Raw genomic sequence first — 57,671 nt, forward strand, 5'->3', positions numbered from 1 at the left:
CTTCAAACCCACCCTGCAGGTCCAAACCTAATTTAATATTATCGACAATATTCTTCGTTGTTCCTCCCATAGTACCTGCAAGTAATACAACAAGTATAAAGAAGGCAATTATTCGGCCACGCTTTACCATTATGTATAGATCCTCCTTGCCGTTTTAAAAACCATACGAACTATGTGCTTCAAAAAGTAATATAATTCCTGAAATCTTCAATATTCTCATTATCTATGAGAAAGAAAAAGGTGTCAATTTCTTTTCGGGCTATTTTCCGTGCTTATTGGGACGAAGAAGTTCGTTCAACTCATCTTCATTCACATCTGCGAACCAATTGGGAGACCTGAATGCTTCAATCGTTTCAAAGCTCATATACTCCCCGGGTTTAACCGTTAACACATCACTCACTAACTGAAAGAATTTCACATCCGTTTCGGGTTTCTTCCATTTCTTCTTCGTTAAATAGGACCAAAGTCGGCTAACCTCTGCTTTTCCGTAGCCTAGAATTTCAAATTCTTCTACTTTGCTTATCAGTGCCGGTTCTAACGATTCATAGAAACGTTCATAAGGATGCTGATTATTCTTCATTCCCCGTTCACCCCATCTGGGCTAAATATAGCCGGAATTGTTCACTACTTGTCATGCTTTGTCCACCCTTGTGCATATACATCATTGTATACGATAATACCAATTTTGAGAAGGCAGGGAATTTTATGTCAAAATTTCTTAAGGGCACGATGATCTTAATGATGGCAGCCTTTATTACTAGAATATTAGGGTTTGTAAACCGGATCGTCGTCGCAAGATTCATCGGTGAAGAAGGCGTCGGTCTTTTTATGATGGCTTTTCCGACCCTGATCCTTGTCATCACCATCACTCAACTGGGACTTCCTGTAGCCATCTCAAAAAATGTGGCTGAAGCTGAATCCAGGGGGGATATCCGGAAGGTCAAAAAAATATTGGTGGTTTCCTTATCGATTACACTCGGGCTTTCCATCATTTTCACCCCGGCTCTCATTCTGCTTGCTCCGTACTTGACCGAAGCTTTATTTACTGATGATCGAATCTATTATCCTTTGGTTGCCATCGCTCCGATCATTCCGATTGTAGCGATCTCCTCTGTCATCAGGGGCTATTTCCAGGGAAGACAGAACATGAAGCCTTCTGCTTATTCCCAGGTCATTGAGCAAGTCGTCAGGATTACGTTGATTGCCGTATTAACAAAAACCTTCCTTCCGTATGGGATTGAATATGCAGCCGCTGCTGCCATGGTGGCGTCTGTATTAGGAGAACTTGCTTCTCTGCTTTACCTGTTCACCAGCTTCAAATTAAAGAAAAAGTTCAAAATCAGACGAAATTTCTTCACCTCGATCCGAAATGGCCGTGAAACGTTTAATGAATTGATGAGTGTGGCCCTGCCTACAACCGGGAGTAGAATGATTGGCTCGATTGCCTGGTTTTTCGAACCGATCGTCGTTGTCAACAGTTTAGCCCTTGCCGGAGTGGCAGCGGGACTGGCAACGAAGCAGTATGGATCCCTTACAGGGTATGCCCTGCCTCTCTTGTTCCTTCCATCATTCATTACACTCTCATTATCTCAATCTCTAGTACCAGCCATAAGCGAAGCCAACTCTCAAAAGAACTTCACATTAATTGAGCACAGGCTTCAACAGGCACTGAGATTCTGCTTGATTACGGGAGGCATATCCGTCGTCATCCTTTACGTCTATGCCAAGCCTCTCATGCAGGTGATGTACGGAAGCGAAAGTGGGGCAGGTTTCTTAATGATTATGGCCCCTTTCTTTATATTTTATTACTATCAAGGGCCCCTGCAAGCTGTTCTCCAAGCTCTGAACCTGGCAAGGGCCGCCATGATCAACAGCTTGATCGGTGCAGTGGTGAAGACCGGGGTCATCTTCGTTCTTGCCTCACAACCCGCTTTCGGAATCAACGGGGCCGCTCTCGGAATTGTAACGGGATTCATGCTCGTCACCTTGCTTCATTTCATGACCATCCTTAAATATATTCCGATGACGATTTACTTAAGGGATTACTTAAAGACCGGCTTCGTCCTGATTGCGACAGGATTATGGGCCCATTATTCGTATCTATACTTATTTAACAATGAAGGCCTCGTGTTCCGCTTATTATTTGGAGTCATGTCTTCAACGATTGTCTACCTTCTCCTCTCCATCGGCCTTAAGCTTATCGTGAAACACGACCTTGCACGCATTCCATTCATCCGCCGATTTATTACCATATAATCATCACACATAAAAACACCTCAACATGTTGATGAGGTGTTTTTATGTGAAGGTTAACAAATAGACTAATGATTTTTTTCGTCAACATAGAATTGCCCATTCTGAAAGCTGCAGAATGAAATCTCATGTATATTCTTAAAGCCTCTATCCCTCAATTCCTTACGTAACCAGAAAGCCGTTTTCCCGATCATATCCAAATGAGTGGTTTGTACCTCTCCATCCAATATCAACGGCAAAGTCAGGGACTGAGACGCTTCCTCTTCATCATCTTTCTTTAATACAGATAATTTACCTGAAGGTTCCAGGATTGCAAATTCCACATCTGCCAGATTGAAGATATCTTTTTCTCTTAATTGCAGAAGTAAATCATCATAGTTATACCTCTGTTTTTTCATCACCTTATCATCGATTTTCCCTTTATGGATGATAACGGATGGTGTACCATCCAACAGTTCGCGAAACGGTTTGGACCTTAGGGAAATCCATGCAAATACGATTTGTATCGTCACAATGACCCCCATTGGAAGCAACGTGTGAATGATGGGGTCCTTAGGTTGTTCAATGGCCATGACAGCCATCTCGGCAATCATGATAAAGACCACTAAATCGAGTATGCTTAGTTCGCCGATCTCTCTTTTTCCCATGATTCGAAAAATAAAGATGATCAAAAAATAAAGAAAAAGAGTGCGTATAATAATCAGGAAATATTCCTCCACTGCTTTTCCCCCTCATACATTCGTCTTTTGTAGTATCGACAGATAGAGAAATTTAATGGTAGGAATATTTATCCACCTAAAAATGGCTGAATATATTTGAAATACACATAAATCGTTGAAACAGCAAGGGAAATCAACGTCACGGGTACACCAATAAGTAAATATTGATAAAATTTGATGTGTACATCCTCTTTGGATGCCAGTCCTGCAATCACAAGATTTGATGAAGAACCAAGCAATGTACCGTTCCCGCCTAAACAGGCACCCAGAGCCAACGACCACCATAACGGATCCATATTGACCATACCGAATTCACCAAATTCCTGGATGACCGGAATCATGGCAGCTACAAATGGAATGTTATCTACAATGGCAGACAATATACCGGTTCCCCACAAAATGACGAATGCCGTTTTCTTCATATCTCCATCTGTCAGCCGCAAAATTTCACGGGCGATTTCATCTATGAAGCCCGCTTCTTCGATTCCTCCCACAAGAAGGAATAAGCCCATAAAGAAAAACAACGTCCCCCACTCCACCTCTTTTAATATCGATTCCGGAGGATAAATTTTTTCGAGAAGCAGCATTAACAGAACAGCCCCGGCAAGGGAGACGGTCGTTATATCGAGATGAAACATCGGATATAAAGAAAAGCCGGCCAACACTAATCCAAGCACAACCAGGGACTGAAGGAGCCCCCTGTCTTTCTTTAAATACTCCTCTGCCTTAATTCCTTTGAGGAGTAACTTTCTTTCTTCCTTAACATGGAGGACTTCTTTGTACAGTACACACATGATGAGTAAGGTTACAATATAAACCATCAAAACGACGGGTAATAAATTCTCAATAAAGGCATTGAAGGTAAAGTGTTTAACCGCCTGACCGATCATCATATTAGGCGGGTCGCCAATTAAAGTCGCCGTTCCACCAATATTACAAGCGAGGATCGTCATGATGAGAAAAGGGATGGGAGGAAGTTCAAGCAGCTTCGTCAGTTTAAAAAGGATTGGTACTAATAACATGGCAATCGTTACGTTAGCCAAAAAGGCAGAGCCAATCGCCGCCAATAAGGAAAATAGGGTAAGAAGAGCCAGTCCATTTCCATTCACCCATTGTGCAAACCGGATGGCAATATACTCAAAGAACCCCGTTTTACTCGTCAACGTCACAATTAACATCATGGAAAACAGCAGAGTGATGGTTTTCCAATCTATATACGTAAACAACGCCTTCTCAATGGGAAATGCCCCAATTAAAAGCATGGCCACACCGCCTGCCATGGCAGCGAGTACCCGGTTCCATTTCTCAGTTATCAGCAGGATGTATACAGAAACAAACACAATCAATACGATCATCGGAGACATGGTCACACCCCCTCCTTCTCAAGGAAGTTTCATACTAGTCTATGAGGCTTGACCATAAAAAATTTCTAGTCTTTTTCAAGGGAGGGATGAATATGCTTGTACTATCACATGAATAAAATTTAATGAGTTAGAAGGGAGAGGACCATCATCGAGGCGAAAAAAATGGGAGGTGCCGTTCTATACGGGACAACAACCATATTTGTCATAGCGATTGTCGCAAGCTTATTATTCTCTTTGCTGCTTCGGTTTACGGAACTGACTGAAAGCTCCATCACATTATTTGTCACCATCATATCATTTCTTTCTTTGTTTGTTGGCGGATTTATGTCCGGGGGAAAAGGAAAGACTAAAGGGTGGGTTCTAGGAGGATCAACCGGGCTCATTTACACCCTGGTCATCTTCTTATTTCAATACCTCGGCTTTGATAGTCTGTTTTCAATGGAGCAGCTTATCTATCACGGCTGCTACATCCTCACAGCCATGATGGGGGGAATCCTCGGGGTGAATATGAGTGGTGGAAAAAGGGAGAATTAGTTCCCTCACCAAATAAATAAGGGTCCCTCCCAAAGTGCCTTGGCACAATGATGAGGAACCCTTTTTAATTATACTTGATCTGCTCTCACTACTTCTCTGATCGCATTACGATCATATGTAAGACGACTGCCGTCACCACATAGAATGACTATTTTTCCTTCTTCGATAGCATCGATCGCACCGTGCAATCCACCAATCGTGATGATTCTATCACCCTTGGCAAGCTCATTTTGCATTTTTGAAATGGCTTTTTGACGCTTCTGCTGAGGACGGATCAGTAAAAAGTAAAACAGAACGAACATTAATACTAAAGGTAAAATTGTTCCTAAACTTCCTCCCATTCTTTTCCCCTCCTTTCAACGATGTATTTATGGTGTAGCTTTAGAAGTTTTTCGCATCAGGCCGGTTGAATCCGTATTGCTCGAAAAATTCTTCTCTAAAGTCTCCCAGACGATCTTCACGAATCGCTTGTCTGACTTGCTCCATCAATTTTAACAGAAAATGAAGGTTATGATAAGTCGTAAGGCGAATTCCGAACGTTTCGTCACATTTAATTAAATGACGGATATACGCACGGCTATAATTTTTACATGTATAGCAATCGCAATTCTCATCAATCGGCCTGAAATCCCTTGCGAATTTAGCATTTTTCACAACCAGGCGGCCTTCACTTGTCATTAGGGTACCATTACGGGCGATACGGGTTGGAAGGACACAATCAAACATGTCAATTCCGCGCATCGAACCATCGATCAGTGAATCCGGAGATCCAACCCCCATCAGGTAACGAGGTTTATCCGATGGCAGGTGAGGTGTCGTGAAATCCAGTACCCGGTTCATGACGTCCTTCGGCTCCCCGACAGAAAGGCCTCCCACAGCATAGCCGGGGAAATCCATGGATACAAGGTCACGGGCGCTTTGCTTACGAAGCTCTTCGTACTCCCCGCCTTGGACGATCCCGAATAGCCCTTGATCCTGCGGTCGCTCGTGAGCTTCCAGACAACGTTCTGCCCAACGCGATGTACGCTCCACAGAACTCTTCATATACTCATATTCAGCAGGATACGGTGGACATTCATCGAAAGCCATCATGATATCCGAACCCAATGCGTTCTGAATCTCCATCGCTTTCTCCGGACTGAGGAAGAGTTTGTCTCCGTTCAGGTGATGACGGAAATGGACTCCTTCTTCCTCAATCTGACGAAGCTTACTCAAACTGAAGACTTGGAAGCCGCCTGAATCGGTAAGGATTGCACGGTCCCAGTTCATAAATTTATGAAGGCCGCCCGCTTCTCTTATGATTTCATGTCCAGGTCGTAACCATAGATGATAGGTATTACTTAAGATGATGCCGGAATCCATTGATTTTAAGTCCTCTGGAGACATGGTCTTTACTGTGGCCATGGTTCCTACGGGCATGAAGGCAGGCGTTTCAAATGAACCGTGTGGTGTATGGACACGCCCCAGTCTTGCTCCCGTTTGTTTACATGTTTTGATTAATTCATATCTAATTGCAGTCAACGTGCGAATTCTCCTTCCACTTTCCATAAAGGGGTAAATAGTTTGTTCAACCAGCGTATTACTTAATAAACATCGCATCTCCAAAGCTGAAGAAGCGGTATTGTTCTTTTACGGCCGTTTCATAGGCATGCATCACGTTTTCCTGTCCTGCAAAGGCACTGACGAGCATGATCAGGGTTGATTTCGGAAGATGGAAATTGGTAATCAATCCATCGATTCCTTTAAACTCATATCCGGGATAAATGAAAATATTGGTCCAGCCATTTTCTTCTACAAAGGTTCCGTGTTTTGAAGCAATGGTTTCGAGGGTTCGTGTCGACGTTGTTCCGACTGTTACGATACGGCCTCCCTTTGCTTTCACATCGTTCAAAAGACGGGCAGTCCCTTCAGATACCTGATAGAACTCAGCATGCATATCATGTTCCTCGATCGTATCGACGGAAACCGGTCTGAACGTACCCAGCCCCACATGAAGGGTAATAAACGCAATATGTACACCCTTTGCTTTCAGTTCTTCCAACAGTTCTTCCGTAAAGTGAAGACCGGCCGTCGGAGCTGCCGCTGATCCTCTTTCCCTTGCAAATACGGTTTGGTAGCGGTCCTGTTCTTCCAACCGCTCGCGAATATATGGAGGCAGGGGCATTTCTCCCAGTTCATCAAGAACCTCGTAGAAGATCCCTTCGTAATGGAATTCAAGAATCCTTCCCCCATGCTCTTTTAAACCCACACAGGTTGCTTTTAACTTTCCGTCTCCAAAGACGATCTCCGTACCTACGCGAATTCGTTTCGCAGGCTTTACTAGCGTCTCCCACTGGTCTCCATCCTCTTGTTTCAAAAGAAGCACTTCAATATTGGCGCCCGTATCTCCTTTTTGTCCAAAAAGACGTGCAGGTAGTACTCTTGTGTCATTTAAAACGAGACAATCCCCTTCGTGAAGGAAATCCACGATATTTTTAAAATGGAGATGATCAATGGATCCATCCTTTTTATCCAACAACATCAGTTTACTCTCGGAACGATTCTCCAGAGGAGTCTGGGCAATCAGTTCTTCCGGTAAATGAAAATCAAAATCTTCTACTTTCACAATTTGTCACCTAGCTTATTTAAATCTCACCCATGATTCCTATTTAAATCGCCCAATTAAATAAAAGACAACGGAAAGTATAACACTTAACAGAATAGAAGTCATAAGTGGAAAATAAAATGTTGTGTTTTCTTTTTTAATAATAATGTCTCCAGGAAGCTTACCTATTTTGATAAATTGCATCAGGAATCCGATAATAAGAATGATTCCACCTATAATCATTAGTAGCTTAGGCAATCCCGTCAATTGTTTGGCACCTCCAACTGGAAATGTTCATACACAAGATGAGTGACGATCCTCCCTCTTGGAGTACGTTGAATAAACCCGATTTGCAAGAGGTATGGCTCGTATACATCTTCAATCGTGTGGGACTCTTCCCCGATACTCGCTGCGATTGTATCAAGTCCTACCGGCCCGCCCCTAAATCGCTCGATGATGCCCTTAAGAAGCTTATGGTCAATATGATCAAGGCCCAGTTTGTCAACTTGAAGAAGCTCGAGGGCTTCCCTTGAAAGGTTGGTCGTAATTTCCCCATTGCCCTTCACCTGAGCAAAATCCCTCACCCTTCGGAGTAACCGATTGGCGATACGCGGGGTCCCCCTTGACCTCTTGGCCAACTCTTCAGATGCAGTCGCTTCGATCTTTGTATTTAATATCGCGGCTGTCCGCTGAACAATTTCATTCAACTGTTCCTCATTATAATATTCCAAACGGCATAAAACTCCAAATCGGTCACGTAGAGGGGCTGACAATGCACCGGCGCGGGTCGTCGCTCCCACGAGTGTGAAAGGCGGAAGGTCTAAACGAACGGACCGGGCACTCGGACCATTCCCTATGACAATATCCAGACAAAAGTCTTCCATTGCCGGATAAAGAACCTCTTCGATCGCCCGAGGCAAACGATGGATTTCATCGATGAACAACACATCTCCGGGCTCCAGTGCTGTCAGGACGGCAGCTAAATCTCCCGGTCTCTCAATAGCAGGGCCGGATGTGGTGCGCAGGTTTACGCCCATCTCATTTGCAATGACAGCAGCGAGGGTTGTTTTCCCCAATCCTGGTGGGCCGTAAAGAAGAACATGATCCAGGGTTTCCTGACGCATCTTTGCCGCCTCAATGAAAACCTCCAGATTATGCTTTACTTTATCTTGCCCAATATATTGTTTTATTGTCTGAGGACGCAAGGAATATTCAAAGGAATCTTCATTTAACTCTGATTCGCCTGATACGATTCTTTCTTCCATCCAGACTTCCTCCCTTCATGGAATCCACTTATTTCAATAGGAGCTGAAGAGCTTTCCTGATGATTTCGTCTGAGGTATGCCCTTCTCCTTTTAACTTTGGAGTGATTTTCTTGATTTCACGTTCAGAATAGCCTAGGGCTTTAAGAGCAAGAATCGCTTCATCAAATGCCTCATCCTTCCCTGAGGACACTTCTGCCTCCTCTGGATTCGAGAATAAACTTGGAAAATAATCAGGCACAACATCCTGAAGCTTCCCTTTTAAATCCAGGATCATCTGACGTGCTGTCTTCTTACCCACACCGGGAAACTTCGTCAGGAAACTCTCATTCTCTTCTTCAATGGCGGTGATTACCTGCTGGGGGGCACCCGATGCCAAAATCGCTAAAGCTCCTTTGGGACCAATTCCTGAAACGTTTAATAGTTTCATAAATAGCAATTTTTCTTCCATTGCCAGAAAGCCATATAGGGCAATAAGGTCTTCACGCACATGCTGATATGTAAAAATCTGAATCTCTTGATTTTGATATTTAGAATAAACAAACGGATTTGCCGTATACAACTGATACCCGATCCCGTTATTCTCCACCACTACGTACTCGGGACCCACTTGAGTCACTGTCCCTTTTATATATTCATACATTACATTCTCTCCTTGTTCCCACTATCACTAATTATCTAAAGCCTTTAATACCATGTTCATAAGTCATATAAAACCTATTGTATCATATCACTATTTGAAGTGATGGGAAAGAGAGACAAAAAAGAAACACTTGTTCTAATTTAATCAGATTGTGAAAAGCTTGGGCAGGGAAGAATTCAACGATAAAAAAACCAGTGGTATCCTCACTGGTTTTTCACTCTTATTTAGGGACGGAGTACGCTTTAAATTGTTCGAGTACCTCTTCATATTCCTGCTTCGACTTAATGGGGATGCCCTTGACTAAATCATCATGACGCTTACTTTCAAGCTTCTCTACATCAATCTGGAAGAAGGATTGAATAATCTCTGCCTGTCCCGGTTTTCCATTAAAAATGGATAGAACACCATTATCGGATATACCGAAATATCCATTGGTTTTTAGGAGAGGGGATATATCATCCATCTGTTTTTGAAACACGACCTGTTCTTCCGTCATATCCATCAGCTGCCAATCCTCGTATGCAGCCCAGAAGTCTTCCATGCTCCAAATCGTTTCCTGAACGATTTCCTCACTGACCTCACCATCCAGATATACTCTTTCCAGTATCACCGTGATGGTATGGGCGGACGCAACCTCTGCAGGTGTTTCATTCAACCCGCCTCCATCAGCAGCCTGCTTCTCTTCTGTATAAAAGAATGTGAAGTAAAAAGCACCTATTAACAACATCACCATAAACACGATTCGAACCTTAATCGTCATCGTGATCACCTCGAACTTAAATTATGTAACGCTCTATCCACTAGTCTTGCCAAACCATGCTAAGAATATCCAGTCTGGAGTGAATTATTTCAGGGGGACGGACCTCAAGGAGTGATGTTTCTACATTCCCCACTCAAAAAGGTGAACTTTGAAGAACAAAAAAAGACTACCAAAGAGATTAAACTCTTTAAGTAGTCTCACCCTGCTTATTCATTGATACGATGCTTTACTGACTTAAACATATCGTGCATATCAAAGTTAATTCCTTCTCTTGGGCCGCCGTCACGTAAATCATTGTCAATGTTTCTGACCCGACTGAAGGTTCCTTCATCGGTCACGACCGAAACGGTTCTTCCATGAAGATATGGCTGTACGGCTTTTTTTACTCTGGTTTTCGTTTCTTCTATCTTGCTATGGTCATCAAGCTCTACAGCAATCAGGACATCAGAACCATAAGCTACCGCACGAACGTCACTTACATTTTCAACTTTTCCTGTGACATCGCCAATTTTCTCCGCTAGGTCACCTTCATAAGCTGTATAATAAGATCTCTTCGCATTTCGCGTATTGTCATCAAGATGACCGTGATAATTCGCATCACCATGGCTTGCACGGCCGTCTTGGGCCATGAAATTCTCGTCATTGTCAGCGAGTGGTCTTGAAGGATTTTGGGGATTTCCATTTTCATCCTTCACTTGAAGGAAATCTCGTTTCTTATGTCGGATGTCCTGCCCTTCTTTCCCGACAGAGTGATCATACATTTCCGTTAGAGGTCCGTCCCTCTCATCTCCCTTATCTCCACCGTGGCCTTCGTTTGAATAGAAGCCGAGGGGTTCATAGGAGTCTGTATAGCGATCTTGGGCTTCTTCTTCTCCACTATTACATGCAGCAAGGCCCAATGTCATGACGGCTGTTAATGGTACCATGAATAATCGTTTATTCAATGGTGATTCCTCCTTCAACCCAATACTTGAGCATATCTTCTGCTCACCATTAGGTTGTGAAAGGGGCTCACCTTTCATTCGGGTCAAAGTTTGGAGACATCCCCTACAATTGGGTATTGATCCTTTTCACTTCTCCATGAAGCTCTTGATTGAATTGCATTCGCTGCGAAAATTGATGAAGGGTTAAATTGATTAAGTAACCCCACACACGCTGCTTATAAGATTGATCTTCACGGATGAATCGATTCCACTCGCGAAACACATCTGATGGATACATTAAACCAAGATAAAAGATGAGCTCATCCTCGTATGATTTGAATGGTGTCAGGAGTTTGACGTCACTTAGAGACCAATTTAAATAAGGCAGAATCCGGTTGCAAAACTGCAGGTCATCTGTTAACTCTGTAGAAAGTGACATTAAATCAAAGTCAATCATATACACCATCCCGTTTCTTCCTCTTAAGAAGTTATGATGTGCTACATCTCCATGAGTAATGCATTTTCCATACTCATCGATGTCGATTGATTTTAATTCTTTCAGTGCCCACTTCCCCCATTCTAAATACGTATACAAATAATAAGGTTGAATGAAGGCTTGCAAATAGGGAAGATTATATTGAAACTGCATCATTCTTTTTTTCCATTTTTTCAACCATTTGTACCGTGGAATTTCAGTTGTCCATGAATGGTTGATCTTTTTCGATACTGAATGAAATTTTTTCAGGACCTTTAAGGCATCTTCCCGATCTTCAGGTTCATCATAACGGATGGTCCGGGACGTTTCTAACCATGTGGTAATACCGATCGTAGAACCTTCAAATAATAATATCTCCCGCTCATGAATAGGATGAAACGGCAGAACGTGATAAAAATTTTCCCTTAACAACGTTGAAATCAGCCGTTCCTGATGTAAGAATCTCAGTTGATTTGGAAATCTTTTCACAAACCACTTTCTTCCATTGCTTTTGAGCTTCCATTTTCCTTCTTTTAACATTTTAAGAGATGCTCCGGGATCGTTTAACTTAGATTGTAAATAAGAAAGGAGACGATGTGAATAATCGTCCCCTCGTACATGCATGTTAGCCCTCAAAGTCATCGTCATTGAAGTTCGGCATGGAAAATGCTCTTGGACCAAACATTCCTTGAGGTCCCATTGGCATGCCCATCCCCTGACCTTGGGGTCCCATCGGCATTCCTTGGCCAGGCATTCCTTGGCCAGGCATTCCCTGCCCCATCATTCCCGGTCCGAAGCCGTATGGTTGTTGCTGCATTCCTTGAGGCATTTGTTGTTGCATTTGCTGTTGCATCATTGGATGATGCATCATCGGCCCATATCCTTGAGGTGCACCGCATCCGCAATCACCTTGGTCGCTTGCTCCCATTACTCCTGACGGCTGACCCATTGGCATCTGACCACCCATTTGGGCTCCCATTACTCCTGGCGGCTGACCCATCGGCATCTGACCACCCATTTGGGCTCCCATCACTCCTGATGGCTGGCCCATCGGCATTTGTTGTCCATACATCGAAGAAGGAGACTCTTCTGACATTGCTCCCTGAACTTGACCTCCTGGCCCCATTGGATAACCTCCTGGCATTCCACCCTGGAATCCCGGTCCCGGCATGACAGGAGAGACTGGATAGCAGTTCTGAGGATACATCATGGCCGGTGAAACCTGTTGCGGCATTTGAACGGATGGATAGCCATTTTCATCTGACACACCCATTACTCCGGACGGCTGACCCATTGGTTGTTGCATTGGCATTTGCATCGGCTGCTGCATATGCATCGGCATTTGCATCGGCTGCTGCATTGGCATTTGACCATGCGGCATGTATGGCATGACAGATGAAGACTCTTCTTCATACCCCATTTGCGGCATCATTGGCATCTGCTGCATTCCAGGCATCATGGAAGCACCCTGAACCCCGCTTCCAGGTCCCATTGGCATTCCTTGGCCCATCGGCATTCCTTGGCCCATCGGCATTCCATATCCTCCTGGCTGCATCCCCCATCCATGTGGTGGACAGAAACCTGATCCTGGCATTACCGGTGATACGGGTACGCAATTATTTGGGTTAAACATAGGCTGGGTGTTCCCTCCTTGTGGTTGAGATGGCATTTGTAAGCTTTCTTCTTCTTGAATACCTTGAACGGCTTCTTGTTTCGGTTTTGGCTTTGGCTGTTCTTTTGCTTTTGGAAGTACATTAGTAGGTTTAGGCGGCGTTTGAGGTTTTGGTTTTGGCTTTGCTTGCTGCTTTGGTTGCTGCATCGGCTGTTGCATTTGCATATTCGCCATATTCATCATGTAGTAGTTGTTAATATCAATTTCCGGCACTACTGGTTGAGGCATTTTAGGTGCAAATGGCTTTTGTACTTCTTTCGGCTTTTCTTTCTTTGGCTCTTCGACTGGCATGGCCATAGGCTTCTGCTCTTTGAACGGATGCTCTGCTTTAGGCATCTCCTTCTTTGGCATTTCCTTGGAACCGTATTTGATCTGTGTCTCTTTCTTTACGGATCCGCCTGTAGTCGGCACTTTAATTTTCATGCCAGGCATGATCATGTCAGGGTTTGATAGCTGGGCATTCATCTGTTTTAACTCTTCGAAATTCACGCCATACTTCTTGGCGATCTTCCATAGAGTATCCCCTTTTTGAACAATATGGATTTTCACTCTTTTTCCCTCCTCAGGCATAAGTCTATATATCCTATGAAAAGATAGGCAAATTGCTAATCATCTACATAAAAACTTATGAGTGATTCAAAAAAAATATACCGTCCCATGCGATGGGACGGTATATTTCGGCTTGGCCGTTATTATTATTCAGCTTCATTAAGCACGGACTAACATGCGTTCTAAAGCGAAAATTGCATTTCTTGAAGTATCTTCATCCACTTTAATGATATTTTCTGGTTTTTCCTCCATAATCTTTTCCAAGGACCATACTAAATGGGGTAAATCGATGCGATTCATCGTTAAACAGGGGCACATATATGGATTTAGGGACACAATTGTCTTATCGGGATGTTGATTGATCAGTCTTTTCACGAGATTCATCTCTGTTCCAATCGCCCAGGAAGACCCTGGAGCCGACTGGCCGATCGTTTCTATAATATATTTCGTGCTTCCATTAAAATCTGATTTCTCCACCACTTCACGGCGACATTCAGGATGAACGATGATCTTCATGTCAGGGTGATTCTTCCGGATTCCCTCAATATTCTTCTCTGTGAAATTTTCATGTACGGAACAGTGGCCCTTCCATAGAATCACTTTCACACCAGCAAAGTCACCATCATGGATCAGCTCGTTTCTAATCGGATCCCAGACTGCCATTTCACTTAAAGAAACACCAAGATCAGCCGCGGTGTTACGTCCTAAGTGTTGATCAGGTAAGAAGAGAATCCGTTCCTTCTGCCCTAATGCCCATTCGACCATTTTATGTGCATTCGATGACGTAACCGTAGCTCCTCCATTCTTTCCAACAAAGCTTTTGATTGCTGCGGTCGAATTGACATACGTGAGGGGAATGATTGTATCACCGAATTGCTCCGTCAGTTTGATCCATGCCTTTTCCGTCTGATAAATATCTGCCATATCTGCCATGGAACACCCCGCCCTCATGTCGGGTAGGATGACAACTTGATTTTCATCCGTTAGAATATCTGCCGTTTCGGCCATAAAATGGACCCCGCAAAACACAATGAATTCCGCCTCTTTATTTTGAGCGGATATTTGGGCAAGTTGAAGAGAATCCCCGACGGCATCAGCAAATTGGATCACTTCATCTTTTTGATAATGATGCCCTGGAATAAAGAGCTTCTTTCCTAATTGAAACTTAATTTCCCTCACCCTGTTTTCCATTTCTTCCGTTGTGAGGTTTGTAATCGATTCAGGCAAAACACCCGTTTCTTTTGTTAATTCATCCAGCAAACCCATATTCATACCCCTTTCGCTATTCTTACTCTTGCGCTGATATCAAGTGATTTCACCGAATGTGTCAAGTACCCGAGGGAAATATATTGAATACCTGTCTCTGCATAAGCACTGAGACTTTCCCTCGTGATCCCACCCGATGCTTCCGTCACGATATGAGAGGGAACAAGGGGGATCCACTCCCGGATCGCCTCTGGACTACAGTTATCGAACATAATGACATCTGCTCCGCTTTCGATCGCTTCCACTAATTGCTCCCTAGTTTCGATTTCCACTTCTACCTTCACCATATGACCAATGTGACTTTTCACCTTTTTCACAGCATTTGTAATCGATCCCGCAAATGAAATGTGATTATCTTTCAGCATGACGGCATCATAAAGGCCATTTCTGTGATTGAATCCTCCTCCGGTCCTTACAGCATACTTCTCAAGCATCCTTAATCCGGGAGTTGTTTTCCGTGTATCACATAATCGAACTCCACTGCCTTTCACCTGCTGTACGGCTCGATGGGTTTCGGTGGCAATACCGCTCATGCGCTGAATCAAATTAAGGACAACTCGTTCAGCCTGGAGAAGATCCCTCATAGGACCTCTGATTTCAGCAATCAATTGTCCCGTTTCGACCCTTTCTCCATCTTCAATGAACACACTTGTTTGGATGGATGGATGGAAGAGCCCGAACCCAAGCTCGATCACATCTTTCCCACAAAATATTCCGTTCTCTTTCATCAGGAATGAAAAAGATCCTCCCTCGTCTTGAGAAAACAGAATTTCAGAAGAGAGATCTCCATCACCCAGATCTTCACGGTAAAACTCTTCAAGCATAGATTTTAGTTTCATTTTGTTCATGATATTCCACCCTCAATCTGCCATCATTGTTTTGTAAAACCATTTTTCGTTTAAACCATTGATCATTATCTTCATGAGGGAAGTCTGATCGAATATGACCTCCCCTGCTTTCCTTCCTTAATAAAGCGGACTCGGTCACGAGCAGGCTTACAATCCACATGAAATATATGTGAATTTCTTCACGTGAATTAAAATCAAGAAGCTCATGGAATGTCAGTGGCTGTGCCTTTAACCACTTCAAATGAGCCAGCAGCCCATCTTCCTCCCGAATGATCCCGACACGATTCATCATGCCATCTTTTATATCAGCAGATGGAAAGGGGATACTCAGGGACTCCCCCTCTTTGATCTGGTCGAATGTGGAGTGGAATTGAGGTGAGCGGCTGACTCCCTTTTGAATAAGAAATTTGCCCAGGCGATCACCGTATACCAATCCTTCTAATAATGAGTTGCTTGCCAGTCGATTAGCCCCGTGAATGCCGGTGCAGGCAACTTCCCCTATGGCATATAGCCCGGGGATATTCGTTCTCCCCGCATGATCGGTTACGACCCCTCCCATCATAAAGTGGCATCCCGGGGAAACAGGGATCATCCCTTCCTCGATGGAAATGTTATGATTCAAGCAAAGAGTGGAGATGGAAGGGAATTTCGCCTGGAAATCTTCTATTCTACTAATATCCAGATACACGTTCCTTCCCCTTTTCCGCTCCTTATAAATACGTTCAGCGACAATATGCCGGGGGGCAAGTTCAAGTTGGGGATCGACTCCCTCCATGATCCTTTCCCCCTTATCATTTAACAGAAGGGCACCTTCCCCTCTCACGGCCTCTGAAATAAGACCGCATGTTTTCCCGTCCTGCCAAAGCAGGGTCGGATGAAACTGAATAAATTCCATATCTGACAGCTTTGCCCCTGCAAGAAAGGCAAGCGCCATTCCATCACCCGCCACAGCTGGATGATTGGATGTAGAGGAATATAACCCGCCGATTCCTCCTGTGGCGAGAACGACATGGGAAGCATAGTAATAGCGGATTGAATCACTCTTATCCTTCGTTTTCACCCCACAGCAATGGCCCTTGTCATCTTTTACAAGCTCGTAAACCATTTCCCCTTCAATGAATTCGACCTTTTCCTTTGAAAGGGATTTCAACAAATACTTCACTAAATATTTACCCGTTTGATCTCCACCACTATGCAGGATGCGATGTGCACTATGTGCCCCCTCCATCCCCAGAGAAAGACTTCCATCCTCTTTTCGATCGAAGGGTGCTCCTTCATCCACCAGTGATTGTACGATTCTCTTTCCATCTGTTATGAGTTGATTCACACCGTCTTCATCCTGATGATAGCGTCCTGCTTCCAATGTATCTTTAAAATGAGCATTTACAGAATCCTTCAGTCCTAAAGGTGCCGCAATCCCGCCTTGAGCGAGGTAAGAGTTACCACTTTTGATTTTATCCTTTGTGATAATCATCACATAAAAATGATGTTGAAGCTGACGTGCCAATTGCAAGGCGGCAATGCCACTTCCTACGATGATAATATCGGTTTTTTTCATCAAAAACCCTCCTGATTATTTACAGGTGTCTTGACACATATATTTACACATATTTAAACTAATGACAAGAGTTTTTTACCAGACTCATATATTCAGACTATTTTTAAAGGCAGGTTACATGATGAACTATTTTGATTACGCCGCTACAACCCCTATAGATCCTGAAAGTTTACATGTGGTTCAAACAGTCAGTGAGGAGTTCTGGGGAAATCCGAGCAGTCTTCATGACATTGGCGGAAAAGCACAGCTTCTACTGACTAAATGCAGAGAAAAATTGGCGGGAATGCTTGGGGTCCCTCCTAAAGGAATATACTTTACTTCCGGGGGGACAGAGGGTAATCATTTAGCCCTTGTCACACTCGCACTAAGCCGACAAGCGAAAGGAAAACACATCATCCTGGGTGGAGCAGAACATTCATCCCTGCATTCCTCAGCGGCTTTTCTTGAGCAGTTTGGCTTTGCCGTTACGAAAATCCCTTTCACCTCTCAAGGATTGATCGACCTTCAAAAATTAGAAGAATCGATTTCAGAAGACACGACCGTTGTCAGCATCGGACACGTCAACGGAGAAATCGGTACGATCCAGCCACTGCACGACATTAAGAATCTATTGAAAAACCGTGACATTTTCCTGCACAGCGATATGGTTCAATCCTTCGGGAAAATGGACATCACGGAATTCACTTCCATCGTCGACAGCTTCACACTCTCTTCTCATAAAATTTATGGACCAAAGGGAGTCGGCGCTCTTTATATCAATCCTTCCCTGGACGTATCTCCCATGATCCCGGGACAGACTCATGAAGACGGATTCAGGGGAGGAACGGTGAATCTGCCGGGGATAGCGGGATTCGTGACCGCCGCAGGTATGTGTCACGAATCCTTTTCAACACCGCATTTTAGTCGGTTGAGAGCACATTTCTTATCTCGATTAGAAGAACAACTGTCGGGCACTTACACCCTCTATGAAGGGCCTGCACCCGCTCAGCTGCCACATGTTGTCGGACTTGGGATTCACGGCCTGGAGGGTCAATGGCTCATGCTCGAATGCAACAGGCGTGGTATGGGCATTTCCACAGGCAGTGCGTGCGCGGCAGGATCACAGGATATGTCTAAGACATTGACCAGTATGGGAGTCGGGCAGAGAGCCGGAAAAGAATTCATCCGGATTTCATTCGGAAGAGATACGAGTGAAGAACACGTAGAAGCATTGGTAGAAACTTTTTCTGAAATCCACGCGGCTCACGTATCTTCCTTAACTTGAAGAACGAGTTGTGGTATGATTTCCTATATAAAATCGGGGACGGAGGAGATACCTTTGGCAGGAAAAAAGATCCTTGGGGATGAGAGAAGACAATGGATCCTCAATAAATTAATCACAAAACAAGCTCCTGTAACAGGTGGAGATCTCGCTAAACAGACCAATGTCAGCCGTCAAGTCATCGTAAGTGACATCACATTGCTGAAAGCAAAAGGAGAACCCATCATTGCAACCAGTCAAGGCTATCTGTACATGCCAGCTTCCAATCAGGAAACGCTGATTGAACGCACGGTTGCCTGCCAGCACACGCCTGAACGATCAGAAGAAGAACTATTCTTACTTGTCGATCACGGCGTGACGGTTAAAGATGTAAAGATCGAACACGGCGTTTACGGAGATCTAACCGCTTCGATCATGGTTTCAAACCGTAAAGAGGTAGAACAATTCATGAACAAAATTGAGGATACAGGAGCTTCCTTTCTATCGGAACTAACAGACGGAGTTCATTTACATACATTAATGGCTCCAAATGAAGAAACGCTGGAAAAAGCAGAAAATGCCCTTCAGGAAGCAGGGTTTTTAATTCAGTATTAATAAAAAAGGCAGATTTCCAATTGGAAATCTGCCTTTTCACTGTTCAATTATCCAATAAATAAGAAGAATACGTTCCGATCATTTTCACTTTGCATCCGAGGGCTTCCATTTCACTGATCGCTCCCGGCAGTAGCACATCATCCATTTCGTGAGCCACATCTATCAAGAAGAAATAATCCCCTAACCCTGTTTTCAACGGTCTGGATTCAATTTTACTTAAGTTCAATTGTCTCCAGGCAAAGGTTGATAATACCTGGTGGAGCGCTCCTGATCGATCTTTCGGGAGAGTCACCATCAAGGTCGTCTTCTCCATCGTTTTTTCCTGGGGAAGCGACAAGGAATCGGCCGTCTTATGTAAAACGATGAACCTTGTGTGATTATAGGCAAAATCATGAATGTTTTCATGCAGGATCTTTAACCCGTATCTTTCAGCTGCCAACTCGTTTCCGATCGCCCCTAGAAATGCATCAGGGTTCTCACTCACGAATTTAGCTGCGGCTGCCGTGCTGGTCGTTTGTTCTAAAGAAACGCCACGAAACTGCTTATGTAAAAATTTATGGCACTGTGCCAATGCGTGGGAATGGGAAAGAATTTTTCGAATCGGTTCTTCACTATCGGTCCATTCCGGATGTATCATTAAGTGCTGCTGAATCGCGGATGTCAATTCTGCTGTAATCGCTAAATCCGCTTCATGAAACAAATAATCGACTGTAATATGTACCGAGCCTTCCAAGGCATTTTCCAAAGGAACAACGGCATAATCGACCTCATTTTCTATCACCGCTTCAATGCAATCAGGAATCGTTACATATGGCACCGTATCTTGTTCTGGAAATGCCTTCTTGACAGCTAAATCTGTAAAGGAAGCCTGGGGTCCTAAATAAGCAATTTTCACTCTGATCTTCCTCTCACACTCACCAAATTTATTGAACATTCTAACACGTCCAGCATCAAAGCGGAAGAGTTTTTAAGCAAAAAAAAAGAAGCATCAGGCACCTGAACCTAACACTTCTACTTTTTCCACAAATTCTAATCGTCTCAGCTTTGAAAGTAAGTCTTCCAATCCTATCGTAAGGTCTGTCACATTCAGTGATAGCGTGACATTCGCTCTTCCTTGCAAAGGGATCGTCTGATGTATCGTTAAAATATTGCAACCATGCTTGGCTGTTTCACTGAGTAAATGAGACAACGTTCCTGAACGATCTTCCAGATGGAAGAATAGCGTGATGATTCTCTCCTTCACCACGGTGTGAAACGGAAACACAGTATCACGATATTTATAAAAGGCACTACGGCTTAAATCAACCCGATGGACCGCTTCCCATACTGAGTCGGCCTTGCCTCTTTCAATCAATTCTTTCGCATCCAGGGTTTTCTTCATCGCTTCGGGCAGAACATCTTCACGTACTAAATAAAACTTGCCCTCTTGAAATTTTTTCCCCAATGACTATTCCTCCAATTGTCTTGCTCGAGAGGCCAGGGGCAAAGATCAAGCCCCTAAGAAAACCTCTCAGCTTACTATTGTAGAGCATCGTCCGCTTATAAAAGCCGACAATGCTATCTGTCTGAAATAGATGAAGGATGAAACTTAATCTACAAACTCGAATTCATATTTTATTAAACGGATCGTATCGCCATTTTTGGCACCACGTTCACGAAGCGCATCATCTACACCATACGAACGTAGCTGTCTGGCGAAACGTCTTGCCGAATCTTCACGTGAGAAGTCAGTCATCTTGAATAGTCTCTCGATTTTCGCACCGCCCACAACGAATGTTCCATCTGGATCACGTGTGATTTCGAATTCTTTTTCCTCTTCTTCATGCTTATAAAGTACACGGTGAATTCCGGTTTCTTCTTCTTCATGAATAGGGAACTCAGACGTTGTTTCCACTTTATCTGCTACGGCATATAGAAGTTCACTTAACCCCTGCTGAGTGACCGCTGAGATCGGGAAGATAGGATAATCTTCCTGAATTTTTTCTTTGAAGATCTTCAGATTCTCTTCTGCATCAGGCATGTCCATTTTATTGGCAACGATGATTTGAGGTCTTTCTGTTAAACGAAGATTGTATTGCTTAAGCTCTTCATTAATTGTCAGATAGTCCTCGTACGGGTCTCTGCCTTCAATTCCACTCATATCGATCACATGAACAATAACACGTGTACGTTCAATGTGACGAAGGAATTGATGACCGAGTCCAACGCCTTCATGTGCTCCCTGGATTAATCCAGGTAAGTCAGCCATAACAAAACTTCTACCATCTCCCGTTTCCACCATTCCTAAATTAGGAACGATCGTTGTGAAATGGTATGCAGCAATCTTTGGCTTCGCTGCTGAAACAACTGAAAGCAATGTGGATTTCCCAACGCTTGGGAATCCTACCAAGCCAACATCAGCCAGTAGCTTTAATTCCATTACGATATAGCGTTCTTGTCCCGGCTCCCCTTTTTCAGAAAGCTCAGGAGCAGGGTTGGCAGGCGTGGCGAATCGGGAATTCCCTCGTCCACCGCGGCCACCTTTCGTAATCACTGCACGCTGGCCGTGCTGCACAAGGTCGGCAATCGTTTCACCTGTATCATCGTCCTTCACGACTGTCCCGGGTGGAACCTTTACAACCATATCTTCCGCATTGCGTCCGTGCTGATTCTTACTCATCCCGTGCTCTCCACGAGGTGCTTTGAAATGACGTTGATAGCGGAAATCCATTAAGGTTCTTAGTCCTTCTTCCACTTCAAAAATAACGTCTGCACCGTGACCGCCATCTCCTCCGGCGGGACCACCTTTAGGTACATATTTCTCACGACGGAAGGCAACCATACCGTTTCCGCCGTCACCGCCCTTTGTATAAACCTTGACCTGATCTATAAACATACTTTCACTCCTAACTTATCCGTGAAATCGCCTCATCGGGCGACTACATGAATGACAAGAACCCCTTCTTGAAGTTGTTCTATTTCTATATTTTCTCCGTTTGTTCGTTGATTCTTTATCCAGTCTTCCACCATGCTTGTACTCTTTAGTATGCCTGTGAAATCAAATATAAAACGGGATTGTTCTTTTGTAATGTCCAGTAAGATGGATAATTGATTTTCTACATTGTTCATTACATTTGATTCAAGGAATTGAAGAAACTCCTTGCACCAGTTGTAAAGACTTCGATCTTCAAGCCCGTGTGATGACTCCGATTGAAGGACTTCAAAATCCAGCTTAATCAAATGTCTTGACCAATTATAGGTTAATATCCATTCTGCCAATAATGGAAGCTTTAAATTCGATAGCTTCGACTCATTTTGTGCAACGAGGACCATTTCCTCGATCACTTGCTTTGCCCGCTCCACGCGATCAAGATCCAAGTTGCCTTTTATTAATTGCAAATCATTCATCCAGTCGTGGCGAGCATGCCTTAACGCTTCGACTACACCCCAATTTTCGCTCATAATCTAACCCCTATACTTTAATTGCTACCTGTAAGTATATCAAAGATGAGACTCTCGCGTATATTGTTTCTGTAAAATTGGTGGGTGAATGAAAATCAAGCCCGAGCCATCACCTATATCCCTGATAAAAATAAAACTCTAACCGAAAGTCGGTTAGAGTTTTCGTTAAAGATATGCGATTAAGCTTCATTCGCAACTGGGTATACGCTCACTTTTTTCTTGTCACGACCCATGCGTTCGAAACGAACAACACCGTCGGTTTTAGCGAAAAGTGTATCGTCGCCGCCACGGCCGACGTTTAGGCCTGGATAAATTTTCGTACCGCGTTGACGGTAAAGAATTGATCCACCAGAAACCATTTGACCGTCTGCACGCTTAGCACCAAGGCGCTTTGAGATAGAGTCACGACCATTCTTAGTCGAACCTACTCCTTTTTTGGACGCAAAAAACTGAAGGTCTAATCTTAACATCTGTTCCACCTCCTACTTTTTGAAGGTTATTTTAATAAATTCACTATAGTCTCTTTCAATCGTCTGGAGGCTGATAAGCATGCTATCCAGTAGCAGCTGTATCTTGCTCTCCGTTTCTTCCGGAAGGTCATCAGGGATGACGCAGCGAAGATATCCACCATCAGAGGATTGCTCGATGGACGGTTCTACACCTGTTAACGCCATAATGGCATTAATACTGCCGAATGAAACAGCAGAAGCACCTGCACAAACAATGTCTTGCCCATTTTCGGCAAAATCAGCATGTCCATCCATAGAGAAAGAACGGATTCTTTTCCCCGATGAACGCTCTACGTAAACGTTAATCATAATCTCACGCCTTACGCGTTGATTTCGTCAATGACAACTTTAGTGTAAGGTTGACGGTGACCTTGCTTACGACGGTAGTTCTTTTTCGCTTTGTATTTGAATACTACAAGCTTTTTCGCGCGGCCTTGCTTTTCAACTTTCGCTGTTACAGTAGCTCCATCCACTAACGGACTTCCCACTTTCACATCGTCGCCACCAACGAATAGAACTTTGTCAAAAGTTACCGTATCGCCTTGTTCTCCGTTAAGCTTTTCGATGTAGATTGCTTGACCAGCTTCTACACGGATTTGCTTACCACCTGTTTCGATAATTGCGTACATAATCGCACCTCCTTATAAACTCAGACTCGCCAATGACAGGTGTTGGATTGCTCCACACTTGTGTACCTGTAATGAGCGGTTGTAGCACGGGTGCTACAATCAATAACATTAGAATCCTATCATAAAAATCGATGTACTGTCAATAACAATCAAGAAAATCATATTAACTTTGTTACATGATAATAAGGATGTTCATGAGTGATTTCTTTGATTTTGATTTCTTTACTCAACGCTTTTTGCAATCTTTGAAGGTGAACGTTCTGATGCCCGGAAAAAACGGTTGCGACTTCCCCGGTCGCTTCCACTTCAATGAGGGATCCATCCATTGACTGCATTTCCCACAGCTCCCGTTCAAGCTGGAATGCAAGCGTCTCAGGCGTCATTTCTCTCCCTGTACCATGACATACCGAGCAAGGGCGAGTCAAGTAGGCAGACAGGGGCTGACGGGTTCTCTTTCGCGTCAATTCAAGAATGCCAAGGGATGTAAAGCCTACGATCGTCGTGCGCTGCTTATCCGATACTAACGCATCTGAAAGTGCATCCATCACTTCCTGTTTGTGGCTTTCCTTTTTCATATCGATAAAGTCGATGAGAATCATGCCACTCAAATTCCGAAGTGTGAGTTGCTTCGCCATTTCTCTCGCCGCCAGTTTATTAGTTTGTAAAATAGTCTGTTCCAAATCGTCTTTACCCGTAAACTTCCCTGAATTCACATCCACAACGGTCATGGCTTCTGTTGACTCAATGACGATAAATGCTCCATTATCGAGCCATACCACTTTTTTCAGTACGTTCTCCCATACAGAGGCAACGTGATAATGACGAAGAACATTTTCCTGACCTTGATAGAGTTCGAAGGTCCACTTATCTTTTATTCCGGCTCCGCTCACTTCTTCTAAATGAAGAAGACTATCATAGTCATCGACTACAATCTTCCCTCCGCTCCCCTTTTTCAGTTGTTCATGGATATCCTCATAGAAAGTATCCTGCCGGGATAGAAGGGAAGGACATTTGGCTCTCAGGGACACCCTTTCCAGGCTTTCATATCTTGAACGTAATGAGTGCAGCTCCTCTTGTAACATTCCTTCTCTCACTTCCACGGCATTGGTGCGCATCACAATGCCTTCTTCCGGCTCTTTCCACTCATTCCCTAAGCGTCTTAAGACCTTCCTGTTTTCATCATCCACTTTTTTAGATACCGCCACATAGTACCCTTGTGGCATGTACACAAGATGTTCCCCTTTAAGCTCGATCACGGCCGTCAACCTTGCACCCTTCGAACCCATCTCATCCTTCATGACCTGCACAATGATTTTTTGCCCTTCATGCACGCACTTCCCAATGGGATGAGGATCGTTCCCGGCATGATATGCCTCCACGTTCTGCGGAAAGTCCTTTTCATGAAGATAGCCATTTTTCCCACCGCCAAAATCTACAAATGCCGCACCCAGCCCTTTTTGGACCTTGACGACTCTTCCAAGATAAATATTGCCTGTTAAGCTTTCCTCTCCAGGCTGATATGTATATAATCCAATGATTTCATGGTCTGATCGGTATACCCACCGCTTTTCCCTGCTCTTACTGTGTACAATGATTTCTTCCACACCGAAAACCCCTTTTCCACGAAAAAAGTCATAAGAAAAAAGGGTTGATCCCAACCCTTTTACCAGTATGTCCTTACTTTATACAGTTCGTCTTCATTCGTCAATAAAGGTAGAGGAGGTCCTTCGTTTTTGCAGAGGTCATCTTTTCGGCAAAAAAGGCGTGAAGGAGCTCATTTTCATCCAGCTTCCCTACTTCAATTCCTTTTTCAAAGACAACAAGGGGATGCTTTACCCCCCGCTGAAACTTTTCCACTACTGTAATGATGGAATCTTCGCTTTCAATGGGAAGGGGCCGCAGTTCCACAAATTGATGACTCTTCCCGTAATACCGCTCTAACAAAAACTTCATAAACGCATACCGCCTCTGTTTCCAGTCCACCCATAATGAAAAGTACAGGAACGAAAGAACGATCCACAGATTCAAATGAAGGGGAGCGATGATGAGTACAATCAGGTGGAACAGCAATAATAAACCAAAAGAAAAGAGAAGTGTGTATTCATACGCTCTCAAATAATTAAGCTTCGTGGCTAAAAGTAACGAAATCATCTTCCCGCCGTCCAATGGCCAAATGGGAAGAAGATTAAACAGCAGCACCATCATATTCAGCTGAAAAAAAAGTGAAAATGAGTCCGGGCTGATCACGCCGGTCTCCATAAGCCCCCAACCTGAGGCTATGAGCCATATGTGCTGCAAGGGACCCGCAGCCACCACCCAGAACTCCTCCCGTAAAGAACGGTTTCCATGCTCATCCATCTCCGCAACCCCTCCAAATGGCAACAGGGCGATTTTCTTGACTCTCCAAGAAAAAGAATGGGCCATCAGTCCATGTCCCAACTCATGGATCGTAATGATGAAGAGAAGCAGTATCAGTTCAAAAAAGTGAGCCGTCATAATCGCAATGGCTATGACGAGCCAAAGCAAAGGGTGCACATGAAATTTTTTCAAAAGTGAAATGATATTATTCAAATGACATCACCTGTATCGGGTCGATAAATGTATCACCCATTTTAATCGCGAAATAAAACTCTCCTGTCACATCGTTCTGGCTGCTGGTGGAAACCTTGCCTACAAGAGAACCCTTCTCGATCGATTCATACTGTTTCACATCAATCGATTCGAGGTGACCATACCAGGATTCTGATTTGTCTGCATGTTGAATGACGACTGTGTTCCCAAGCTCCTCTTTCTTACCTGCAAATATAATCAAGCCCCCCTTCATCGCCGCTACATCTTCACCTAAGCCCGTTTCAAGCATGATGCCTTGTCCATTGGTTTTGAAATTTTCAACGACCTTCCCCGAAGCAGGTACGGCATATTCCGCACTTTGCGTAGTTGAGGATTCTTTCTTGGTATTACTTGTCGGTAATAACGCTAATGGTTTTCCAAATTGGTCCTCATACCACGTGGAAATCGCGGCAAACTGGAATTCTGTATCCATGGTTTTCGTGACGACCGATTTCGCTTCATTGAAGACGGGTGAGGGACTTTTAAACATAATAGCCGTCACTAATACCATGATTCCCGCTCCAAGTATCTTAAGCATAAAGGTTTCCTTTTTAAATAACGGATGCACCCCTTCAGGTGGAGGTCCCCCTTCAAAGCTTGTCTGGCGTTCCATTCCATAGCGCTCCTCGTCCGACGGGAGAATAAATGAAGAGTTCTGGCCTGGATTGGTTTTCTTTCGTTTCGCTATCCGCTTGCGTATTTCATCCGCACGATTCCCCATGTACACCATTCCTTTATATAAGGTATTGTTTCATAAACGTCTTTGCACCACCCTGTTCAAGAGTGATTCTATACTAAATGGGTCTGGTCATGATGAGGGACAAGGGATGTTAGATCCATATAAAAAAGAGAGCCATTCGAATACACATGATTTGCTACAATGTATGACTTGTCCTGAAAGAATATTCATGGAGACAATAAAAAAGTCCCGGTAAAACGCTCAGAAGCGCTTTACCGGGACTGAATGGATTCTTATGCTTTTACACCGAATAATTTTTTAATTCTTGAAAAGACGCCTGCCCGTTCTTCTTCCAAAGACTGTAACGGAACGGATTCACCCAGGATTCGTCTGGCAATATTCCGGTAGGAAATGGAGGCTCTGCTTGTTGAATCAAGAGCGATGGGCTCACCTTTATTGGAAGATTTGATGACATTATCGTCGTCGGCAACAATACCAAGAAGATCGATGGAAAGATGGGCTGTGATTTCATCCACATCCAACATTTCACCATTTTTCATCATATGATTGCGTATTCGGTTAATGACGAGTTTCGGTGGTTCAATATTTTCTTTCTCCAGCAAACCGATGATTCGATCCGCATCCCGTACAGCTGAAATTTCAGGTGTCGTGACGACAATCGCACGATCGGCACCCGCCACAGCATTCTTATACCCCTGCTCGATCCCAGCGGGACAATCAATGATGATATAATCATAGTCTTGCTTTAAATCTACTACTAGCTTCTTCATTTGCTCGGGGTTAACAGCGGATTTATCACTTGTTTGTGCAGCTGGCAGTAAAAATAGTTTATCCTCGAAACGCTTATCTTTTACCAGAGCTTGGTGTACTTTACAGCGGCCCTCTACAACGTCTACTAAGTCATAAATGATTCTGTTTTCGAGTCCCATCACCACATCCAGGTTTCTGAGACCGATATCTGTATCAATTAAACAAACCTTTTTGCCTTGTAGAGCTAATGCTGTACCAACATTGGCAGAAGTAGTCGTCTTTCCCACTCCACCTTTACCTGAAGTAACAACTATGGCTTCACCCACATTAGCTTCCTCCTTTAAAACTAGTAATATTTGGTCTAAGATGCTTTAAAACTTGTAATCGATCTACAACAATTTGCCCCTGATCGTCGACATAGGCACATTCCATTTCGTGCTCATCGTCTTCTTCCACCCGATCAGGTGCCCGGTTCAGGGAATCCCCTATCCGGAGCTGGGACGGAACCATTTGGGATGCCACGATGACTGCCTCCTGGTTTCCGTTGTGACCGGCATGGGCAATTCCTTTTAACGAACCCAATATGTAAATATTCCCTCCAGCCAGCACTTTTCCGCCAGGATTGACATCGCCGACGATAAGGATGTCTCCTGATACCTCAACGACTTGTCCCGACCGGATCACGCCGGTTAGAGTTTCTATATTTCGTTCATCTATGAGTTTCTCTGCTTCATTCTTTGTAATCACATTACTCCATACTTCATTCACTACTAAATTACGTTTTTGTCTTACGATCTCTTTCAACTCTTCCACTTGATCATCCGTCAGGTAGCGATTTCCTGTTTGAATATTGACCGTGAGCAGGGGAGTCCCTTCTGTTTCCCGGTATTGTGCAGACAGCTTATCGTCCAATTCCTTCTTTAACTCATGAAAGGAGCATTGATCATTGAGATGAAGAGTCAGTCCTTCTTTTGTTCCTTTTATCATCACATTTGGCTTTTTATTCATGGCGCAATTTTTCACCTCAGTCGTCTATTAAATTCGACATAAGCAGTGCCATTTCCTCTTTTTATGAAAAAATTACTAATAGAATTTATTCATCCAGCCACTCTTTCCGTTTTCGGAGAAGATAGTTCCTGAGTGGAAATGCCACAACTATATAAAACAATATATTAAGGACCAATGTCGGCCACAAACGCCAGTCCACGAACTGCATGAACGTCAAATCAGTCCGTTGGATAATTAAATTGATTTGATACACCAAAAACTCCAAGACGGAAAGATTCACAAGTGAGATCATTCCCAATACAAAGAGGTTATTATGTAGAATCCTCATCATCTGATGAGATAAAAAGATGACAAATGGGAAGAGCACTAAGTAAATGCCATTGATCTCTGTGTAGTAAATATCGAATAGAAAGCCAAAGATGAAACCATAAAGCAAGGCAGTGCGGTACTGATAAAACGCACAAATAAAGAACAGCACAATAATCAGAAAATGTGGAACAATGATTTTCTGATCAAACCACTCTTCATTTGGAAAAAGATGAACAAATAAACTCTCACTGTAAAAGAAAAGCAGAGTCATAAACGGAAGGAGGAGCCTACTGATCATTGCCATCCTCCTCAGCATCCGCTTCCTTTTCCGTCACACCCTGAATGTCACGGTCGATGACCATGACGTGCTCTAGGTGGTAGAAATCAGCAGCAGGCTTTACATATGCCGTTTGAGTCAACCCGTATTGATCCGGCTTTACTTCTTTCACTTCCCCGATGACCAGCCCCTTAGGAAATACGCCTCCAAGTCCCGAGGTCATCACTTTAGAGCCTTTGTCGACTTTCATATCGTTGGAAATCCGTTTAACCAAAATTTCTTTTTTATCACTGTCGTACCCTTCGATCCACCCGTTGATGTCTTGTTCTTTCCCTTGTATCACAGTGGAAATCCGGTTTTTTGTATTATTGGTCGAAATTAATTCAACCGTAGATGAAAATTCATTTACGCTTTTAATCTTTCCGATCAATCCAGCCGATGAAATGACGGCCATGTCTGATTTAATCCCGTTCACTTCTCCTTTATCAATCGTCAGGAGCTCTTGCCAGCGATCAGGATTCCTTGCAATGACGGTAGCTTGAATCGTGTTATAGGCACGAAGGTCTTCCTTCTTTTCAAGGACCGCCCTTAATTCATTATTATCTTGTTTCAGGTCTTTCACCTTTGTTTCAAGCTTCACTAATTCATCTAAACGCGTTTTCAACTTTTCGTTTTCTGTGTATGTATTTTGAAGATCTTGAACGTTTTCAACAACTCCGGCTACATAGTTAACAGGTTTTGAAACCAATGACTGTCCGAATCCTACCATATCTTTTACAAACTGCTCAGGCCAGCTGATGGTATCTCGCTCCCGCAGAGAAAATCCGATTAATCCCACAAGGACGATGACACTGACGAGCAGAATGATCAAACGTTTATTCAGGAAGAATTGTGGCATGATGTACACCTCAACCTTTTCTCATTCTAGTAAATACTATATCAAAAATCGTTTATTTTTGATATCATTCGTCAAAATATTCATGGTTGTTCGAAAAAAGATGGGGCCGACCTTAAGGCTAACCAAGCACCCTTAAGGAAACGTCCCCCATTCATTATTCACTATCTATTATTGTTAATTATTTTCCTCGATTTTTAAAGAGATGGATGTGGTCGAGGGCTTTCCCTGTACCGATTGCCACACAATCCAGAGGCTCCTCTGCAATGAGGACCGGCATTTTCGTTTCATCACTGATCACTTTGTCAAGATTACGAAGAAGCGCCCCTCCACCTGTCAGCACAATTCCTCTGTCCATGATGTCAGCCGCGAGTTCTGGCGGTGTTTTCTCTAATGTACTCTTAACGGCATCGACAATCGTGTATACGGTATCACGAAGAGCAGATGCAATTTCAATCGCCGTTACTTCGATCGTTTTCGGCAGACCGGTAAGAAGGTCACGTCCGCGAATCTCCATTGCTTCAATTCCTTCAGAGTCACCTGCAGAACCGACTTCCATTTTGATCGTCTCCGCTGTACGGTCCCCGATCATCAGGTTATACGTTTTGCGGATATAGTTGATGATGGCATCATCCATCTCATCCCCGGCTACACGGATCGACTGACTTGTCACAATCCCTCCTAAAGAGATGATGGCTACTTCCGTCGTTCCTCCACCGATATCTACGACCATACTTCCTGTCGGTTCCCATACTGGCAGGTTTGCACCAATTGCAGCGGCAAACGGCTCTTCGATCGTGTAAGCATCCCTTGCTCCTGCCTGTCTTGTTGCATCGATGACCGCTCTTTCTTCAACTCCGGTTATGCCTGAAGGTACACAAACCATGACGTAAGGCTTTCGGGAAAAAGCTCCTTTATTACGCGTCGCTTGTCTTATGTAATACTTCATCATCGTGGCTGTTGTTTCGTAGTCAGCGATTACCCCATCTTTCATCGGGCGAAGAGCCACGACATTCCCCGGTGTTCTACCGATCATGTTCTTAGCATCATTTCCAACTGCAACGATATGCTTGTTATCCGTTTGAAGTGCTACAACAGAAGGTTCGCGAACGACAATCCCTTTGCCTTTCAAGTACACCAATGTGTTAGCTGTTCCTAAGTCAATCCCTAAATCTTTCGTTCCAAACATGAATGGTATCTCCCTTTCTGATACAAATTGGCTGGTTTTTAACGTTTTATATGTGTTTTCACAGGAGAGTTGTCCAATCACTCTCTATCCTCGTAATTTTCGTCACAATAATTGTTCGTTCATGCATAACGAAAAGACTCATTCCCTTGAAGAATGACTCTCTTTTTTCAAAGAATGCGTTATATAGAATCACCATATTGTTTGTAAAATCATAAACTTAATTATATCGCAACCAGGAAAAAAATCATAGTGTCATAAATACCCTTTTTCCTTTAAACTGATAAACTTCTTCTCCCCTATTATAAGATGATCGAGTATATCAATACCAATGATTCGACCACATTCTACTAATCTTTTTGTGACCTCTATATCTTCTCTGCTTGGAGTCGGATCTCCCGATGGATGGTTATGGATACAAATGATCGATGCGGCGGATCGTCGGAAGGCTTCCTTGAAGACCTCCCGGGGGTGCACGATGGAAGCATTCAGACTTCCAATAAAGATGGTTTGCTTGTGGAGAACTTGATTCTTTGTGTTGAGGTATAAGCATACAAAATGCTCCTGGGCCAAAAATCTCATGTCGTTCATGACATAATTGGCTCCGTCTTCGGGGGAACGGATGCTATATCTGTCGTCAAAAGCCAAGTTGCTGATTCTTCGACCGAATTCGACGGCGGCCATGATTTGAACCGCCTTTGCAAGGCCGATTCCCTTCGTTTTCGTAATCTCTTCCAGGGAAGCATCCTTTAATAGATTCAATCCATCAAAGTGATTGAGCAGACGGTTGGACAATTGTAGAACAGACTCGGATTTCGTACCGGTCCGGAGTAGGATAGCCAAGAGCTCCTGATTGGACAGGCTTGCCGCCCCACTTTGAATCAGTCTTTCCCGAGGTCTTTCATCTTGAGGGAAATCCCGGATCATCAGCCTGTTTTCTTCATGCTGGGGTATTGTTTTAACCATTGGTTCCTCCTTTTCGTACGCTTGGGAGTCACTCTGGTTGAAGATAGCCCATTTCAAGTAAAACACGATTCACTCGTGAGATGGGTAAGCCAACGACGGAGAAATAATCACCTTTGATTTCTTTGACAAATTTCGCTCCGATTCCTTGAATACCATATGAACCGGCTTTATCAAAAGGTTCTTCAGATGCAATATATTCGTCGATCTCTTTAGAAGTCAACTCCCAAAACGTCACATCCGTTTTTTCATAAAAGAGTTCCTCCACGTCACCACGCAGAATGGCAACCCCGGTGTAGACAAAATGGGTAGAGCCGGAAAGCATGGATAGCATTTCTTTCGCTTCCTCTTTGGATTCCGGTTTACCAAGAATCTGATCATCCTTCGCTACGACGGTGTCTGAACCGATTACATAGTGAGTGGGGTATTGATTCGAGATTTCTTTCGCTTTTTTGCGGGCAAGATACATTACGACTTCATGGGGAGATAAATCAGATGAAAAAGTTTCCTCTACAGTAGAGCTGATAACGGAAAAAGAAAGTTGAATTTGTTGCAGAAGTTCTTTTCGACGAGGAGATTGTGAAGCGAGTATGAGGTTGGACACACCATACCAATCCTTTCAGAGTAGAAATTGGGAGATACATGAATATACTACCAAATTCCGCCTCTTTAAACAAGTAAAAATAGAGCCGGCACTCTTATGGTCAGGAAGCATAAATCTGACAAAATGAGAGAGGCTCTATTTTCGGTAAAAGATTATTTCCTAGAAAATAGTCTAATCCAGTCGAAATTATAATCCACTGTAAAGTTGAAGGTAGGATAACAGCTCTTCCTGAACTTTCTGGGCATCCTCCGGGGACTTCATCGCCACCGCGAGATTCCCTGCATTGACCAAGGACTCTTTCATGGACGCGATGGACTCTTGACCCACCTTGATTCCTTCCAATTCCTTCACTCCGGATTGAATCGTTTGAATCGTCTTTTCATCAGGCGTTCCACCGACCATTCCACTGCTGCTCTCCTGCGCTAATGTGTTGTAAAGCCCATTTCCCTTTTCCAAAAAGGATTTCTCTTCCTTTGAAGCATTTATTCCTTTAGCTCCAAATACAAATTCTTTCGCAAACACGTCTACCCCTTGTTCCTTCAATTCCGCTCCAAGCGATTTGGCTGTTTCAAGATCTCCCGAAACACCCAATAAAAGAAAGAATTGTCCATCCTTTTCCACACTTGCACTCTTCATCCCTTTACCTGCTAAGCTGTCCTTCATGGCATTAAGCGATTCCTCTGTTGAAAACACGCCGCCTTGAAGGATCGACGTTGAGAAATCCTGTAATTCAACAGCCGATACAGACTGCTTCCCTTCCGTATTTCCTTCTGCTGTCGTATCTTGCAGCGTTGCCGCCGGCGCCGAAGGACCATCTGTTGTCGTAATGACTTTAAGCGTGCCGAATCCCAGCACCGCTCCCACCACAACCGCACCAATGATGGACATTAGAAGATTGACAGAGTCCTGAAAAGGATTTTTGAAAGACTTGCGCTTCTTCTTGTTCCCTGACACATAATTGATTTTTTTGTATTCCTTAGGAGGCTGGGCTTCCTCATCGTCGGGAAGTATCCAATCGAATCCATTGTCTTCCGCCTCTTCCCCGGCAGCTGCTTCAGACTCCCCCGACTTCCAATCATATACAAGAAGATCTTCGTCAAAATTTGTTTTTTCACCATTAATTTTAATAGATATCTTTTTATCTTTGTCTCTTTTATTATTCATCATCGCCACCCTCCTTCATCTATTTTTTTCCATGCTATCACATCCAATAAAAAAAAGAACAAGACTTTTGTCGTCTTGTCCTAATAGGTTTTCGTCAAATTTTTTAGTTTTTCTGAAGTGATTGAATAGAAAGGGTAGAAAACGGGATTTCTTCCTTAACTCCGTTTCCATTTGTACAGAGATTATACTCTTCCCCCAATAAACAAATGGATATCACACTCTCCCCGTCAGCCAAAACATAAGAGGATTCATCCGGTGCCATGACTGTTTTGGAATGGGGATCCAAGATCGGTTCAATCAATTGAGCATCTATCAATTCTTTATACGTAATCTTACCCGTTACCTTCTCTTGAAGCATGGCATCCTTCGCATAGTATTGCGCTGAACTTTTCATCGTAAGTGCGTTTGCCACAAACGCCTGTTTCTTTGATTTTTCAATCAGATTGTTTATCGCCAATACAGCAATGACGGCGATGATCCCTAAGATCACGATAACAGCAAGCAATTCTACAAGCGTATATCCTTTTTCATTTTCACGCATTATCATCAAACCTTTAATTGGTATCTAGTTCTTCTGACTTTTGTTCTGGGAACTGCTGAAAAGGATTCTTTTTGTTAGAAGGCAGTGGTGCATCGAGCTTTGGCAGCTCCTTTTCAAGTTCTACTAAACCAGGTAAATAAAAGGCGGACACGACTAAATTCAATTGAATATTTTCAAATTCATCTTGGTATTGCAGTAACTCAGCCGGTCCGCTGAAAGAAATCTGTTCTACTTCCACGATGCGATGCAGCTCTTCTAATTTATTGATGAACTCCTCTATCTCGAAATAGCTCTTTGCTTCTACAGAAATCGTGGCTGTCAGTTTTTGAAGACCTTGTGGAAGGACCACAACAGGTGCCGGGTTCACTTCAGCGCCTTCTTCAGTTCCTTCACCATCCGCTCCGGAATCATCACCCCCGGCGCCCATGGATTCAGTTACAGGAAGGTCGACGGCACCTTCCGTAAATTCAATGCTTGTGATGAAACTGTCCGAGACGATTTCCGCTTTTTCCAGATCTATAAGCAGCTGCTGAGTAAGAGGTTTGACCGGAACCTTTTGTTGCAGTGAACTGGAATTTTCAAAGGAAGCCTGTTTAATGGAAGAAATCTTAGAATCCAATGCTTCAATCAGCTTCTCTTCCGTTTTGATTTCATTCTGCAGACTTTCTTTCTGATTTTTCACGGGTAGATAGTAGAACCATACTCCCCCGAGGATAAGAAATACTGCCATAACGATGGATGTACCGATCAGTAACCATTCTTTTTTCTCGAATCGTACATTCATTCCGAATCGCCTCCCTGCTCATCGGAAGTTTCCTCTGTTTCCATTTTCTTTATCTCTACTCTATTTAACGTTACTTCATACTGACCTATATACCTTGGTAAGATGGTTTCAGTATTAACGGCTGTTAGACTATCATTTTCAGAGATGGTTTCTGTAGCCAGCGCTAATAAAGTCGCTTCCTGAATGTACCGGGATTCCTTCAGATGCGTTAAATAAAACGCAGCTTCACTGCTTGTGTCAAATTGAATCGAGAGTTGGATACTCCCATCTTCAGCGTATGTAAATTGCTTCACGAAACCCCGTTCCGGCAGTAATTCGACCAGGTGATTCAAGACTGGCACGGTATCGATGGGATAGCTTTCCGCCCATCTGACTGCACTCTCCAATTGTACCCAGGCATCGGATGATTCAAAATCAGAAATACTTTGTTCTTTTTCAGCCCTGAGCTGCTTGGTACTCTGTAATTCCGTCGTCAGGACGTCCACGTCTTTTCCAATATTGAAAGCCAGCAGAAAAAGAACAAGAAGAGCAAGGATCCCAAAGGATAGCACACCGATAACCACATACAGCCACTGACGACTCCCTTTTTCATTTTGAGGTAATAAATTGATATCGACGAGCACTATATCACCTCTTTTAATCCTAAACCAATGGCGAGTAGAAACGCACTCGATAGTTCTTCATTGGTGTAGGCGTCCCGTGCCGCTGTCGGCACCTGGATAATATCGACCTCGAACCGATCTGATAAAAGGGTGTGGATTTCCCCTACCATGGGATGGTCACCGGTAACGTATATTTTATTAATCATGGCTTCATCATTTGTTAGTGTATATCGGTAAAAGCTGATCACTTTGTCGATTTCTTTCATCACGTCATCGAATTGAAGGGATTGAAAATCATTGTGATACATCCTCTCATCCATTACTTCCCGATCCTCCCCCAAGCCGATCGGCCTGAAAAATACAGGCTGATGATCATGAAAGATAGATACGGTCACATTAGCCTGATTGAAATAGAGGAGCATTTCATGGTCCTCTCTATGAGTTAGCTCCAATGAGTGAACATAGCGATAAAAGGCAAGTGGACTAATATCCGCCACAACGGGCTTTAAATGGGCATCAGTCAGGATCTGCTGATATTCCATGACAATATCTTCCGGTGCCGCCACCAGGATGATCTCTTTCTTGTCTCCTTTATTTCCTACAACCACCACATCAAAAACCGGATTTTCAAAAGGCAGGTGGATACTCGTCCCGATTTCCAGGAACAAGTGGCTCTTCACCTCATCGTCTTCAATATCGGATGATATCTCCATCTTCCTGATGATCATCTGAGTATTCGGAACGATGAATTGAACTTCCCTCTTCTTGATTCCCCAATCAAGGACACACTCTTCCAAAAAGACTTGAAAAGCTTCTTTTTCAATGATTTTGCCATCGGAGATCATCCCGTCAGCTATTCGTTTCTCTCCAAAATGGTGAATATGTAAAGGAGAAACAGATTTCAATTCTACAAATCGAATCCATTGATCACTGATGACGATATTGATTTTATTTTTATTCTTATTGAAGAGACGAGATAACATCTTGAATAACCCCTTTAGCTATATAAAGAAAAATACCAATGCAGGATTGGCTGGTGAAAGAAGTATGCTGCGAGTGTTCCTAATACGATATATGGCCCGAAAGCAATGGGTTCCCCTTTTTTGAAAAAACCAAGCATCAGGCCCGCAATACCGGCCACCGCTCCAAAAAGGGTAGCGAGGAAAAAGGAAAAAAGCATCACCTTGACCCCCACAACAAAACCAATCACAGCGAACAGTTTAATATCACCGCCACCCATTCCCCCTTTGCTGATGATGGCAATCAAAAGAAGCAGGCAAAAGCCGGTAATGCTCCCAGCAATGCTGTCCCACCAAGGGTTTAAAGGGATGAATATTCGTTCTGAGATAAACAGCACCGAAAAGAACAACAACACCTTATCGGGAATCACCATATATTTCAGATCACTGACCGTGATGATCATGAATAAAGAGACAAGTGTAAGAGCCACAATCAGCTCCGGCTGAAAGCCTAACATAATATAAGAAAGTAAGAATAAGAGTCCGGTAGATAGTTCCATCAATGGATAAAGAGGAGAAATGCGCCCCTTACACTGAGCGCATTTTCCCCCTTGTGTGATATAGGATAGTACGGGTATCAGTTCCTTGGCTGTCAGCGTATGTTGACAGTACGGGCAGGCTGATCTTGGTTTGACGATTGACTTTTTGAGCGGTATCCGAAGGCCGACTACGTTGTAGAAGGAGCCTAGGAGGAGACCGTAGATGAAAGCTATTACACCCATATTACATATCTACATCATCTCGAGTGATTTCATCTGGATTATCATTGTCTAGATAGAGACTTGTACCATTTGATAAGGTAACTGTATGGTCTCCATCTGCATCGATAGTTACAAATGAAGCCTGACCATCGTACGTACCTCCAGACGGATTATCTACAGGCTCAAGATATCCATTATCTTCTAATGTATCTAAATTTATTTGCCCACCATCTGCAATTTCTTCTCCAGTCATTGATAATCTTGCAGCATTAACCATCTGCTGAGCATTTGCAATATGGGCATCAGCACGAGAGTTATTAATCAACCCACCAATACTAGGAATCGCAATCGCCGCAATAATACCTAAAATAACGACAACAGCAAGTAATTCGATAAGCGTCAATCCCCGCTCATTTTTCAATCTTTTCCCCATTTTCTTTAACATGGTAATTCCTCCTGTTTATATATCTTTTACTAAAAACTAGTAATCTAGTACTAGTATACAACACTCATCCGACAAAAAAATCAAATTTTTTGTAAAATTATAGGTATTTTCTAATAGTTTTGAACATTATTGAAGATTTCGAACATCGGAACTAAAATCGAGGTCACGATTGTCCCGACCAGACCTGCCAGCATGACGATCATGAGTGGTTCGATCAGTGATTTAAGACGGTCTGTCGCACTTTCCACTTCTTTTTCGTAGAAGTCCGCTACTTTCGCCAGCATAGAGTCAAGGGATCCTGTCTCTTCCCCTATTGCAATCATCTGCGTCACCAATGGAGGAAAAGCCCAATGCCGTTTCATTGGGTCTGTAAGGGACGTCCCCTTCTCCAATGACCTCCGGGATTCGCCGATCACACGTGCTACCACTTCATTTTCCACAACTTTTTCGACGATGGCTAATGCTTGTAAAATAGGGACTGAGCTTGAAAATAATGAGCTTAATGTTCTCGTCATTCTCGCCAGTACCGCTTTCTGCAACATCTTCCCGAAAATCGGGATCCTCAGGATGGCATAGTCCAGATAATACTTCGATCGTTTATCTCTTCTTAACATGGCCAGAGAGAAAGCAATGAATACAAAAAACAAAATGATGATATACCAGAACTTTTGCATGAATTCACTTGAAGCAATAACAAACTTTGTGATGGCGGGCAGTTCGCCGCCGAAATCGGTCAGCATATTCACGAACGTCGGCACAACGGCAGCCAGTAAGAATATCACGACACCGATGGCAATGACGCCGACAACCATTGGATACGCTAACGCCGAAATGATTTTCTGTTTCGTGATATGCTGCTTTTCATAATGAGTGGCGAGCCCTTCCAATGTCTCATCCAGGCTCCCTGACGCTTCCCCGGCCTTTAGCATATTGATCAGCATTGGTTCAAAAATCTTCTTGTGACGGGAGAAGGCTTCAGATAATGGGTTCCCATCCCGCAATTCATCCTCGATTTCCGTTAGGGCTTTACCGAGTGCCTTACTCTCTGTCTGCTCGGCCAGGATATGAGTCGAATCAACCACTGTGACCCCGGCTTGAAGAAGGGTCGCAAACTGGCGCAGAAAAATAACAAGATGCTGTAATTTCACCGGGTTGCCGATCGTTATGTCTTTGGTCATGAGTGTCTCAGGCATTTCCAGGATTTCAATGACCCTTACTTCCTGCTTTTTTAACTGGATGAGTGCATCCTTCTTGGATGATGCCGTGATGATCCCAGACTTCTTTCCTTTTTGGTCCCTGCCTGTGTACTTATAACGTCCCATTTATTGAGGAATCTCCTCTCTGGTATAAGGAAACGCCATTTCCTTTGAAATGATGCCACTTTCATAAAGCCTCATCACACTGTCGCTCATGATGTGCATGCCTGAATTCTTGGAAGTCTGCATGACATTTTGAATTTGGTGGACTTTTTCGGAACGAATCAAATTGGCAATCGCTGCATTATTCATGAGGAGCTCTGTCGCAGCTCTTCTTCCTTTTTTATCCACTGTGGCAAACAATCTCTGTGAAAGGATCCCGACCAGGACCGATGCCAACTGTACGCGGATTTGCGATTGCTGCTCCGGCGGGAAAACGTCTACAATCCGCTCGATGGTGGCAGGGGCACTGGATGTATGAAGGGTTGCCAGTACCAGATGACCGGTTTCCGCTGCCGTGATGGCAGTATGTATCGTCTCCAGGTCCCTCATTTCCCCTACGAGAATAATATCCGGATCCTGTCTCAAGGCACTTCTCAACCCTTTTGAAAATGACCTTGTATCAAATCCCACTTCCCGCTGATCGATGATGGATGCCCCATGTTTGTGCAGGTATTCGATGGGGTCTTCCAGGGTAATGATATGCTTCCTCATTTTCCGGTTCATATAATCCACTATGGATGCGAGTGTGGTCGACTTTCCACTTCCCGTAGGTCCGGTAACAAGGAAGAGACCCTGTGGTTTTTCAGCAATCGTCTTCAATGCATGGGGAAGAAACAATTCCTCCATTGTAGGGATGGAAGTCGGGATGACACGTATGGCCAGAGATATACAGGAACGTTGTTTGAATGCATTCACCCTGAACCTTGAAACGCCCGGGATTCCATAGGAAAAGTCCAATTCACCCACTTCTTCAAAAGAGGGATAGATTGTTTCAGAAATGATGGCCTTTGCCATTGATTCCGTGTTATCAGGCAATAAGTTCTCTTTACCGAATCTTTTCAAGTCCCCATGTATGCGGAAGATAGGAGGGGAGCCGACAGTAAGATGGATATCGGACGCGCCTAACTCGTAAGCAGACTTTAGAAGATAATCAACTTTTTCTTTCAATACATTCACCTACTCTGAAATCGCTACTCTTAATACTTCTTCGGTCGTGGTCAAGCCCTGTTTTACTTTCAGCAAGCCGTCATCAATTAAGAAAATGGTTTTATTCCGTACGGCATGCTCCCTTAACTTGGAGAAGGGTTCGTTGTTCAGAATGACCTTCTTCATTTCATCATTCATGACGAGGACCTCATGAATGGCAATCCGACCTTTATATCCTGTCATATTACAGGAGGAGCACCCCTGCCCTCTCGTGATGGTCTCGATCTTCATGCCCCTTTTGGCAAATATCTCAATCTCCCGCCTGGTAGCCGGCATCTCTTGTTTGCAATCACGGCATACCTTCCTGATCAAGCGTTGAGCCACGACCCCGCTTAGTGATGAGGCAACCAAAAAGGGCTCTACACCCATATCCAATAGTCTTGTCACCGTACTGATTGAGTCATTGGTATGGATGGTACTCAACACGAGATGACCGGTTAAGGAAGCACGGATAGATACTTCGACTGTCTCCCTGTCACGTATTTCCCCGACCATGATAATATTTGGATCTTGACGCAAAATGGCCCGAAGCCCCTTCGCAAAGGTCAAACCGACATTTTGATTCACACCGATCTGGTTGATGCCCTCCAGCTGATACTCAACGGGATCTTCTATTGTAATGATGTTCACTTCTTCACTGTTGAGGTGATTTAAGGCAGCATATAAAGTAGAAGACTTCCCAGAACCGGTTGGTCCCGTGATGAGGACAATCCCTGTCGGCTGCTGAATCATCTTCATGAACCTCTGTTGATTTACCTTGTTGAACCCCAGTTTTAAGAGGTCATTCAGGCTAGATCCTAAATCCAGAATCCTCAATACAATTTTCTCTCCATAGACTGTCGGTAGTGTCGACACACGCAGGTCGATGGGATGAAAGTCGATATTCACCTTGATCCTCCCGTCCTGAGGTACCCTGAATTCGGTTATGTCGAGATTCGCCATGATTTTAAGCCTGGCAATCAACATACTTTGCATGTGCTTCGGGAGATTTCTTTCTGTCCTAAGAATGCCGTCCACCCTGTAACGTATGACGACTTTGGTTTCCTGAGGGTCGATATGTATATCACTTGCTTTTTGGGTCACAGCATTCGAAAGGATTCCGTTCACTAATCGGACGATGGGTGAATCGGAATCCACCTCCGTTTCTTCTTCTGCTCTATTTTGATCCCGATTCTGCTGAAATAGGTCTTCAAATCCATCCTCTAAGTCATAAAACTTATTGATGACTTTCAGAATATCATCCTTGGTTGCAATCGCTGTCTCGATTTGAAAGCCTGTGGCCAAGCGCAGATCCTCTATGGCGTAAAAGTCCAAAGGATCGCTCATGGCTACAAAAAGCCTGTCCCCTTCTTTTTTAAGGGGGATCATCAGGTTCCGCTTAGCCGATTCTTTAGGAATCAAGTGGAATAAGTTCGTTTCAAAGGGGTACCTGTATAGGCTGACATGGGGAATCCCCAATTGAAATTCCAGTACTTCAATCAACTGCTGTTCCGTAATATATCCTCTTTGAAGCAGGGCATCCCCTAACTTCTGTCCCTTCGCCTTATCTTTCAGGGTATCTTGTAACTGAGATGCGGATATGATCCCTGCTTCAACCAGCAGGTCTCCAAGCCTCTTTCTAATCGTGGTCACCTTATCACCCGCTTTCACGACTTATTTAATGTCTTTTTTCTTTGGTTTTGCTTCTCCATCTGATGGTCTTGAAGAATCCTGGTCGGCAGGATCTTCCCTTTCCTTCTCTGGGGAATGGTTCTCGTTCTCTTCCTCATCCATTGAGGAAGTGTCATCCTTTTCCCCATCATTCGATTCTTGATTCGATGATTCTTCACCGTTCTCCCCGGTTGGCACATTATCGAATGTTCCACTTGGGGTTTCCTGTAATTCCTGCAGTGGATACACCGTAATCTTATGCTGTGGTGCATAAAAATCTTCATTAATCAGTTCTTCTGAAAGGATTTCACCTGTAGAACTCAGTTTTTGCTTATAGACCCGAATCAGGACCCCGTCTTTCCCTTCTTGTTGAATATCGATGCTTCCTTTTTCAACAAAAGGGCTAAACTGTTTAATCACCCGTGGAGGGAACGTTTCCTTTTCCGACAAACGGACATTATAAGAGTTTGGGAAAGGGATCCCCTGCAATTGAGCCTTGATCCTATTCTCTTGGATGGCAAGCTTCACCTCATAACCGGTTGAATTAGGATTGGTGATGACAAAATCCTGGTTATTCATCGGATTGAATTTCGCTTCAAAGCCAAGGGTGACATAGTCCGGAAGCAGCTTGCTTATATTTCGTTCAATGATAGAAAAGTTGGAATGTAAGGTGATCTGATAGAGTAATGATGCAACCGGACTTAAATCAGCCTGTGATTCAACTACAAAACCTTCTGTTTCCAGGAAATCCGAAAAGGAAAATTGGGAATTGGGTACAATGGGAATGGAGGGATAATTGTCGATAAAGCTCTTGATCGTTGGTGTAACCTCTAATTCATTCGACACGGCCTCATACAGGACTTGTGGAGACTCATTACTGGCTGCATAATCGTATATCTGTAAACTCTCTTCTTTATGAAGACTACCAGCCAGAGAGAGGATATACTCCCGTAAAGATGGCAGGTTGATGTCTTCTCCCCTATAGTCAGCGAACTGATTTGAAAGAAACGCATCGAATGCCTTTTCATCCATCGTCACAATTAAACTTGTGTTTTCATCATCAACAAGTTTCTCTATGCTTTCTTCCAAATGAAATTGAAAGAGAGATGGGTCGATTTTGGCTGTTTCTCCATTGAAATCAAGCATCAGGTTTTGATTTACCTTCCACTCCTCTACTTTCTCATCCAGTATCTTCATTGCTTCCTCTTTGTTTGCTCCACCCAGTTTAATAGATGCAACCGCTGCATGTTTCGATAGATTGAGTGACTTAACAAAGAACGTTTCATAAGCAAAGACGCCTAAATGAGAAAATCCATATAGAAAGAATGTGGATAAGAACAAAACGGTCATCAGTTTAACAAGTAGACCTTTTTTCACACTAGGCGCTCCTTCCTGACTCCTACTTAATATTCATCGTTAAATCAACAAAAACAGATGGACCTGCGTCTTGAGCAGCTTTAATATCAGCTTCGGTTAGAGATGAACCTTTAGCAATTAATAGATTCCCCTCTAAATTATATATATCTTCAATCACTCTTTTTCCTGTGAGTAATTGAGTCTGTTTCGTTTTAATGGTCTCTAAGCCATGTTGGTGCGGTTGTAAAGGCAGAGGCTCTTCTTCGAAAACAGGATCAGGACTTACAAGTTGATCAAATGATCCTTTAAAATATTCTGCAGCGTCTTCGTTCACAATAATGATATCTTTCCCAAATGTTAGAACATGTTCCGTACCAAGGAAAAACGTGTTATCTTGGGCATTTAATTCTAAGGAAACAATAGCCCCGGTTTCATCATCCACATAAAACTCTTGAATGCTGCCGATCATTTGGCCTTTGCGGGTCATCACGCGGGTATCGTTAATTTTAATTTTTTTATTCACCAGCTGGTTCGCAATCGGGATTTCATTTAAATCGATTACGGCATTCTCATTTTCGACTGTTACGGCATATTCCCCTATACCAACTATCTTTTTAAACGGGATCGCCTTCACACTGACCTGCCAATCTTCATGCTCGATGGTCAGAAAATCAACCGAGCCCTTTTCCGGATTGATTACAAGGGATTTGACCCTCCCTATTTCACTTCCATCGGATATACTGATAATCGGTAAAGCTTTCATTTCTGCACTCTTTTTCATGTCATCTCACCTATTCTGTCAATTTAATTTCGTTTAACTTTTCCCATGCAAACTCATTTGTTTGCTCAATGTCCATTTTAATATACGGATACTCATTGAATCTCTTTGAAATCCCGTCAGTAAACATTTGTAAGTCATCGTATTGCTCTGTTGAAATGTAATGATCCATTAATATTCTTGCAAATGTATAGTAATCTTGATCGTGTAAACTTGGATGTAAGTAATGCTTAATCATGTTTTCCATCTGGTAGGACGATAAAATGCTCTTCGAGAGTGTGATTTGTTCAATCATGGTTTTCATAACCTCTCTCATGATCCTGGATCTTTTAGGAAGTGCATGTACGTGAAGGTCTTCTTCACTGATTTCTTCAGCAATACTATCCTCTGTATCCTCAAATATTTTGGGGTCCTCACCTTCAACTAAAATATCTTCCATTTCATCTTCAGAACCCGGTAAGTCCTCTAAATCTTCTACAGGTTCCAGTTGATCATCAACTACATCCTTCATTTCTTCATTTTCATTCTCAATGTTCTCGTCAGGTTCATTTATTAATCTTTCAATCTCACTTAAAACGATATCAGAAGACTCATTTCCTTCTTCTATTTCTTTTTTAGCTTCGTTTTCTTCGTATTCACCGGTATTCTCTATGAACCATTCACTTTCATCATCATCGACATTTTTCGACTCAGTTTCAGCGGCAGGGTACCCCTCTATGATATCGACAGCTTGTAACGGTTCATCTTGTTTTAAAGATCCATCTGTTTCAAGATCTCCTTGTGCCACGTCTACTTCGATTTCATAAAGATCCTCTGATTCAATTGGAGCTATTTCTTCTTCAACCGGAACGGAATTCACGGTATCCTCAATCAAATCCATTTTTTCTTCCTCAGCTTCAGTTTCATCCTTTTTATTATGTACATTATCCTTTAATCCCTTATGTTTATGGACTATTTGCATAGGTTCTTCTTCCAAATCCATCTCAGTGCCGGTAGCCAGGACTAAAAGACCACTGAATCGTTGCTCAATCACATAAGAAGAAAGACCTAACAAAACCATTAACATGATTCCAATCATCCAAATTGGATACTGGGTAGACGCGACTAATCCAAGGAGCGTTAAACCAAATGCAACACCGGCAATTAGTAGTTTCCCTTTTACGCTGATGCCTATCGGAATAAAATATAAAATAGGTAGCAACAGAATAAGTGCAAGTAATGAAAATAGGTAGATCATCTTACATCCATCTCCTCCCTATGATATATTTCTTATAAATCAGACTTTTTTTAACAAGTTTCGACTACTAGATATTGTATAATAAAGTCAGGTAATTTGAAAGCAGGTGTTGGGTTGAAACTTATAAAAATATTAAAAAATAATAGAGGCTTCACTTTAATTGAACTTTTGGTTTCAATTACAATCCTGGGGATCGTCCTTCTAAGTTTCATGAATTTTTTCCTTCAATCCAGTACATATACGAATGGCAATCAAAAGAAGACAGTAGGGGTCAATGTAGCCAGAAATGTCTTAATGTTCATGGAAAAACAAGACTTCCTTGAGGTCAGGGACTTTTTCTATGAAGTGAATATAGGCAGTAAAGATCCGAAAGATGAATTTTATAAATTATTCATTTGCGGGGATGAATACCAAACCTTCCCTAACTTCTCTACTGAATCAGAAATGATTGATTCCTGTCCGGACAAGAAAAATATAAATATAAACGGGTTAGAATATGAGACTGAGATTTTATCCGGAGAAGTCACGAACCCTGATGAATTAGATTACTATATTCCTATTACAATCGAAGTTAGGTGGAATATCAATGATAGAGAATACAGTGCGACTGTTGATGGAAAAGTTAAAAGCGAAGATATCCGATAATAGAGGTATTACCCTGGTTGAGTTATTACTTACCTTATCCATATCGGCTATCCTGTTACCCGTTACATACGGGGCAATGATTACCGGCTATAAGATTTACGAGAAAGTTTCGATCGATGCACAATTAAGGGAAGACGCAGATTATGTTTCTGCAATGGTAATGAAGAATCTTTATTCATACCCCTTCGATACAATTGAAGAATGCGTGCCATCCTCTTCTACTTGTGTAAAGTTTATAAACAGCAGTGAACTATCTGTAGCGCCCTATTCAGGAAAATCCTTCTATCAGGTAGAGGAAGAAGAGATTGTGAATGATGAACAAATCTTGCAACTAGTTCAAGTCGGGGAGAAAAAACAATGGAGCTTTGACGGGGCAATATTAACTACACCTTCTGACTTTTCGGGATCCATCATCACTTCCACCTGCACTTCTAAACCGTGCAATGAAGCGATCATACAGCTATCGTACAAAGTTTCACATCCTAATTTCGATAAAACCCTTAATTTAGAGAGCAGCTTCGGATTTTAGAAGGGAGAAAATAGCTTGATAACCAATCAAAGAGGAAATGCCTTACTTACCGTTTTAATTACATCTCTTGTTATGGTGACAATCGGTATGGCTATCATAAGTTCGACGATAGGTGGAGCTAAACGAACTGAAGTCAGAGAGACCGACATTGACATTACATATGAAGGCCTAAAGGCAGCAGAAGAAATTTCATCCAAGCTTGTCTTTCAATTGCAGCCCACAAAGGAGTTAGAAATCAGCACATTGACACCAGCGAATATAAATTCGAAAGTAGCAGCCTTTTTTCAATCTTCCATTCTTCCATCCTATCAGTCTACCGATAGAATAAAGTGTGTCACCATCATTGATGTGAGTGGGACCAGTGCAATAAACCTACTGGGTGACCACTGTACGAAATCCAACATTCCTGATTTCAAAACCTTTGAGCTGGACTATCTTGGCACCAATCTTACGAGAGTGTATGAAATCCTGATTCAAACAAAAAACCCTTCTTCTGAACAAGGGAAAGTCGAAAAGACCGTTCGAAAAAGGGTCATTTTATCGCCCGTCCCAAGCTTCCTTAAGTATACTCTAGGTTCAAGGGAACAGCTTCAATTAAATGGATCTCCACATCTGGTCGGTAACATCTATGCTCACTCTTTAGGCATAAGTGAAGATGCCGACTACCAACTTTCTAATAAACAGGAGAAAACATACCCATCACCATTTCCGTCCGTTATCGGGGACTTGTATACAAGCTACAACAAAGCGAATTATGAACATATGAAAAGCTTGATAACTTCAAATCAGTTCTATCCGCTTATAGCACCTCCCAAAGTAAAACAGGATAGTCAATTTACTGATATTTCATTTAATCAAACTTACGAAGAAGAGGTTAGCAAAGTATTAGAATCTCTTGATCTACCAATGAGAAATAACATTTCCCAAACAAATTTAATGAGTTCAATCAGAACTGTTTTTCTTTCTAATTCCTTCTCTCCTGCCCTTGTTGAAGATGGGATTTTGGATGCGAGATCCCAGGGGAAGGTTAAGGTGAATGGAAACATTACTATTAGAGGGCTACAGTATTCAGGGGTGGACCTGCTTGTAGATGGTGATGTGAATATTATCGCAAGTTCTCCAATGAATATCGGGAATATCATTTCGACTGGGAATGTGACGATTTCTAATTTAGAGGGAGAAATGACCATTGATAATATCGTGGCAGCAGGAAGAGTATCCATAGAGGCAAATTCACCCGTAATGCTGCAGGAGAATATAGTTAGTTTTGATCATATCTCTTTTCAATCACAAAATTCCACTTCCGTCATATCGGGAAATGTATTTTCAGGCAGGAATTTAACCATATTGGGTGATGCCAATGACCCATCAGGTGAGAATGATGAAATCAAGTTTGATTCCGTCATTTACGCAAGGGGAAAAACAAGTATTTCTAACTTGAATATAACCGGCAAAGAGAGTGAAGACGGCACAAATAATACAGGAGAATTAATTTTACTCTCTAAAGGAGAGTTACTATTAACAAGAATGAATGAATTTCAGTATTATGCTCAGGAGAAGGAAAAGGACGAATTACGTTTGCTGCCCGATCTAGCTGAGGGCATCAAGCCGTTACAAGCTTTTTTCTACACGGATAGTGACGCTACCCTTTATGGAGTTGGTTCATTATTTTATGTTAACGGCGGAGTCTTCTCAAAAGGCAACCTTACAGTGAATGCTGTTCGTGGGGACGTAGACAATATTGATGATGCAAATCAGAGCTCCCCCTCAAATCAGCAAGAGAAACTGTCAAGATTCATCGTAAACTATAACAAAGATGTCCTTCTTTCAAAGCTGGATACTTTACCAAAGGTTGAAGCCCTCTCATTAATCAGTGATGAGATAATAGTTGAATGAAAAAAGGGAGGTCCATTATCAAGGACCTCCCTTTCTATCACCATCTTCCATCGATATCCCCATCTCCGGTCTCCGGGTTTTCAGTTTCATCTTCTCCTGCAACCACTTCGAAAATCGCAATCGCCTTTATATCAGGATCTTCTTCAGAAGTAACCGTTATCGTCGTCACCCCTGTATTTTTAGGTATAACCTTCCAAACTCCATTTTCTTGCACGATGTCTACAACATCGTTACCTGTGTCGAGAACGTTCTTTATGTTTTTATTGGTTGCATTTTCAGGATTGAATACTAAATGAGAGTGTATATCGAATGCGTTACCTTCCAGCAATAAAGTGTACTTCGATTTTGTGAAGTCCATGCTTTCCAGATTCACAATCCTTGATTTAACAATGACTCGGATCATTTTTTTGTATTTCCCATTCTTGGTTTCAACTTCCACTAGATCCTCGCCGGGAGATAATCCTGTCATTCGGTTCTCTTTGATGGAATTGACTTGACTGTATGAGGAGTTAATCATTCCATCATCACCTTGTAGAACCCTCACATTATAATTATTGTTCGGTTTTCCAAACGGGAAGATATCGATATTGAATGACTGGGTTTCTCCAACATATAATTCAATTAATGAAGGTACACGTATTAATTCGTCACCCTCGATCCAAATGGTACTTTCAATAATGTAATCCTCTATTGCAAAGCCGCCAACGGCTTTTACACGGATTTCATTCTTCCCGAAACGATCAATGATTTTCGTATCTTCCAACTCAATTTCTGTCCATTCACCGTTTGTTTCTTCATTAAGAAGTTGATAGTGGTAAGAAATATTTCCTCCAGGAATACCATTAGAGAGATAGAATTCCACTTCATTCGAGACAGAAGAACCATCATCTAAAATAGTTTCTGTGAGTGGGTCTTTTACTATTAATTCAGGAACGAATGGTAAAACAGCGGTTGCTCCATTTTTGTAGGTAATAGTAAGCTGTGTAGGTTCACTCTCCAATGATTTTACAGGCATAATCGGGTATCGACTATCGACTCCAGGTTCCAGTGTTGCTACAACAGTTTCCGTTTGCCCCTGTATTCTAACCTTCTTGATCGTACCGTTTGAATAACCATCAAATGCAAATTCCCTTCCATTTTGCATTTGACGTGTTCTTACTTTCGCGCTTATTTCGTTATTATTCGGGCTCAGATTACTGCTCACTTTGTTCCCATATCGTGAATCGACATAATAGACTTTCGCTTGTGGCATTTTCACATTATTAATGGCCCAGACGGCGTTCATCGTTACAGGTATTTCAAGTGCAGGTTTAGTAAACGCACCGTTTTCAAAGCTCATCTTTTGTTTAACCTTGATTATGGCAATTTGTTGTCCATTGATATTCTGAATTGTTACATTAGGGCTTTCTTTAACGGTGATACCCTCTGGTAAGGGCTGGTGTATAGTAATCTCACTTAAATCACCATTTGCTTTCGGATTTACCAACCCGCCAAAATCAAGTTTGAACAGTCCTGTGAAAGTATTTGTTTCTTTTCCATCCTCAATAATTAAATTGAACAGGTCTTGATTAATTTTATTTAAGTCTACCCTTCCTGTGACCGATGCAGGTGCATCATCTTTCACTTCAATCGTCACAGACTTTCTATCACTAGATCGCCATTCTGTTTCTTCTGCCGTTTTAAACTGTACTTTTAAATCCTTAAACATATAGGATCCCTTATTGGAGAATTCCACCGGAAGCGATACTGTAATAGGAGTTGGTACCCCCTGCCCTACTTCGTATACTGTGGAAAATGGCAAATAAACTTTATTATTCATCACTGTGTATTGATTTTGGTCAACTGTCACATTTTCCGGCAACTGTACGACAATTTCGCCATCCAATTTAACTGAATTCAATTTGTTGGCTAATTTTTCGAATGCATCAGAGACGCTTCCTTCACTGGCTTTAATGAAACTACCCGACGTTTGCTGTGCCAGCATTTCAAGATAACGATCGTCCAGGTCTCCTTCTCCATAACCAAGGGTATGCATGGTGATTTTATCGTTGTAGATTTCCTTGGATACTTCAAGGCCTTTTTGTTTGATTAAAGCCTGCATTCGCTGGCTATTCGTTTCCAGCTCACCTGGATTGTACCAACCTGCATTAAATGATGTACCATCCATAGTAAAGGAAGGAATGTATAAAGACTTCAATTTACTATTATCCGGCGAGTATATTTTATGTAGCCATCGATTGTAACTGTATCTATTTTGAAAGTCATATACCAGTTGTTGATCACTCTCGACAACACTTGTTTCACTACAAAAAAACAAAAATGGCTTGGTACATACTTCTTTTTTCACTTTTTCAATCGACGTCGCAATCATCGGCTGTCCATCGGTTAAGAAGACAATATACTTTTCATTCTTGGAATCTTTCAGCATATTCTTCGCTGCACGCAAGGGGTCTGTGTAATTGGTGCCTCCATAAGCGGTGGTATGTAACATGGAAGTTTTAATAGCATCGAGGTCATTACTTAATGGAAGTATCGTTTCTATATCTGAAGAAAAGGTAATTAGAGAGAAGCGATCATTACTTTGTTTGTTCTTCTCAAAGAATTGTACGGCATTGGTCAGCCCATCCTTTGCATTTTGCATTTTATCCCTGGTGCTATTCATCGATCCTGACTTATCGAAGACAAAAACGATGTCTATAGGAGGTCGATTCGTTTCTTTCACCTCTCCTATTGGATTGATATGAAAGTCTAATGATGCTTTGGCATTACCATTCACCGGCTTAACAATTACTTCTTGGGACGGGGTAACATTGAAGTCTACTCTTAAATCTGAAGTTCCCTTGGAATAGGTATTTGTCGAATTAAAAATAAATGCCAGAAAAAGGATGAAAAGTAATAGTAGTGGAATCTTTCCCTGAATTCTCATAATATCCCTCATTTGGTTATCCTATAATGCTTTTATTATATCAATCTTCAAACTATTATAATAGGACTTAATACTCAAAATAAAGAAAAAAGATGTCTATTGTCGAATAGACACCCTTTTAACTATTTCACATACTGAGCCACCCGATTCCGCCCGGCCTGCTTTGCACCCGTATAAAGAGCGCGGTCCGCATGGCGGATGAGTGCCAGGGTATCTTCTGCATCTTCAGGTGCGGTTGAAACTCCGATGCTTGCGGTGATCCGGACCATCATCTGTTTGTTGGATTCATCGAGACTGTCATGGATGGCAAAGGGTTTGTTGGCTATCTCACCCCTGACATGCTCTGCCAGGATGAGCGCTTCATCCCGTTTTGTATCCGGAAGAAGGATGACAAATTCCTCCCCTCCATACCTGGCAACCGTCCCCCTGGTATCAATAAGGGTACGAAGGCGGTCTGCAAGTTCAATCAGGATTTCGTTACCGCTCTGGTGACCATAGTTATCGTTAATGACCTTGAAATGATCAAGGTCGAGCATGATGAGGGATAGACTTTTCCTTTTCCCGACATCGAGATGACTGAACTCCAGGGAGAGGAGATCTTCAAAATAGCGGTAATTATAAAGTCCTGTCAGGGCACATCTCTCACTGTTTTTCTTCGTTCGTTCATGATGCCTTGCATTGGCGATCGCCACCCCGAAATAGGAGCATAAAATATCGACGATCATCAATTGATATTTTTCATAGGCTTTCTTTTTGGAAGAAGCCAATAGAAGGATCCCTCGGACCTTTTGACTTCTTACAATGGGTACGCACAGAACGCTTTCCACTCCATCAGGCATGTACCCTTCAGCGATCCCGGTCCATTCAGATCGTGAAGTATAGAGGACGGACTTCCCTGTTTCCCACACTACACCGCTGATCCCCTGGCTTTTCTTTAAAGGACGCAGGTTATTGGACTTCATTTCTCCATTTTCCACCCGTCTTAACAGGACAAGTTCTTCTTCCTTGCAATCAAGGATATAGGCATATTCAACCGGCAGGGTCTCAATGATCTTCTCGATGAATATATCAAGCACTTCATTCACTTTAAGGCTTTCCGTTAACTGGTGACCGATTTCACCCGCTTTTTGAAGGTATTCATTGATCTTTTCAGAAGAGTTATACATCTTCAAGATGATCGATAAGCTCACAAAAGGGATACCTATCAATAACGAAGCGAAGGCTCCCAGTTCAAACGTTAAATAATAGAGAGATAAAGAAAGAGGGAACATGATCATGTTTGCCGTAAAGTCCCATACGAAGTCCTTGCTGTAAAAGCGGACATCACTATTCACCAGATAGTGTTGATAGAGCAGAAGCAGTATCTGGTTGACCATGATCGACACGATTTGATAACTCAATATAGGAAGGATTAATTGACTGATATCTCTTAAACCGACTTCTCCACCGAATAAAAAATAGACCAGACCGCTGACTAATGAAACGATATAGAACATGACAGAATTCAAGGGGATTCTATGCCAATCATTTTTGGTCAATTGAAGCCGTATGAGCAATGGAATGATAGAGAACTGCATGAGGATGATCTCAACAAATAAACCATACTTTATAAACCCTACTAGGGTCACCCACTGGATGAAGAAGATGGTCGCACCATTTATCACAATGGGCATAAGCGGGATAAAAGTAGCGAAAGCCACCAATGTTAATAGCTCTAACTCATTTCCTGCAATATTCTCAGGAGGATAGTATTGATAGGTCATATACAAACCAGCAGGTACAACGGCCAGCCAGGTCAGTAATATGTACAGCTTCTTTTTTACTGATAACGTCATATCTATCCCCCATAGGTCCACAATTAATTTAATATAGTTCGATCATACTATACTAGTTAAATAGTCACAAGTTTAAGAATATTTTATCAAAGCAGTCCAATAAAGTCACTTACTTTTTTCTGTAATTTTCCAGGTGGTCCAGCAGAAATGGTTTAACCTCGGATAAAAAGTATAGTGAACCTGTTATTAACAGGATATCTTCTTCTTTCATGCCTTGAACTTTTTCAGGAAGGTAGTCTCTCCATTGGTGAACTTTCATCTTATCGGGATGGGAAGATAGTTCATAAAGCTCTTCAACTGACGCGACTCGTGGAAAGTCAAAGGTCGTGAATCCAATTGTCTCCACCGCTTCTTCCAATGTCGAGATCATCGGTTTTAATTCTTTGTCGTGTAGTGCTGAAAAGAGAACCGTTACCCTTTTATTGATGAATCGATCGTTTATGGTTTTCACCAAGGCTTGTACCCCTTCAGGATTATGGGCCCCATCAATATAAATCCCGGGATTGTATGATATAGCTTCCATTCTGCCTGGCCATGATGCCTTCTTTAGTCCCGCTTTAATATGGGGACTTGCTATTTTATGCTGTGCACTAAGAAGCTCTGTCACTTTAATGGCAATTGCTGCATTATTGATTTGGTGTGCACCGATCATGGAAAGCACATACGTTTCATTTTGAACAGGAGACGTGTATTGGAATCTCTCCCCTTTTTCGAGTAAGGCTTGACGTTCCACCGAAAAATCCTCTCCAAGTTCAAACAGGTCACTACCCATTTCCAGCGCTTTCTGTCTTATCACTTCGGCTGCTTCTTTCTGGTGAACCCCTGATATGACAGGAACAGAACGTTTGATGATCCCGGCTTTCTCAAAGGCTATGTCTTCTAATCTGCTTCCCAGAAATTGCATATGATCCAGACCGATGCTCGTTATGACTGAAACCATCGGTGTGATGACATTCGTCGAATCAAGTCTTCCTCCAAGCCCTACCTCATAAAGGACGAGATCGACAGGATGCATTTCGGCAAAGTAATAAAAGCTCATGGCTGTTATGACTTCGAATTCAGAGGGGGTTCCCCATTCAGAATGCTCCATGCTTTCGGCAATGGGCTTAATTTTTTCCACAAGAAGAGTTATTTCTTCATCAGAAACAGGTTCTCCATCAATGCTGATCCTCTCATTAAACCGTTCAAAATATGGTGAAGTAAAGGTGCCTACTGAATACCCTGATTCCTGTAGTATATTTCTCAAATAGGTTACAGTGGATCCCTTTCCGTTTGTTCCCCCGATATGAACGATTTGGAGCTTTTCATGAGGATTCCCTAGCTTCTCTAACAAGTACTGCATTCTCTCCAGACCCGGCTTGATTCCAAGTCTGAGTCTTGAGTGTATCCATCCAACGGCCTTTTCATAGGTTAACAATTTTAATCACTCCCCTTAAGGTTTCATTAGAAAGAGGGCTCAGGTCGGGGAAGATTGCCGGAGAGAAAACCTTCTTGCATCCCCTCAACCTTGACAATCAGACCCGATTCTAAAGCCCTCTTCTTATCCTCTGTTCAAAAGATTATAGTGATTTAAGCTCTTCGATTCTTGCTTTCACCGTCGCTTGTTTCTCTAAATAATCTTTTTCTTTTGCTTTTTCCTCATCTACTACATTTTGAGGAGCCTTGCTCACAAATTTTTCGTTGTTTAATTTGCCTTGAACCCGGGAAACTTCTTTCGTCCATTTCTCCAGTTCTTTTTGAAGACGGGCAATTTCTTCTTCGATGTTGATTAATCCTTCTAATGGAAGGAATAAGTCTACACCTGTTACAACCGCCGTCATCGCTTTATCCGGTGTAACTAAATCTGTACCCATTTCCAGCTTCTCTGGATTACAGAATTTTCCAATATATGCTTTGTTCTTCTCGATGATCGTGAGGGTGTGTGCATCTTTTGCCTTCAGCATCAAGTTGATTTGCTTACTCATCGGGGTGTTTACCTCTGCACGGACATTCCGTACGGCACGAATGATATCAACGAGCAGCTTCATCTCTTCTGCTGCCCCTTGGTCTGTCAATTCATCTTGAACCGTCGGCCATGCAGCTACTGTAATGGATTCGCCTTGATGCGGCAAGTTCTGCCATATTTCCTCGGTAATAAACGGCATGAATGGGTGTAGTAGTCTCATTGTGTTGTCGAGTACATAGGCCAAAATCGAACGGGTCGTTTTCTTAGCAGCTTCGTCCTCGCCATACAGAGGCAATTTCGCCATCTCGATATACCAATCACAGAAGTCATCCCAGATGAAGTTGTAAAGAACGCGTCCCACTTCACCAAATTCATAACGATCGGCTAATCGTGTCACGGTTTCGATCGTTTCATTTAAACGGGTAAGGATCCATTTATCCGCAACGGATTTTTCACCTGATAAATCGATCTCGTCGTATGTCATACCATCCATATTCATAAGGGCGAAACGGGATGCATTCCAAATCTTATTCGCAAAGTTCCAAACAGATTCTACTTTCTCAAAGGAGAAACGAAGATCCTGCCCGGGTGAGCTGCCTGTAGATAGGAAGTAACGAAGGGAATCGGCACCGTACTTTTCGATGACATCCATCGGATCTACACCATTACCTAATGACTTACTCATCTTGCGTCCATCTGCATCCCGAACCAGTCCGTGAATCAGTACGTCTTTAAATGGACGTTCTCCTGTGAACTCCAGTCCTTGGAAGATCATGCGCGATACCCAGAAACCGATGATATCGTAGCCGGTCACGAGTGTATTCGTTGGATAATAGCGTTTAAAGTCCTCTGCATCCAGATCCGGCCAGCCCATTGTTGAAAACGGCCATAGAGCTGAACTGAACCATGTATCCAGTACATCCTCTTCCTGGGTCCAGTTCTCAATGTCTTCCGGTGCTTCGTTGTTTACATAGATTTCGCCTGTTTCTTTATGATACCAGGCCGGGATGCGATGTCCCCACCAAAGCTGACGGGAAATACACCAGTCACGCGTGTTTTCCATCCAGCGCAGGTAAGACGTTTCAAAGCGATCAGGTACAAAGTTGACCTTGTTTTCATCCTGCTGAAGTTTCACCGCTTCCTCTGCCAGAGGATCCATCTTAACGAACCACTGAGTCGAAAGATAAGGCTCAACCACCGCTCCACTTCTTTCTGAGTGACCGACTGAATGCATATGCTCTTCAATCTTGAACAGAACTCCTGCTTCTTGAAGGTCCTTCACGATTTCCTTACGACATTGGAAACGATCCATCCCTTGGTATTTATCCGCCTTTTTATTCATGGTTCCGTCTTCGTTCATGACGAGAACACGTTCTAAATTGTGACGGTTTCCGATTTCGAAATCATTCGGGTCATGGGCAGGTGTAATTTTCACTGCACCGGAACCAAATTCCATATCAACGTAGTCATCTCCTACAATCGGAATTTCACGGCCAACGATAGGAAGGGTAACGGTTTTGCCAATTAGATGCTTGTAGCGATCATCTTCCGGGTGAACCGCAACGGCCGTATCTCCAAGCATCGTTTCCGGACGGGTTGTGGCAATTTCAATGTGACCACTTCCATCTGCCAGCGGATATTTCATATGATAGAATGCACCTTGTACATCCTGATGAATGACCTCTATGTCTGAAAGGGCCGTTTTCGTTGCCGGATCCCAGTTGATGATGTATTCACCACGGTAGATTAAGTCTTTTTTATAAAGGTCGATAAATACCTTTTGTACAGCTTCCGATAAGCCCTCGTCCAACGTGAAACGCTCACGGCTATAGTCCAGGCCTAATCCAACCTTAGACCATTGCTGACGGATATGCTCGGCATATTCTTCTTTCCATTTCCATGTTTCTTCTACGAACTTTTCACGACCTAAGTCATAACGTGAAATGCCTTGATTGCGAAGTTTTTCATCCACTTTCGCCTGTGTCGCAATTCCGGCATGGTCCATACCCGGCAGCCATAATACATCGTAACCCTGCATGCGCTTCATTCTTGTCAGGATATCTTGCA

General features: G+C 42.9%; 58 protein-coding genes and 1 other annotated feature (2 of these 59 running past the window's edge). Of the genes, 7 read left to right on the forward strand and 51 right to left on the reverse strand.

Annotation, left to right across the window (positions count from 1 at the left end; translation table 11 throughout):
- Together secDF and ACOSV2_RS09585 are read right to left on the reverse strand one after the other, a co-directional pair.
- Positions 1 to 130, reverse strand: the 5' end (the start) of a protein-coding gene (gene secDF / locus ACOSV2_RS09580) for a protein translocase subunit SecDF (RefSeq protein ID WP_428974888.1). It extends 2,135 nt beyond the left edge of the window; 130 of the gene's 2,265 nt are visible here — the first part of the coding sequence; its start codon is at positions 128 to 130; its stop codon lies beyond the left edge, outside the window.
- A gap of 129 nt (positions 131 to 259) precedes the next feature.
- A complete protein-coding gene (locus tag ACOSV2_RS09585; RefSeq protein WP_113971491.1) occupies positions 260 to 580 on the reverse strand; it encodes a post-transcriptional regulator in 321 nt (106 codons plus the stop codon).
- A 125-nt stretch (positions 581 to 705) separates the two neighbouring features.
- On the opposite strand from ACOSV2_RS09585, the gene spoVB reads away from it, so the two are divergent.
- Entirely contained in the window at positions 706 to 2,256 is a 1,551-nt protein-coding gene (gene spoVB / locus ACOSV2_RS09590; RefSeq protein WP_428974889.1) for a stage V sporulation protein B, read from the forward strand.
- A gap of 65 nt (positions 2,257 to 2,321) precedes the next feature.
- Here the strand turns inward: spoVB and ACOSV2_RS09595 are convergent, their stop codons facing one another.
- Together ACOSV2_RS09595 and ACOSV2_RS09600 are read right to left on the reverse strand one after the other, a co-directional pair.
- Positions 2,322 to 2,972, reverse strand: coding sequence for a DUF421 domain-containing protein (locus ACOSV2_RS09595; RefSeq protein ID WP_428974890.1), 651 nt, complete (start codon positions 2,970 to 2,972; stop codon positions 2,322 to 2,324).
- Positions 2,973 to 3,040: 68 nt separating this feature from the next.
- Positions 3,041 to 4,336 (reverse strand): ArsB/NhaD family transporter, encoded by a 1,296-nt coding sequence (locus ACOSV2_RS09600; RefSeq protein ID WP_428974891.1) that lies wholly within the window; start codon positions 4,334 to 4,336, stop codon positions 3,041 to 3,043.
- A gap of 162 nt (positions 4,337 to 4,498) precedes the next feature.
- Between ACOSV2_RS09600 and ACOSV2_RS09605 the strand changes: the two genes are divergently transcribed.
- On the forward strand, positions 4,499 to 4,870 hold the full coding sequence (locus ACOSV2_RS09605) for a TIGR04086 family membrane protein (protein WP_428974892.1): 372 nt from the start codon (positions 4,499 to 4,501) through the stop codon (positions 4,868 to 4,870).
- A 68-nt stretch (positions 4,871 to 4,938) separates the two neighbouring features.
- Here ACOSV2_RS09605 and yajC read toward each other — a convergent pair whose 3' ends face one another.
- The 13 genes from yajC to nadB all read right to left on the reverse strand — a co-directional run bounded on the left by yajC (position 4,939) and on the right by nadB (position 17,410).
- Entirely contained in the window at positions 4,939 to 5,211 is a 273-nt protein-coding gene (gene yajC / locus ACOSV2_RS09610) for a preprotein translocase subunit YajC (RefSeq protein WP_113971488.1), read from the reverse strand.
- Between the two features lie 40 nt (positions 5,212 to 5,251).
- Positions 5,252 to 6,391, reverse strand: coding sequence for a tRNA guanosine(34) transglycosylase Tgt (tgt, locus tag ACOSV2_RS09615; protein WP_113971487.1), 1,140 nt, complete (start codon positions 6,389 to 6,391; stop codon positions 5,252 to 5,254).
- Positions 6,392 to 6,449: 58 nt separating this feature from the next.
- Entirely contained in the window at positions 6,450 to 7,475 is a 1,026-nt protein-coding gene (gene queA, locus ACOSV2_RS09620; protein WP_428974893.1) for a tRNA preQ1(34) S-adenosylmethionine ribosyltransferase-isomerase QueA, read from the reverse strand.
- Between the two features lie 39 nt (positions 7,476 to 7,514).
- Positions 7,515 to 7,721 (reverse strand): DUF2905 domain-containing protein, encoded by a 207-nt coding sequence (locus ACOSV2_RS09625; protein ID WP_324744677.1) that lies wholly within the window; start codon positions 7,719 to 7,721, stop codon positions 7,515 to 7,517.
- Positions 7,718 to 8,719, reverse strand: coding sequence for a Holliday junction branch migration DNA helicase RuvB (gene ruvB / locus ACOSV2_RS09630; RefSeq protein ID WP_324744679.1), 1,002 nt, complete (start codon positions 8,717 to 8,719; stop codon positions 7,718 to 7,720). Before ruvB ends, ACOSV2_RS09625 begins: the two co-directional genes overlap by 4 nt.
- A gap of 28 nt (positions 8,720 to 8,747) precedes the next feature.
- Positions 8,748 to 9,359 (reverse strand): Holliday junction branch migration protein RuvA, encoded by a 612-nt coding sequence (gene ruvA / locus ACOSV2_RS09635; RefSeq protein ID WP_397552089.1) that lies wholly within the window; start codon positions 9,357 to 9,359, stop codon positions 8,748 to 8,750.
- Between the two features lie 220 nt (positions 9,360 to 9,579).
- The gene (locus ACOSV2_RS09640) at positions 9,580 to 10,119 is read right to left on the reverse strand and encodes a BofC C-terminal domain-containing protein (protein ID WP_397552088.1); all 540 of its coding nucleotides are present in this window, start codon (positions 10,117 to 10,119) and stop codon (positions 9,580 to 9,582) included.
- Positions 10,120 to 10,325: 206 nt separating this feature from the next.
- A complete protein-coding gene (locus ACOSV2_RS09645) occupies positions 10,326 to 11,063 on the reverse strand; it encodes a YhcN/YlaJ family sporulation lipoprotein (RefSeq protein ID WP_397552087.1) in 738 nt (245 codons plus the stop codon).
- A gap of 103 nt (positions 11,064 to 11,166) precedes the next feature.
- Positions 11,167 to 12,141, reverse strand: coding sequence for a phosphotransferase (locus ACOSV2_RS09650; RefSeq protein WP_428974894.1), 975 nt, complete (start codon positions 12,139 to 12,141; stop codon positions 11,167 to 11,169).
- Position 12,142: 1 nt separating this feature from the next.
- Positions 12,143 to 13,738: a SafA/ExsA family spore coat assembly protein gene (gene safA, locus ACOSV2_RS09655; RefSeq protein WP_428974895.1), complete on the reverse strand. Its 1,596-nt coding sequence runs from the start codon at positions 13,736 to 13,738 to the stop codon at positions 12,143 to 12,145.
- A 159-nt stretch (positions 13,739 to 13,897) separates the two neighbouring features.
- Positions 13,898 to 15,004, reverse strand: a complete 1,107-nt coding sequence (nadA, locus tag ACOSV2_RS09660) for a quinolinate synthase NadA (RefSeq protein ID WP_428975098.1) — start codon at positions 15,002 to 15,004, stop codon at positions 13,898 to 13,900.
- A 2-nt stretch (positions 15,005 to 15,006) separates the two neighbouring features.
- Entirely contained in the window at positions 15,007 to 15,852 is an 846-nt protein-coding gene (gene nadC / locus ACOSV2_RS09665; protein WP_428974896.1) for a carboxylating nicotinate-nucleotide diphosphorylase, read from the reverse strand.
- Positions 15,821 to 17,410 carry an L-aspartate oxidase gene (gene nadB / locus ACOSV2_RS09670; RefSeq protein ID WP_428974897.1) on the reverse strand — a complete coding sequence of 530 codons (1,590 nt, stop codon included), beginning with the start codon at positions 17,408 to 17,410 and terminating at the stop codon, positions 15,821 to 15,823. Before nadB ends, nadC begins: the two co-directional genes overlap by 32 nt.
- A 118-nt stretch (positions 17,411 to 17,528) precedes the next feature.
- Here nadB and ACOSV2_RS09675 point away from each other — a divergent pair, with 118 nt between their 5' ends.
- The gene (locus ACOSV2_RS09675; protein WP_428974898.1) at positions 17,529 to 18,674 is read left to right on the forward strand and encodes an IscS subfamily cysteine desulfurase; all 1,146 of its coding nucleotides are present in this window, start codon (positions 17,529 to 17,531) and stop codon (positions 18,672 to 18,674) included.
- Positions 18,675 to 18,689: 15 nt separating this feature from the next.
- The gene (locus ACOSV2_RS09680; RefSeq protein WP_428974899.1) at positions 18,690 to 19,265 is read left to right on the forward strand and encodes a transcription repressor NadR; all 576 of its coding nucleotides are present in this window, start codon (positions 18,690 to 18,692) and stop codon (positions 19,263 to 19,265) included.
- A 43-nt stretch (positions 19,266 to 19,308) separates the two neighbouring features.
- Here the strand turns inward: ACOSV2_RS09680 and pheA are convergent, their stop codons facing one another.
- The 30 genes from pheA to ACOSV2_RS09830 all read right to left on the reverse strand — a co-directional run bounded on the left by pheA (position 19,309) and on the right by ACOSV2_RS09830 (position 45,828).
- Positions 19,309 to 20,160 carry a prephenate dehydratase gene (gene pheA, locus ACOSV2_RS09685; protein WP_428974900.1) on the reverse strand — a complete coding sequence of 284 codons (852 nt, stop codon included), beginning with the start codon at positions 20,158 to 20,160 and terminating at the stop codon, positions 19,309 to 19,311.
- Between the two features lie 93 nt (positions 20,161 to 20,253).
- The gene (locus ACOSV2_RS09690) at positions 20,254 to 20,709 is read right to left on the reverse strand and encodes an ACT domain-containing protein (protein WP_044339521.1); all 456 of its coding nucleotides are present in this window, start codon (positions 20,707 to 20,709) and stop codon (positions 20,254 to 20,256) included.
- Positions 20,710 to 20,853: 144 nt separating this feature from the next.
- Positions 20,854 to 22,140, reverse strand: coding sequence for a GTPase ObgE (gene obgE / locus ACOSV2_RS09695; RefSeq protein WP_397552078.1), 1,287 nt, complete (start codon positions 22,138 to 22,140; stop codon positions 20,854 to 20,856).
- Positions 22,141 to 22,172: 32 nt separating this feature from the next.
- Positions 22,173 to 22,706 carry a Spo0B C-terminal domain-containing protein gene (locus tag ACOSV2_RS09700; RefSeq protein ID WP_428974901.1) on the reverse strand — a complete coding sequence of 178 codons (534 nt, stop codon included), beginning with the start codon at positions 22,704 to 22,706 and terminating at the stop codon, positions 22,173 to 22,175.
- A gap of 179 nt (positions 22,707 to 22,885) precedes the next feature.
- Positions 22,886 to 23,176 (reverse strand): 50S ribosomal protein L27, encoded by a 291-nt coding sequence (gene rpmA / locus ACOSV2_RS09705; protein ID WP_034757227.1) that lies wholly within the window; start codon positions 23,174 to 23,176, stop codon positions 22,886 to 22,888.
- A 12-nt stretch (positions 23,177 to 23,188) separates the two neighbouring features.
- Positions 23,189 to 23,524, reverse strand: a complete 336-nt coding sequence (locus ACOSV2_RS09710; RefSeq protein WP_428974902.1) for a ribosomal-processing cysteine protease Prp — start codon at positions 23,522 to 23,524, stop codon at positions 23,189 to 23,191.
- Positions 23,525 to 23,535: 11 nt separating this feature from the next.
- On the reverse strand, positions 23,536 to 23,844 hold the full coding sequence (gene rplU / locus ACOSV2_RS09715) for a 50S ribosomal protein L21 (protein WP_060670849.1): 309 nt from the start codon (positions 23,842 to 23,844) through the stop codon (positions 23,536 to 23,538).
- Between the two features lie 12 nt (positions 23,845 to 23,856).
- Positions 23,857 to 23,935 (reverse strand) — a sequence feature (ribosomal protein L21 leader region).
- A 67-nt stretch (positions 23,936 to 24,002) separates the two neighbouring features.
- Positions 24,003 to 25,448, reverse strand: a complete 1,446-nt coding sequence (locus ACOSV2_RS09720; RefSeq protein WP_428974903.1) for an Rne/Rng family ribonuclease — start codon at positions 25,446 to 25,448, stop codon at positions 24,003 to 24,005.
- Between the two features lie 100 nt (positions 25,449 to 25,548).
- Positions 25,549 to 26,415, reverse strand: coding sequence for a M50 family metallopeptidase (locus ACOSV2_RS09725; RefSeq protein ID WP_428974904.1), 867 nt, complete (start codon positions 26,413 to 26,415; stop codon positions 25,549 to 25,551).
- A complete protein-coding gene (locus ACOSV2_RS09730) occupies positions 26,408 to 27,175 on the reverse strand; it encodes a peptidoglycan DD-metalloendopeptidase family protein (RefSeq protein WP_428974905.1) in 768 nt (255 codons plus the stop codon). The genes ACOSV2_RS09725 and ACOSV2_RS09730 overlap by 8 nt, the downstream gene beginning before the upstream one ends.
- Positions 27,176 to 27,426: 251 nt before the next feature.
- Positions 27,427 to 28,230 (reverse strand): septum site-determining protein MinD, encoded by an 804-nt coding sequence (gene minD / locus ACOSV2_RS09735; RefSeq protein ID WP_324744696.1) that lies wholly within the window; start codon positions 28,228 to 28,230, stop codon positions 27,427 to 27,429.
- 1 nt (position 28,231) lies between these two features.
- Positions 28,232 to 28,912 (reverse strand): septum site-determining protein MinC, encoded by a 681-nt coding sequence (gene minC, locus ACOSV2_RS09740; RefSeq protein ID WP_428974906.1) that lies wholly within the window; start codon positions 28,910 to 28,912, stop codon positions 28,232 to 28,234.
- An 85-nt stretch (positions 28,913 to 28,997) separates the two neighbouring features.
- Entirely contained in the window at positions 28,998 to 29,519 is a 522-nt protein-coding gene (gene mreD, locus ACOSV2_RS09745; RefSeq protein ID WP_324744698.1) for a rod shape-determining protein MreD, read from the reverse strand.
- On the reverse strand, positions 29,509 to 30,396 hold the full coding sequence (gene mreC, locus ACOSV2_RS09750) for a rod shape-determining protein MreC (protein ID WP_324744700.1): 888 nt from the start codon (positions 30,394 to 30,396) through the stop codon (positions 29,509 to 29,511). The genes mreD and mreC overlap by 11 nt, the downstream gene beginning before the upstream one ends.
- 178 nt (positions 30,397 to 30,574) lie before the next feature.
- On the reverse strand, positions 30,575 to 31,582 hold the full coding sequence (locus tag ACOSV2_RS09755; RefSeq protein WP_113969495.1) for a rod shape-determining protein: 1,008 nt from the start codon (positions 31,580 to 31,582) through the stop codon (positions 30,575 to 30,577).
- 252 nt (positions 31,583 to 31,834) lie between these two features.
- Positions 31,835 to 32,545 carry a RadC family protein gene (gene radC, locus ACOSV2_RS09760; RefSeq protein WP_113969496.1) on the reverse strand — a complete coding sequence of 237 codons (711 nt, stop codon included), beginning with the start codon at positions 32,543 to 32,545 and terminating at the stop codon, positions 31,835 to 31,837.
- Positions 32,546 to 32,573: 28 nt separating this feature from the next.
- The gene (locus ACOSV2_RS09765) at positions 32,574 to 33,146 is read right to left on the reverse strand and encodes a Maf family protein (RefSeq protein ID WP_428974907.1); all 573 of its coding nucleotides are present in this window, start codon (positions 33,144 to 33,146) and stop codon (positions 32,574 to 32,576) included.
- Positions 33,147 to 33,332: 186 nt separating this feature from the next.
- A complete protein-coding gene (locus ACOSV2_RS09770; RefSeq protein ID WP_428974908.1) occupies positions 33,333 to 34,313 on the reverse strand; it encodes an SPOR domain-containing protein in 981 nt (326 codons plus the stop codon).
- Between the two features lie 100 nt (positions 34,314 to 34,413).
- Positions 34,414 to 34,851 (reverse strand): type II secretion system protein, encoded by a 438-nt coding sequence (locus ACOSV2_RS09775; protein WP_428974909.1) that lies wholly within the window; start codon positions 34,849 to 34,851, stop codon positions 34,414 to 34,416.
- Between the two features lie 13 nt (positions 34,852 to 34,864).
- Entirely contained in the window at positions 34,865 to 35,635 is a 771-nt protein-coding gene (locus ACOSV2_RS09780) for a hypothetical protein (RefSeq protein ID WP_428974910.1), read from the reverse strand.
- Positions 35,632 to 36,258 carry a PilN domain-containing protein gene (locus ACOSV2_RS09785; protein WP_428974911.1) on the reverse strand — a complete coding sequence of 209 codons (627 nt, stop codon included), beginning with the start codon at positions 36,256 to 36,258 and terminating at the stop codon, positions 35,632 to 35,634. The genes ACOSV2_RS09780 and ACOSV2_RS09785 overlap by 4 nt, the downstream gene beginning before the upstream one ends.
- Positions 36,258 to 37,220: a type IV pilus biogenesis protein PilM gene (gene pilM, locus ACOSV2_RS09790; protein ID WP_428974912.1), complete on the reverse strand. Its 963-nt coding sequence runs from the start codon at positions 37,218 to 37,220 to the stop codon at positions 36,258 to 36,260. The genes ACOSV2_RS09785 and pilM overlap by 1 nt, the downstream gene beginning before the upstream one ends.
- Before the next feature lie 14 nt (positions 37,221 to 37,234).
- Positions 37,235 to 37,978: a prepilin peptidase gene (locus ACOSV2_RS09795; protein WP_428974913.1), complete on the reverse strand. Its 744-nt coding sequence runs from the start codon at positions 37,976 to 37,978 to the stop codon at positions 37,235 to 37,237.
- Position 37,979: 1 nt separating this feature from the next.
- Positions 37,980 to 38,402, reverse strand: a complete 423-nt coding sequence (locus ACOSV2_RS09800) for a prepilin-type N-terminal cleavage/methylation domain-containing protein (protein WP_428974914.1) — start codon at positions 38,400 to 38,402, stop codon at positions 37,980 to 37,982.
- Between the two features lie 110 nt (positions 38,403 to 38,512).
- Positions 38,513 to 39,724, reverse strand: coding sequence for a type II secretion system F family protein (locus ACOSV2_RS09805; RefSeq protein ID WP_428974915.1), 1,212 nt, complete (start codon positions 39,722 to 39,724; stop codon positions 38,513 to 38,515).
- A complete protein-coding gene (locus ACOSV2_RS09810) occupies positions 39,725 to 40,768 on the reverse strand; it encodes a type IV pilus twitching motility protein PilT (protein WP_428974916.1) in 1,044 nt (347 codons plus the stop codon).
- Positions 40,769 to 40,777: 9 nt separating this feature from the next.
- Positions 40,778 to 42,439: a GspE/PulE family protein gene (locus ACOSV2_RS09815; protein WP_428974917.1), complete on the reverse strand. Its 1,662-nt coding sequence runs from the start codon at positions 42,437 to 42,439 to the stop codon at positions 40,778 to 40,780.
- A 21-nt stretch (positions 42,440 to 42,460) separates the two neighbouring features.
- Entirely contained in the window at positions 42,461 to 43,834 is a 1,374-nt protein-coding gene (locus ACOSV2_RS09820; protein ID WP_428974918.1) for a VanW family protein, read from the reverse strand.
- Positions 43,835 to 43,856: 22 nt separating this feature from the next.
- Positions 43,857 to 44,594: a PRC-barrel domain-containing protein gene (locus ACOSV2_RS09825; protein WP_428974919.1), complete on the reverse strand. Its 738-nt coding sequence runs from the start codon at positions 44,592 to 44,594 to the stop codon at positions 43,857 to 43,859.
- A 10-nt stretch (positions 44,595 to 44,604) separates the two neighbouring features.
- A complete protein-coding gene (locus tag ACOSV2_RS09830; protein ID WP_428974920.1) occupies positions 44,605 to 45,828 on the reverse strand; it encodes a hypothetical protein in 1,224 nt (407 codons plus the stop codon).
- A 114-nt stretch (positions 45,829 to 45,942) separates the two neighbouring features.
- On the opposite strand from ACOSV2_RS09830, the gene ACOSV2_RS09835 reads away from it, so the two are divergent.
- The 3 genes from ACOSV2_RS09835 to ACOSV2_RS09845 are packed head-to-tail and all read left to right on the forward strand — an operon-like array spanning position 45,943 to position 48,898.
- Positions 45,943 to 46,473, forward strand: coding sequence for a type IV pilus modification PilV family protein (locus ACOSV2_RS09835; RefSeq protein ID WP_428974921.1), 531 nt, complete (start codon positions 45,943 to 45,945; stop codon positions 46,471 to 46,473).
- Positions 46,415 to 47,002, forward strand: coding sequence for a PilW family protein (locus ACOSV2_RS09840; RefSeq protein ID WP_428974922.1), 588 nt, complete (start codon positions 46,415 to 46,417; stop codon positions 47,000 to 47,002). The genes ACOSV2_RS09835 and ACOSV2_RS09840 overlap by 59 nt, the downstream gene beginning before the upstream one ends.
- A gap of 15 nt (positions 47,003 to 47,017) precedes the next feature.
- Complete coding sequence (locus tag ACOSV2_RS09845) at positions 47,018 to 48,898, forward strand: polymer-forming cytoskeletal protein (protein ID WP_428974923.1); 1,881 nt, start codon at positions 47,018 to 47,020, stop codon at positions 48,896 to 48,898.
- 37 nt (positions 48,899 to 48,935) lie between these two features.
- Here the strand turns inward: ACOSV2_RS09845 and ACOSV2_RS09850 are convergent, their stop codons facing one another.
- The 4 genes from ACOSV2_RS09850 to ACOSV2_RS09865 form a co-directional block, all read right to left on the reverse strand.
- Positions 48,936 to 51,824 carry a vWA domain-containing protein gene (locus tag ACOSV2_RS09850; protein ID WP_428974924.1) on the reverse strand — a complete coding sequence of 963 codons (2,889 nt, stop codon included), beginning with the start codon at positions 51,822 to 51,824 and terminating at the stop codon, positions 48,936 to 48,938.
- 122 nt (positions 51,825 to 51,946) lie between these two features.
- The gene (locus tag ACOSV2_RS09855; RefSeq protein ID WP_428974925.1) at positions 51,947 to 53,659 is read right to left on the reverse strand and encodes a sensor domain-containing diguanylate cyclase; all 1,713 of its coding nucleotides are present in this window, start codon (positions 53,657 to 53,659) and stop codon (positions 51,947 to 51,949) included.
- A gap of 109 nt (positions 53,660 to 53,768) precedes the next feature.
- The gene (locus tag ACOSV2_RS09860; RefSeq protein ID WP_428974926.1) at positions 53,769 to 55,076 is read right to left on the reverse strand and encodes a bifunctional folylpolyglutamate synthase/dihydrofolate synthase; all 1,308 of its coding nucleotides are present in this window, start codon (positions 55,074 to 55,076) and stop codon (positions 53,769 to 53,771) included.
- Positions 55,077 to 55,218: 142 nt separating this feature from the next.
- Positions 55,219 to 57,671: the 3' portion of a valine--tRNA ligase gene (locus ACOSV2_RS09865; protein WP_428974927.1), read on the reverse strand. The gene runs 199 nt beyond the window's last position; the window shows 2,453 of its 2,652 coding nt (coding positions 200–2,652); its start codon lies beyond the right edge, outside the window; the stop codon is at positions 55,219 to 55,221.

Source organism: Rossellomorea sp. DUT-2, assembly GCF_052665285.1.

What these genes read in the sequence shown, in the direction of transcription:
- ACOSV2_RS09730 (WP_428974905.1), bottom strand. Translation starts at nt 27,175, where the DNA reads ATGGGGAATCGTGCGGATGAAATACGCAAGCGGATAGCGAAACGAAAG.
- ruvA (WP_397552089.1), bottom strand. Translation starts at nt 9,359, where the DNA reads ATGTATGAATATATAAAAGGGACAGTGACTCAAGTGGGTCCCGAGTAC.
- ACOSV2_RS09770 (WP_428974908.1), bottom strand. Translation starts at nt 34,313, where the DNA reads ATGATGAATAATAAAAGAGACAAAGATAAAAAGATATCTATTAAAATT.
- ACOSV2_RS09775 (WP_428974909.1), bottom strand. Translation starts at nt 34,851, where the DNA reads ATGCGTGAAAATGAAAAAGGATATACGCTTGTAGAATTGCTTGCTGTT.
- pilM (WP_428974912.1), bottom strand. Translation starts at nt 37,220, where the DNA reads ATGTTATCTCGTCTCTTCAATAAGAATAAAAATAAAATCAATATCGTC.
- ACOSV2_RS09680 (WP_428974899.1), top strand. Translation starts at nt 18,690, where the DNA reads ATGATTTCCTATATAAAATCGGGGACGGAGGAGATACCTTTGGCAGGA.
- obgE (WP_397552078.1), bottom strand. Translation starts at nt 22,140, where the DNA reads ATGTTTATAGATCAGGTCAAGGTTTATACAAAGGGCGGTGACGGCGGA.
- ACOSV2_RS09600 (WP_428974891.1), bottom strand. Translation starts at nt 4,336, where the DNA reads ATGTCTCCGATGATCGTATTGATTGTGTTTGTTTCTGTATACATCCTG.
- yajC (WP_113971488.1), bottom strand. Translation starts at nt 5,211, where the DNA reads ATGGGAGGAAGTTTAGGAACAATTTTACCTTTAGTATTAATGTTCGTT.
- ACOSV2_RS09605 (WP_428974892.1), top strand. Translation starts at nt 4,499, where the DNA reads ATGGGAGGTGCCGTTCTATACGGGACAACAACCATATTTGTCATAGCG.
- radC (WP_113969496.1), bottom strand. Translation starts at nt 32,545, where the DNA reads ATGGTTAAAACAATACCCCAGCATGAAGAAAACAGGCTGATGATCCGG.
- spoVB (WP_428974889.1), top strand. Translation starts at nt 706, where the DNA reads ATGTCAAAATTTCTTAAGGGCACGATGATCTTAATGATGGCAGCCTTT.
- rplU (WP_060670849.1), bottom strand. Translation starts at nt 23,844, where the DNA reads ATGTACGCAATTATCGAAACAGGTGGTAAGCAAATCCGTGTAGAAGCT.
- ACOSV2_RS09710 (WP_428974902.1), bottom strand. Translation starts at nt 23,524, where the DNA reads ATGATTAACGTTTACGTAGAGCGTTCATCGGGGAAAAGAATCCGTTCT.
- ACOSV2_RS09585 (WP_113971491.1), bottom strand. Translation starts at nt 580, where the DNA reads ATGAAGAATAATCAGCATCCTTATGAACGTTTCTATGAATCGTTAGAA.
- ruvB (WP_324744679.1), bottom strand. Translation starts at nt 8,719, where the DNA reads ATGGAAGAAAGAATCGTATCAGGCGAATCAGAGTTAAATGAAGATTCC.
- ACOSV2_RS09840 (WP_428974922.1), top strand. Translation starts at nt 46,415, where the DNA reads ATGATAGAGAATACAGTGCGACTGTTGATGGAAAAGTTAAAAGCGAAG.
- ACOSV2_RS09855 (WP_428974925.1), bottom strand. Translation starts at nt 53,659, where the DNA reads ATGACGTTATCAGTAAAAAAGAAGCTGTACATATTACTGACCTGGCTG.
- ACOSV2_RS09650 (WP_428974894.1), bottom strand. Translation starts at nt 12,141, where the DNA reads ATGCATGTACGAGGGGACGATTATTCACATCGTCTCCTTTCTTATTTA.
- ACOSV2_RS09850 (WP_428974924.1), bottom strand. Translation starts at nt 51,824, where the DNA reads ATGAGAATTCAGGGAAAGATTCCACTACTATTACTTTTCATCCTTTTT.
- ACOSV2_RS09755 (WP_113969495.1), bottom strand. Translation starts at nt 31,582, where the DNA reads ATGTTTGGAACGAAAGATTTAGGGATTGACTTAGGAACAGCTAACACA.
- mreD (WP_324744698.1), bottom strand. Translation starts at nt 29,519, where the DNA reads ATGATCAGTAGGCTCCTCCTTCCGTTTATGACTCTGCTTTTCTTTTAC.
- ACOSV2_RS09800 (WP_428974914.1), bottom strand. Translation starts at nt 38,402, where the DNA reads ATGTTAAAGAAAATGGGGAAAAGATTGAAAAATGAGCGGGGATTGACG.
- nadA (WP_428975098.1), bottom strand. Translation starts at nt 15,004, where the DNA reads ATGGGTTTGCTGGATGAATTAACAAAAGAAACGGGTGTTTTGCCTGAA.
- ACOSV2_RS09640 (WP_397552088.1), bottom strand. Translation starts at nt 10,119, where the DNA reads ATGACGATTAAGGTTCGAATCGTGTTTATGGTGATGTTGTTAATAGGT.
- ACOSV2_RS09805 (WP_428974915.1), bottom strand. Translation starts at nt 39,724, where the DNA reads ATGGGACGTTATAAGTACACAGGCAGGGACCAAAAAGGAAAGAAGTCT.
- nadB (WP_428974897.1), bottom strand. Translation starts at nt 17,410, where the DNA reads ATGAAAAAAACCGATATTATCATCGTAGGAAGTGGCATTGCCGCCTTG.
- ACOSV2_RS09675 (WP_428974898.1), top strand. Translation starts at nt 17,529, where the DNA reads ATGATGAACTATTTTGATTACGCCGCTACAACCCCTATAGATCCTGAA.
- rpmA (WP_034757227.1), bottom strand. Translation starts at nt 23,176, where the DNA reads ATGTTAAGATTAGACCTTCAGTTTTTTGCGTCCAAAAAAGGAGTAGGT.
- nadC (WP_428974896.1), bottom strand. Translation starts at nt 15,852, where the DNA reads ATGAACAAAATGAAACTAAAATCTATGCTTGAAGAGTTTTACCGTGAA.
- ACOSV2_RS09830 (WP_428974920.1), bottom strand. Translation starts at nt 45,828, where the DNA reads ATGATCTACCTATTTTCATTACTTGCACTTATTCTGTTGCTACCTATT.
- ACOSV2_RS09825 (WP_428974919.1), bottom strand. Translation starts at nt 44,594, where the DNA reads ATGAAAAAGAGTGCAGAAATGAAAGCTTTACCGATTATCAGTATATCC.
- ACOSV2_RS09780 (WP_428974910.1), bottom strand. Translation starts at nt 35,635, where the DNA reads ATGAATGTACGATTCGAGAAAAAAGAATGGTTACTGATCGGTACATCC.
- mreC (WP_324744700.1), bottom strand. Translation starts at nt 30,396, where the DNA reads ATGCCACAATTCTTCCTGAATAAACGTTTGATCATTCTGCTCGTCAGT.
- ACOSV2_RS09795 (WP_428974913.1), bottom strand. Translation starts at nt 37,978, where the DNA reads ATGGGTGTAATAGCTTTCATCTACGGTCTCCTCCTAGGCTCCTTCTAC.
- minC (WP_428974906.1), bottom strand. Translation starts at nt 28,912, where the DNA reads ATGAATAAAAAGCCAAATGTGATGATAAAAGGAACAAAAGAAGGACTG.
- ACOSV2_RS09700 (WP_428974901.1), bottom strand. Translation starts at nt 22,706, where the DNA reads ATGAGCGAAAATTGGGGTGTAGTCGAAGCGTTAAGGCATGCTCGCCAC.